47 protein-coding genes are annotated in these 51,882 nt (G+C 63.8%); 25 read left to right on the top strand and 22 right to left on the bottom strand.

What is annotated here, in order from left to right; all coding sequences use genetic code 11:
• Nucleotides 1-225: 225 nt before the first annotated feature.
• From QZX93_RS20315 to QZX93_RS20280, 8 genes are all read right to left on the bottom strand, one after another.
• Nucleotides 226-1,083, bottom strand: a complete 858-nt coding sequence (locus QZX93_RS20315) for a TIGR04222 domain-containing membrane protein (RefSeq protein WP_295384637.1) — start codon at nucleotides 1,081-1,083, stop codon at nucleotides 226-228.
• A 21-nt stretch (nucleotides 1,084-1,104) separates the two neighbouring features.
• The gene (locus QZX93_RS20310) at nucleotides 1,105-1,368 is read right to left on the bottom strand and encodes a hypothetical protein (RefSeq protein WP_295384635.1); all 264 of its coding nucleotides are present in this window, start codon (nucleotides 1,366-1,368) and stop codon (nucleotides 1,105-1,107) included.
• 539 nt (nucleotides 1,369-1,907) lie between these two features.
• On the bottom strand, nucleotides 1,908-2,297 hold the full coding sequence (locus tag QZX93_RS20305; RefSeq protein WP_295384633.1) for a very short patch repair endonuclease: 390 nt from the start codon (nucleotides 2,295-2,297) through the stop codon (nucleotides 1,908-1,910).
• A gap of 16 nt (nucleotides 2,298-2,313) precedes the next feature.
• Nucleotides 2,314-4,152, bottom strand: coding sequence for a response regulator receiver domain (locus tag QZX93_RS20300; RefSeq protein WP_295384631.1), 1,839 nt, complete (start codon nucleotides 4,150-4,152; stop codon nucleotides 2,314-2,316).
• Nucleotides 4,145-7,114, bottom strand: coding sequence for an ATP-binding protein (locus tag QZX93_RS20295; protein WP_295384628.1), 2,970 nt, complete (start codon nucleotides 7,112-7,114; stop codon nucleotides 4,145-4,147). The genes QZX93_RS20300 and QZX93_RS20295 overlap by 8 nt, the downstream gene beginning before the upstream one ends.
• A 41-nt stretch (nucleotides 7,115-7,155) precedes the next feature.
• On the bottom strand, nucleotides 7,156-8,322 hold the full coding sequence (locus QZX93_RS20290) for a DNA cytosine methyltransferase (protein WP_295384626.1): 1,167 nt from the start codon (nucleotides 8,320-8,322) through the stop codon (nucleotides 7,156-7,158).
• Nucleotides 8,323-9,005: 683 nt separating this feature from the next.
• Complete coding sequence (locus tag QZX93_RS20285) at nucleotides 9,006-12,272, bottom strand: efflux RND transporter permease subunit (protein ID WP_295384624.1); 3,267 nt, start codon at nucleotides 12,270-12,272, stop codon at nucleotides 9,006-9,008.
• Nucleotides 12,265-13,389 carry an efflux RND transporter periplasmic adaptor subunit gene (locus QZX93_RS20280; RefSeq protein ID WP_295384622.1) on the bottom strand — a complete coding sequence of 375 codons (1,125 nt, stop codon included), beginning with the start codon at nucleotides 13,387-13,389 and terminating at the stop codon, nucleotides 12,265-12,267. The genes QZX93_RS20285 and QZX93_RS20280 overlap by 8 nt, the downstream gene beginning before the upstream one ends.
• A 559-nt stretch (nucleotides 13,390-13,948) precedes the next feature.
• Here QZX93_RS20280 and QZX93_RS20275 point away from each other — a divergent pair.
• The 5 genes from QZX93_RS20275 (at nucleotide 13,949) to QZX93_RS20255 (ending at nucleotide 17,504) form a co-directional block, all read left to right on the top strand.
• On the top strand, nucleotides 13,949-14,245 hold the full coding sequence (locus tag QZX93_RS20275) for a hypothetical protein (RefSeq protein WP_295384620.1): 297 nt from the start codon (nucleotides 13,949-13,951) through the stop codon (nucleotides 14,243-14,245).
• Nucleotides 14,246-14,367: 122 nt separating this feature from the next.
• Nucleotides 14,368-15,396, top strand: a complete 1,029-nt coding sequence (locus QZX93_RS20270) for a trypsin-like peptidase domain-containing protein (protein WP_295384617.1) — start codon at nucleotides 14,368-14,370, stop codon at nucleotides 15,394-15,396.
• 65 nt (nucleotides 15,397-15,461) lie between these two features.
• A complete protein-coding gene (locus QZX93_RS20265) occupies nucleotides 15,462-15,755 on the top strand; it encodes a hypothetical protein (RefSeq protein ID WP_295384612.1) in 294 nt (97 codons plus the stop codon).
• Between the two features lie 21 nt (nucleotides 15,756-15,776).
• On the top strand, nucleotides 15,777-16,712 hold the full coding sequence (locus tag QZX93_RS20260; protein ID WP_295384610.1) for a glutaminyl-peptide cyclotransferase: 936 nt from the start codon (nucleotides 15,777-15,779) through the stop codon (nucleotides 16,710-16,712).
• A gap of 333 nt (nucleotides 16,713-17,045) precedes the next feature.
• Nucleotides 17,046-17,504, top strand: coding sequence for a hypothetical protein (locus tag QZX93_RS20255; protein WP_295384608.1), 459 nt, complete (start codon nucleotides 17,046-17,048; stop codon nucleotides 17,502-17,504).
• 97 nt (nucleotides 17,505-17,601) lie between these two features.
• Here the strand turns inward: QZX93_RS20255 and QZX93_RS20250 are convergent, their stop codons facing one another.
• Nucleotides 17,602-19,236 (bottom strand): alpha-D-glucose phosphate-specific phosphoglucomutase, encoded by a 1,635-nt coding sequence (locus QZX93_RS20250; RefSeq protein WP_295384606.1) that lies wholly within the window; start codon nucleotides 19,234-19,236, stop codon nucleotides 17,602-17,604.
• A 246-nt stretch (nucleotides 19,237-19,482) separates the two neighbouring features.
• On the opposite strand from QZX93_RS20250, the gene htpG reads away from it, so the two are divergent.
• From htpG to QZX93_RS20235, 3 genes are all read left to right on the top strand, one after another.
• Nucleotides 19,483-21,426: a molecular chaperone HtpG gene (gene htpG, locus QZX93_RS20245; RefSeq protein ID WP_295384604.1), complete on the top strand. Its 1,944-nt coding sequence runs from the start codon at nucleotides 19,483-19,485 to the stop codon at nucleotides 21,424-21,426.
• Nucleotides 21,427-21,663: 237 nt separating this feature from the next.
• Nucleotides 21,664-22,134 (top strand): DUF29 domain-containing protein, encoded by a 471-nt coding sequence (locus QZX93_RS20240; RefSeq protein WP_295384602.1) that lies wholly within the window; start codon nucleotides 21,664-21,666, stop codon nucleotides 22,132-22,134.
• Between the two features lie 21 nt (nucleotides 22,135-22,155).
• Entirely contained in the window at nucleotides 22,156-22,896 is a 741-nt protein-coding gene (locus QZX93_RS20235; protein ID WP_295384600.1) for a restriction endonuclease, read from the top strand.
• 176 nt (nucleotides 22,897-23,072) lie between these two features.
• Here QZX93_RS20235 and QZX93_RS20230 read toward each other — a convergent pair whose 3' ends face one another.
• From QZX93_RS20230 to QZX93_RS20215, 4 genes are all read right to left on the bottom strand, one after another.
• Nucleotides 23,073-23,516 carry a DUF2442 domain-containing protein gene (locus QZX93_RS20230; protein ID WP_295384598.1) on the bottom strand — a complete coding sequence of 148 codons (444 nt, stop codon included), beginning with the start codon at nucleotides 23,514-23,516 and terminating at the stop codon, nucleotides 23,073-23,075.
• Entirely contained in the window at nucleotides 23,513-23,740 is a 228-nt protein-coding gene (locus QZX93_RS20225) for a DUF4160 domain-containing protein (protein WP_295384596.1), read from the bottom strand. Before QZX93_RS20225 ends, QZX93_RS20230 begins: the two co-directional genes overlap by 4 nt.
• A 389-nt stretch (nucleotides 23,741-24,129) precedes the next feature.
• Nucleotides 24,130-24,885, bottom strand: a complete 756-nt coding sequence (locus tag QZX93_RS20220) for a hypothetical protein (RefSeq protein ID WP_295384594.1) — start codon at nucleotides 24,883-24,885, stop codon at nucleotides 24,130-24,132.
• Nucleotides 24,882-25,073: a hypothetical protein gene (locus tag QZX93_RS20215; RefSeq protein ID WP_295384592.1), complete on the bottom strand. Its 192-nt coding sequence runs from the start codon at nucleotides 25,071-25,073 to the stop codon at nucleotides 24,882-24,884. Before QZX93_RS20215 ends, QZX93_RS20220 begins: the two co-directional genes overlap by 4 nt.
• Before the next feature lie 164 nt (nucleotides 25,074-25,237).
• Here QZX93_RS20215 and adk point away from each other — a divergent pair, with 164 nt between their 5' ends.
• The 5 genes from adk (at nucleotide 25,238) to QZX93_RS20190 (ending at nucleotide 29,605) form a co-directional block, all read left to right on the top strand.
• On the top strand, nucleotides 25,238-25,897 hold the full coding sequence (gene adk, locus QZX93_RS20210; protein ID WP_295384590.1) for an adenylate kinase: 660 nt from the start codon (nucleotides 25,238-25,240) through the stop codon (nucleotides 25,895-25,897).
• A 163-nt stretch (nucleotides 25,898-26,060) separates the two neighbouring features.
• Entirely contained in the window at nucleotides 26,061-26,447 is a 387-nt protein-coding gene (trxA, locus tag QZX93_RS20205) for a thioredoxin (RefSeq protein WP_295384588.1), read from the top strand.
• 112 nt (nucleotides 26,448-26,559) lie between these two features.
• Nucleotides 26,560-27,126: a DUF1249 domain-containing protein gene (locus QZX93_RS20200; RefSeq protein ID WP_295384586.1), complete on the top strand. Its 567-nt coding sequence runs from the start codon at nucleotides 26,560-26,562 to the stop codon at nucleotides 27,124-27,126.
• Nucleotides 27,127-27,409: 283 nt separating this feature from the next.
• Complete coding sequence (locus tag QZX93_RS20195) at nucleotides 27,410-29,428, top strand: response regulator (RefSeq protein ID WP_295384584.1); 2,019 nt, start codon at nucleotides 27,410-27,412, stop codon at nucleotides 29,426-29,428.
• A 21-nt stretch (nucleotides 29,429-29,449) separates the two neighbouring features.
• Entirely contained in the window at nucleotides 29,450-29,605 is a 156-nt protein-coding gene (locus tag QZX93_RS20190; RefSeq protein WP_295384582.1) for a hypothetical protein, read from the top strand.
• A 230-nt stretch (nucleotides 29,606-29,835) separates the two neighbouring features.
• Here the strand turns inward: QZX93_RS20190 and QZX93_RS20185 are convergent, their stop codons facing one another.
• Nucleotides 29,836-35,076, bottom strand: a complete 5,241-nt coding sequence (locus tag QZX93_RS20185) for a RecQ family ATP-dependent DNA helicase (protein ID WP_295384581.1) — start codon at nucleotides 35,074-35,076, stop codon at nucleotides 29,836-29,838.
• 197 nt (nucleotides 35,077-35,273) lie between these two features.
• On the opposite strand from QZX93_RS20185, the gene QZX93_RS20180 reads away from it, so the two are divergent.
• From QZX93_RS20180 to QZX93_RS20150, 7 genes are all read left to right on the top strand, one after another.
• The gene (locus QZX93_RS20180) at nucleotides 35,274-36,140 is read left to right on the top strand and encodes a hypothetical protein (protein ID WP_295384580.1); all 867 of its coding nucleotides are present in this window, start codon (nucleotides 35,274-35,276) and stop codon (nucleotides 36,138-36,140) included.
• Nucleotides 36,140-37,000 (top strand): phosphate/phosphite/phosphonate ABC transporter substrate-binding protein, encoded by an 861-nt coding sequence (phnD, locus tag QZX93_RS20175; protein ID WP_295384578.1) that lies wholly within the window; start codon nucleotides 36,140-36,142, stop codon nucleotides 36,998-37,000. The genes QZX93_RS20180 and phnD overlap by 1 nt, the downstream gene beginning before the upstream one ends.
• Nucleotides 37,001-37,002: 2 nt before the next feature.
• On the top strand, nucleotides 37,003-38,838 hold the full coding sequence (locus QZX93_RS20170) for a nitrogen regulation protein NR(II) (RefSeq protein WP_295384576.1): 1,836 nt from the start codon (nucleotides 37,003-37,005) through the stop codon (nucleotides 38,836-38,838).
• Entirely contained in the window at nucleotides 38,835-39,224 is a 390-nt protein-coding gene (locus tag QZX93_RS20165) for a response regulator (protein ID WP_295384574.1), read from the top strand. The genes QZX93_RS20170 and QZX93_RS20165 overlap by 4 nt, the downstream gene beginning before the upstream one ends.
• Nucleotides 39,224-40,264, top strand: coding sequence for an HD domain-containing phosphohydrolase (locus QZX93_RS20160; protein ID WP_295384573.1), 1,041 nt, complete (start codon nucleotides 39,224-39,226; stop codon nucleotides 40,262-40,264). Before QZX93_RS20165 ends, QZX93_RS20160 begins: the two co-directional genes overlap by 1 nt.
• 149 nt (nucleotides 40,265-40,413) lie before the next feature.
• Nucleotides 40,414-41,097, top strand: a complete 684-nt coding sequence (locus QZX93_RS20155) for a sulfotransferase family 2 domain-containing protein (RefSeq protein WP_295384570.1) — start codon at nucleotides 40,414-40,416, stop codon at nucleotides 41,095-41,097.
• Nucleotides 41,098-41,321: 224 nt separating this feature from the next.
• Complete coding sequence (locus QZX93_RS20150) at nucleotides 41,322-42,290, top strand: MBL fold metallo-hydrolase (RefSeq protein ID WP_295384567.1); 969 nt, start codon at nucleotides 41,322-41,324, stop codon at nucleotides 42,288-42,290.
• Between the two features lie 47 nt (nucleotides 42,291-42,337).
• Here QZX93_RS20150 and QZX93_RS20145 read toward each other — a convergent pair whose 3' ends face one another.
• From QZX93_RS20145 to orn, 6 genes are all read right to left on the bottom strand, one after another.
• Nucleotides 42,338-42,961 carry a flavin prenyltransferase UbiX gene (locus QZX93_RS20145; RefSeq protein WP_295384566.1) on the bottom strand — a complete coding sequence of 208 codons (624 nt, stop codon included), beginning with the start codon at nucleotides 42,959-42,961 and terminating at the stop codon, nucleotides 42,338-42,340.
• Nucleotides 42,954-43,565: a DUF4276 family protein gene (locus tag QZX93_RS20140; RefSeq protein ID WP_295384564.1), complete on the bottom strand. Its 612-nt coding sequence runs from the start codon at nucleotides 43,563-43,565 to the stop codon at nucleotides 42,954-42,956. Before QZX93_RS20140 ends, QZX93_RS20145 begins: the two co-directional genes overlap by 8 nt.
• Entirely contained in the window at nucleotides 43,565-44,713 is a 1,149-nt protein-coding gene (locus QZX93_RS20135; protein ID WP_295384562.1) for an AAA family ATPase, read from the bottom strand. Before QZX93_RS20135 ends, QZX93_RS20140 begins: the two co-directional genes overlap by 1 nt.
• Nucleotides 44,714-44,775: 62 nt before the next feature.
• Nucleotides 44,776-46,182, bottom strand: coding sequence for a UDP-N-acetylmuramate:L-alanyl-gamma-D-glutamyl-meso-diaminopimelate ligase (mpl, locus tag QZX93_RS20130; RefSeq protein WP_295384560.1), 1,407 nt, complete (start codon nucleotides 46,180-46,182; stop codon nucleotides 44,776-44,778).
• A gap of 39 nt (nucleotides 46,183-46,221) precedes the next feature.
• Entirely contained in the window at nucleotides 46,222-46,737 is a 516-nt protein-coding gene (locus QZX93_RS20125; protein ID WP_295384558.1) for a hypothetical protein, read from the bottom strand.
• 48 nt (nucleotides 46,738-46,785) lie between these two features.
• Nucleotides 46,786-47,331, bottom strand: coding sequence for an oligoribonuclease (gene orn, locus QZX93_RS20120; RefSeq protein ID WP_295384556.1), 546 nt, complete (start codon nucleotides 47,329-47,331; stop codon nucleotides 46,786-46,788).
• Nucleotides 47,332-47,452: 121 nt separating this feature from the next.
• Here orn and QZX93_RS20115 point away from each other — a divergent pair, with 121 nt between their 5' ends.
• From QZX93_RS20115 to QZX93_RS20105, 3 genes are all read left to right on the top strand, one after another.
• The gene (locus QZX93_RS20115) at nucleotides 47,453-47,749 is read left to right on the top strand and encodes a cytochrome c (protein ID WP_295384554.1); all 297 of its coding nucleotides are present in this window, start codon (nucleotides 47,453-47,455) and stop codon (nucleotides 47,747-47,749) included.
• Nucleotides 47,750-47,754: 5 nt separating this feature from the next.
• Complete coding sequence (rsgA, locus tag QZX93_RS20110) at nucleotides 47,755-48,780, top strand: ribosome small subunit-dependent GTPase A (RefSeq protein WP_295384552.1); 1,026 nt, start codon at nucleotides 47,755-47,757, stop codon at nucleotides 48,778-48,780.
• 376 nt (nucleotides 48,781-49,156) lie between these two features.
• Complete coding sequence (locus tag QZX93_RS20105) at nucleotides 49,157-49,630, top strand: EVE domain-containing protein (protein WP_295384550.1); 474 nt, start codon at nucleotides 49,157-49,159, stop codon at nucleotides 49,628-49,630.
• A 49-nt stretch (nucleotides 49,631-49,679) separates the two neighbouring features.
• On the opposite strand, the gene QZX93_RS20100 is transcribed toward QZX93_RS20105, so the two are convergent.
• Both QZX93_RS20100 and QZX93_RS27485 read right to left on the bottom strand, forming a co-directional pair.
• Nucleotides 49,680-50,357: a hypothetical protein gene (locus QZX93_RS20100; protein ID WP_295384548.1), complete on the bottom strand. Its 678-nt coding sequence runs from the start codon at nucleotides 50,355-50,357 to the stop codon at nucleotides 49,680-49,682.
• The gene (locus QZX93_RS27485; RefSeq protein ID WP_366760834.1) at nucleotides 50,354-50,515 is read right to left on the bottom strand and encodes a hypothetical protein; all 162 of its coding nucleotides are present in this window, start codon (nucleotides 50,513-50,515) and stop codon (nucleotides 50,354-50,356) included. Before QZX93_RS27485 ends, QZX93_RS20100 begins: the two co-directional genes overlap by 4 nt.
• 440 nt (nucleotides 50,516-50,955) lie before the next feature.
• Here QZX93_RS27485 and QZX93_RS20095 point away from each other — a divergent pair, with 440 nt between their 5' ends.
• Nucleotides 50,956-51,222, top strand: coding sequence for a type II toxin-antitoxin system prevent-host-death family antitoxin (locus tag QZX93_RS20095; protein WP_295384546.1), 267 nt, complete (start codon nucleotides 50,956-50,958; stop codon nucleotides 51,220-51,222).
• Complete coding sequence (locus QZX93_RS20090; protein WP_295384544.1) at nucleotides 51,219-51,488, top strand: Txe/YoeB family addiction module toxin; 270 nt, start codon at nucleotides 51,219-51,221, stop codon at nucleotides 51,486-51,488. The genes QZX93_RS20095 and QZX93_RS20090 overlap by 4 nt, the downstream gene beginning before the upstream one ends.
• The last annotated feature ends 394 nt before the right edge of the window (nucleotides 51,489-51,882 follow it).

Here is a 51,882-nt window from a genome sequence, read left to right as displayed (position 1 = left end):
CACCAGTGCCGTACCTGTCTCAACGGCACTGATTCTGTAGACCATGGCGCGGCCCTTGTCACCTCCCGCGCGGGGAACACCCGCCCGCGCGGCACCGTCTGCGACCAGGCGCGTGGGCCGCGTCGGCTTTGCGCCGGGTCCGTCCCCGGCTGCGCTACGCTCCGCCGGGGACGGACCCGGCGCAAAGCCGCAGCCACGCCGCCGCGGGGCCATACACCGCGTCATTCACCAACTATAGGCGGGTTTAGGTAGCCATCGACAGACCAGGAAGCCGACCGGCCGATCGCGACTCAGCCCGACCAGGATTTTGATCGACCCAAAGGCGGCGACCGCCAGGAGCGGCAGGGCGCCGGCGCTGCGGACCGTCCACGACTGTTGCTCCGACAGCGCAAGACCACGCGACACCAGGCTGGCCTTGAGCGGTTCATGCCAGGTGGTGGCATTGCGCAGCAGCATGGCCCCCGGGGTGCCGTACCGGTCGATGGCCGCACCCAGTTCCCGCAGCGGCTCGGGCAGGTGCGACGCCGACACCGTGAGACTCAGGCGCGGGGGGCTCTCCTCCAGCCTGACCAAGCCCTGCGTCAGCAGGTCTGTGACCCCGGTATCGACGGCACGCGCGGGACCGTCGGCCAGATAGGCCGGTTGGTAATGATCCAGCGCGTCCGCTCGCCCCGGACCGGTCTCGCGCAGTCGGTAGCGCAGCCAGGAAGAGAGGATCAGGGCCAACAGGGCGAGGGCCACAAAGAGCTCCAGAAAGGGCTCGGCGGTCCAATCAAAGGGGTCCAGTGGTAGCGCGGCGGCCGTCCCCGCGACCAGGGTCCCGCCGACCAGACCGACACCCGAGAGCCACCCCCGCCAGCCCGGCAGACGCGGGCGCGGCAGGACCAGTTGGCGATGCAGGTCCACATGCCGCCAACGCGCCGGGTCCGCGAAGCGCTCCTGCGTGCCGGGCCAGAAGGCAAGCGGCGGCGGGCCGAACCAGCACTCATAGGCGGCCAGGGTGCGGGCGTACTGTTCACGGAAATGCCGACCCTGCGCCGGACCTCCCCGGGTCGGCTCATGGTGCAGGGGCGTACCGAGCACCTGGGGGCAAAAGCGGTCCCATTAGTCGTGGGTGTCGGTCAGGTGAATGTGCCAGACCTCATCGACCTCCCGGCTTGGGGTCATGGACTCCCCGGCGACACAGCACAGGAAGCAGAAGCGCCGGTACTCCTCGATCATGGCGCGCGCCTGTTCCAGGGTCCAACCCTGCTCGCGGGCCAGGCGGCGGGCGAGGTCGAGACCCTCGTGCGGGCGCTCGAACGGATGGGCAGTCAGGCGCCCCCAGAGGGCGGTTGCCGCCACGGGCCAGTCGGTGAATTTACGCATGGTCGGTCCTCCGTCATCGTGGTTTGCTCAAGCGCCGCGACCCGCAAGGGGGTCGGCACCTGAGTCCATGATCGCACCGCAGGCGTAACATTGAATGGGTAGGACTGCGCAGCGCGGCGGCCGTAAACTACTGAGACGGTATCAGTAGAACTACTGATGGGGTTATCCTGTTGGCCGGAACCATGATCAACGCCCGACCAGGTCTTGCTCATCCTCCGGCCAGTCTTGCTCTACGGTAAGGTTGCGACCCGTAGGGTCCGCTGTGCGGACCAAAGACCTTGCCGTCAGCGATGTGGCCGGGATTACGATCAAAGCCCGTTTGAAAATAGCATCGTTACCAAGATAGAGGCAAGTTAACCTGGTCCGCAAGGCCCTCGGTTCCTCATGTGGTGAATGGTCCAGCAGATGACGCAGAGCCCTTCGCCCCAACAGACTAGGGCAGCTAAGCAGCAACTCCACACCGACCGTTCGAGCGGTTCTATTTGCGACATCACGGTCAGCGCATTGCTGCTCTGTCTTATGCAAATGCTATCAAACGCCTATAGAGATATCGGTCCACTGTGTTTCATGCAGCGGTTGACGGCGAGAACCAAAGCGTCCGTATATCTCGTTTCGCATTCCCAGATTACGCATACTCGCCAACCCATTTCCGCCAATTCCAGCGCACTTCGCCGATCCCGTTCAACGTTACCGGCGAGCTTCTTGGCCCAGAACTCCCCGTTCGACTCGGGGGTTGTCGCCCTCACACAACCGGGGTGAGAATGCCAGAAGCACCCGTGAACGAATATGCAAACTCGGTGCTTCTGTAGGACGATGTCGGGCTTGCCGGGAAGGTCAGGCCGATGCAACCGGAAGCGATAATCCATCGAATGTAACGCCCGACGAACTCTCATCTCCGGAAGAGTGTTTGTTCCCCTAACCTTCGACATAACGTCCGAGCGCTGCCTAGGGGTTAGCTTGTCCATTGTCCGGTGGGCGACGATTCATCGGCACGAAATCCAGTCCAACCCTCGAGAGACTTGCGCCGAGGCGCTGCAAGAGATTGAGTGCGTACTCATAGCGAAGTTGTGCGACAACCGTCGCGGAATAGCTGGTGTGTTCGAGCCCCTTGGTTCCGCCTGCTGCTCGGGCAATCTGAAGTCTGTTTCCGTTGTCGTCGAAGCGACCCTGTTTTTCAGCGAACATCTGCTCCCACTTGGGATTCGGTGTTCGGTCTGTCGAACCGCCAAGACTTCCTAATGGAAGCGGAAGGAAGCTAAAGTGCTTAATATTTTCATCGATCTTGAGAAACAAATAATTCGCGCTGGTAGCATTTGCGAGCGCATCCTCGACTCTTCCAGCCGGGAGTTCGAATAGTTCTACGGCGATGAATGGGATGTGCTCTCCAAGCCTTTTGTGCCAACCCGAATCCTTCTGTCCAGGCTCCAAGTCGCAAGCGGGTGAGAGGCATAGCCAATACGGCCCGCTGATACCGCCATTATCTATGCGGAGGACGTGTCCGGTGGTCAAGTGGCTGCCCTCTACCTCCTTGCTGCACTCGTATCGGTTCAGGTGAACAGTCACCTCAGTCGGCTCCAGGGACGCATACCACCTCCTCGCCTCACCCGCAAGCAATCGACTTCCCAGTCGCTCACCGAACTCCGTGACATTGGCCCTAATTGCATCTCCTAGCCCTTCCCAGTGACGCTTGATGGCATTGTGGAATTTCCATGGGCGTTGATCTGCAGCAGCGTCCAAGAAGTCGTCCAACCAGCCCAACTGAAGGTGCCGGTTGCGCAAGACCTCCGCCTCCGCAAGGACACCATGCTTATCCAGCACTGCGCGCATCTTGGCCATCAACAAGCGATACGGCTCCGGGTCCCACAGTTCCAAAGCCTTTACAAGGTGATCCGGAAGGGATGATGCGTCTTTGGATTTGCTGACAACCGTGACGAAAAGTCGATCTGTTCTAATCCAGTTAGTCCCATCCTCGCCCAGATCCATCCGTACCGTGCCAAAGTCTTTCATCGCGAGCCGCCGTGCCAGTTCCAGTTGCTTCCTGTAAAGTACCCACTTCGTAATAAGCTTAAACTTCGGGCTCGCACTCACGGCTTCCGGTGCAGCACTCACCAGCGTCTTGAGCCCTTGCAATTCCGGCAGGCGGCAAGCAGCTTTCCAATCAATTGCCTTTCCCTGAAGGCCGCGAGTCTTCACGAACGCTCGATCGTCGACTTCAGTTGTTAGTCTCTCGATGATTGCCGGTTCATCATCCTCCCACTGCTGCACCAATTTTGTGACGTCGGCTAAAGCGGTGGGATGCAGATTCACACGCTCATCGGATTTGCAGAGTCCAACAGCAATCTCCCCAACTATTCGAGCGATGTCGCCTGCAACCGAGTCGGATCCCTTGGTGTAGACCACCACAAGGTTAAAGTAGTCGTTATCGGCAAGTTCCCGCAGGATGTTGATTGCCTTGGTTCCATCGTTCGGTTGTTCTTTGTCAAGGTGAAAGTCGAGGATCATTAAGTCGGCTTGAGTGAGGTGCGAGGTTGTCGTCTGCTTCTCCGGCAGGCCGTCATGAAACTCAACCATCCAATTTCTTTCGTCCGCGTGGCAAAAGCGAATGATATCTCGAGCTCGCCTCGTATCATTTTCATTAAAGTCCGGATTCGCCATCGCCCGCTCCTTGTCGAGCAGCCCATCAAGCGTGGGAAACTCATCGTCCACCACGATGACCGATCGAATCGGGCTCATAAAAGCCTCTGCGATCAGTTCTCCGTAAGTCGAAGCCTCCCCGTCACTCATACGTCGCCCCCTTGAAGTCGATGACAAAATTTGCCCCGGAAAGAACCTTGAATCGCTGGTCGGTCGCGTATTCGATGGTATGACCTACCGCCGCCAGATTGGCTCGACACAGGTAGAGTCCTACGCCGCGGCCGCCGCGGACCTTGCGGGTAAAGAACAAAGAAAATAAGTGCTTGAGGTCGTCCTCATCGACACCGGGACCGTCGTCGGCAACCACGACCCTCCCATCTACGGCATCTAAAAGAATGTTGTGTTTGCCGCCGCCCTCTTGGCGTACCCAGTAGAGTGCGTTATTTATCAGATTGATAAAGACTGGAAAAATACGAGCCGGTTGCTCGTAGACGTAGAAGCGGCGGAAGCGGTCGGTGGCTTCCAATGAAACACCGGCATTCTGCAGGGTATCCTGGAAGAAGCGCTGCACGTATCCGAGGATGTCTGAGCCGCCCAGCGTGGTCTTGTACTTCGGTCCGGAGAGCTTTAGGGGAGAGAGGAACCGCAGGCGATCGGCGAGTGCCTCGTGGGCAATCTTAACGGCAGCGAAGGCCGGCGTCCGTTGCGCGATCTCGGGTAGGTCTTGCAGTCCTTGGCTGATCGTCAGTTCAAACCCTTCGATTTCATGTCCAATAATCTCAACGGTGATACCGAGTTGTGCCAGCGAGTGCAACCGATCCACCTCTTCGCGCGTCTCGTCGACCGCATCCATTCCGTAGGCGGCGAGGGTTTCCAGATCGATGTTTTCCTGAAGACTGCGCAAAGCCGCGATGTAGGGCTCGAAGGTCTCGCCGTTCTCGAGGTCGACGTTGTCCCGTGCGCTGGCCAGACGTTCCAGCGCCTTTGCCAAAGGGATTCGCTCGTGCTCGACATCATCGAGAATAGGCAAAGTGTCGGCATGGTATTGCTTGCTCCGTGCCTCGTAGAGCGTAGTGATTCGTCGCTGTTCGGCCTCCAGTAGCTCACGCGCCTCTTTTAGCCACTTTCGCAGGCGCCCCTGAAGGTAGGCGGCATGACTGCTCAGATCCGAGAAAGCGATCTCGCGAGGTGCGCGCGGCTTCACCGCTTCCAGGGCAGCGTTCAATGATTGCTCCACGGTTTTGAGCAAATTGCCGACGCTACGTTGATTGAACCGGAAGACACCGTATTCGTCTTCAAGGCTCCCGAGGGTTCTAGGCGCCTCACCTAAGGAGAAATCGTTGGATCGATCTTTTAGCTCTTGAACTTGCTCCCGCAAACGCAGGATTTCCGACTCGGTGGTCGGCTCGACATCGCGCAGCCGTTCGGCGAGCGTCTCAAGCTCATTACGCAGTGACGCAAGTTCCGGGCCGAATCTTTTCAGGCTGGTGCGAAACCGCTTCCGATTGAAAGCGCGGCGACGATTGCGTTCCGCTTCCGCCTTTTCTCGGGCACGGCTCGCCTGAATATCCGGTAGATACTGGTTTCGTAAGTCTGAGTCGGTGCCGAAGTATTCGAGTCCGGTCTTCCGCAGTAGATTCTCGACCAGATCGCGAAAGACCTTTGCCGCCTTGTTGTCGATGAATCCCTCGCGGCCCGCCTTGTCCTTGAGGTTGGGGTTTCCGTCGCGGGTGATCGCGATGCCCCCGAATGTTCGTCGGTGGGACCAGAAATTACGCCCGGCGTGCAGGGTCCGCCGCTTTTCAATCTCGAAGAAGTCGTTGTCTTCCCGGCCGTAGGGCATGACGCGCAGGCCATTCCGGTAGATCATCACTCCTGCATACAACTTCGCTTGCTCCAGCAGTTGGCGGTGTACGTCCGGCGGGTGGGAAGATGATCCAGAGTCCTGCTGAAAACTGCCAAGGCGGATGTGGAATGTACCGACCTTTGAGTTGGCGCGTTGTGAAACATCCGTCTTTGGGCTGATGCGAACCTCTCCGTCCAGCCAGTTTCCGAATGCTCGTACTCTGCCGACGAAGACGCCGTTTTCATCGACGCAGCCCTCGACCACATGCTCCAATTCCTCCAGATTCCGGTAGTCGAACTCGTGTTGACTGGCGATGACGGAGCGTTGCAACGCCCCCTCCCAAGCGATCACAGAATAATCGAAATCCGCGGCACTATAGTCTTCTTCTGCTTCCCTGGGGTCGGTGAAGGGATCGGTAAAGTTCGATAGCGTCTGAAAAAGCCGATCTTTCGCCTGCTCTGCGGCATTGGAATCCTCGGGATGGAGTCGTCCCGACAATTGGGCCTCAAGGTCAAAGACAATGTCGGCGATGAGCAGGATGGTGCCGTGCTCCTTGTCTCCTCGCCAGATTGGCCATTGGCGGAAGTGACGGCGATCGAAGACCGCGGCCTCCACGATCCGTTCCATGGCGTCGCGGGTGGACGGCTTTGCCTCGCTCGCCTCCAGCGTATCGAAACTCTCCCATGCTTGGGCAATGCGTTGATCCCGCGCTAAATCGCGCCCGGTGCCGCGCAGGTTTCCGCGAAGGGTTTCGAACATGGCCGGGAGTTGTTCGAAGACCTGCTCTTTGGCGTCGAACTCGACGACCGGAACCTCAATGTCCTGAAGATAAAGAAAGGGGTTCTCGAACAGGCGCCAGTCGATCAGGGCGGCAGTAAAGGGCGTGTTGCGGCGCTTGGAGACCACCAGCAACAGGGGGCCTAGAAAGGCGGAGGAGAGTCGCCCGATCCCCTTCTGACCCTGCTTCGGCCGCCGCGGTAGGCCGTTGCGGTCCTCCTCGCGAACCTGGTCACCGCTCGCCTTCGATTCGGTGCCGACCACCAGCCACTTGTCGATGAAGTCCTGGTGGGTCATCCCATGACCGTCATCGACGATCGCCGCGACGGGTATTGCGCCGTCGTAGATGTGCAACGCGACGGCGGTTGCGTAGGCGTCGTAGGCGTTCTTCCAGAGTTCGGAGACCGCGGTGGGGCAGTCGGCGATCTGCTCCCGCCCCAGATGGTCGATGGTACGGGCGCGAGTCCGGAAAGAGACGGCATCAATCATGAGGGTATCCGATTCGGTCAGGCATTCGGATCGACCACAAGTCAGGGGGAAACGCCCTGCCGCAGGATCTCGCCAAGTTGCACGGGCACCGCGTTGCCGATTTGCTCGCCGGCGGCCATCAGCCCTCCTTTGAAAACGAAGGTATCGGGGAAGGTCTGGAAGCGGGCCGCCTGCCGGAGGGTTATCCCGTGCGCCTCGGTCGGGTGGACGAAGCGCCCCTTGGACGGATTGATGCAGGCCGATGTCATGGTCGGTCCAGGTACACTCGGGTCAATGCGTCCGTAGACGTCACTGTGCCCATTGTGCCCATCGCGGCATGCCAGCACGCGCGCAGAGTCCCGCCTGCTGCCGCCGTTGAGCGGCGTGGACTCGAACACCTCCACCAGCTTCGGCGAGTGATTCATATGCCGGTCATTCTCATCGTCTTGCGGTGCGGACTTCTCGAACACCGCCGCTGCGGTGACCCAAGGCAGGAGTGACGGGTCTTGCTCCCGCGCCTTTGCGTCACCATGGGTTCGGGGCGGCGGCCAAACCGACTCGTCGAAGATGACGTCGGCGCGGATGCCCAGTATAAAGATGCGCTTGCGCCGCTGGGGAACTCCATAGTCCCGGGCATCAAGGGCTGTAGGCCCGAGGACCCGATATCCGGCGTCCCGGCTCGCGTGTAGAAAGTCTCTCAAGAAGTCCCGGTGACGCGGCCACAACAATCCGGGTACGTTTTCCAACAGAAAAACTTTGGGCTGTAGGCGCTTAACGAAACTAAAATAACGTAGAATCAGGGCATTACGCGGATCGTTCACGCCTGCGTTCTTAATTCGATGCACGGAAAAGCCCTGGCACGGTGGGCCGCCAAGTACGATGTCGCAGGCCATGCCCTCGGCGAAGTGTGTGTCGTGCAGGGTATCCGGCGTCAATTTCAGGATGTCGGTGGCATACAGGGTCGGGGCTGCATCGGGGTCTTCGCAATTGTCGATCAGGTTCGCCTGGTAGGTCGCGCAGGCGTGTTTGTCCTTCTCGACTGCGGCGACTACACGGATGCCGACCCTTGATGCTGCGGCCGAAAAGCCCCCTGCGCCAGCAAAAAGGTCAACGGCACATAAACCTTGTAGTGCCGTCGACTTGGAATCACCAATTGCGGACGACGAGGTTATTCCTTCAAAAAAAGAGGGACTAACGATATCCCGCATTAGGTACGACGATGTGTCCATTTCACTATTATCTTTAATTTATATTTGTTATTGCAGGACCCATGGCGTGATTCCGGAGAATTAGCGGAAAATACTCAACACGCTATATAAATCAATATTTTAGGCTGCGCTAGACTGTCACGGTCAAGAGTGATGACGATTGACCGTGCTACCCGCAGTCGTAGGTCCGTCAGTCTCGACGGATCATAGTTGGTCTACCACCACCTTTGCAAAGTGCCGGCGCGCCACGTAGGTCAAAACGGCAACGGCTGGCGCACAAGGAACTTGACCGTCCTTTCTCCGTGGTTAATCACATGGTACTTGCCCCCCGGTCGGCAGCGATGTTCCCGATGCTTCCGCGGACTCGAAGGCCCCGCTTTGACGCAACCGTGGTTGCCTAGTGGATCTGTTGCGGGCAGTTCGGGCATTGCCAACCGCTGGTACTCACGGCGCACAGCGCCTGACACAGGCGTGACACCGCCGCAGAGACTAGGCAAGTATTAGTGCCTTGATATATCAGCGATATGTCGCTCAGGCAGGGCTCGTTTTAGAGGCAAAAGGGCCGAAAATCGCCATTTTGCCCGGATTTTGCCTTTAAGCACAGCGAAATCTCTATGATTTACAGTAGCATAATACTTTCACAGTCTCCGCGGCGGTGTCACGCGCACGCCAAGGCTGAAGCCTTGGACTCCAGCGCCGCCAACTCACCCCGTGGCGGTGCGCATCCATTCCTCCCGCTTATACATGACCCCGTAATAGACCACCGGAATGACCACCAGGGTCAGCAGCGTGGAGACGAAGAGTCCGAATAACAGCGAGACGCCCAGCCCCGAAAAGATCGGATCGTCCAGGATGAATCCGGCGCCGGCCATGGCGGCCAGGGCGGTGAGTGCGATGGGCTTGGCGCGGACCACCGCGGAGTTGATCACCGCGTCCGCAAAGGGCATGCCCTCGCGCACCTGCTGATTGATGAAGTCCACCAGCAGGATGGAGTTGCGCACGATGATACCGGCCAGCGCGATCATACCGATCATGGAGGTGGCGGTGAACTTGGCACCCAAGAGCGCGTGACCGGGCAGGATGCCGATGATGGTGAGCGGAATGGGCGCCATGATGATGAGCGGCACCAGATAGCTGCGGAATTGGGCGACCACCAGCAGATAGATGAGGACCAGCCCCACGCCATAGGCGATGCCCATATCGCGGAAGGTCTCATAGGTCACCTGCCATTCGCCGTCCCACTTGAGGCTGAACGCATAGGGGTTGCCCGGCTGCTGGGTGTACCACTGCGGCAGGCCCAGTTGGTCGGTCAGTTTCGCGGCGATGGTGAACAGTCCATAGAGCGGGCTGTCGGTAGTGCCGCCCATATCCCCGGTGACATAGACCACCGGCAACAGGTCCTTGTGATAGATGCTGGGGGCGCGCGTATCCTTGACCACGGTGACGATCTCAGACAGCGGCACCAGTGCGCCGCCCTGGGCGCGGACCTTGAGCGCCAACACCTGTTCCATATCCGCCTTGTCGGCCTCCGCGTATTCCACCCGGATAGGTACAGCGTATTTGACATTGGCCCCGTGCAGGAAGCTCATCGACTCGCCCTTCAATACCGTCGACAGGGCCTGGGCGACGGTGGCCTGATCGACCCCCAGACGCGCCGCCTTGGGGCGGTCCACCTCCACGATAAGCTTGGTCGAGGGGAACTCCACCGAGTCGTCCACGTCGACGATGTCGGGGGTCGACTCGAAGGCGACCCGTACCTTGGCCGCGGTGGCGATCTGGCCGGGGTAGCCGAGCCCATAGACCTCCGCCACCAGTGGCGCCAACACCGGCGGGCCCGGCGGCGGCTCGGCGATCTTGGCGTTGCCCCGATAACGGTTGGCGATCTCCTGCAAAGGGGCGCGCAGCGCCGAGGCGATATCGTGACTCTGGCGGGAGCGCTGGTGCTTATCGACCAGATTGACCTGGAGGTCGCCCAGATTGGCGCCCGAACGCAGATAATACTGACGCACCAAGCCATTGAAGTTGATCGGCGCGGCGGTGCCGGCATAGGCCTGGTAATCGGTTACCTCGGGGACGGTGGAGAGATATTCGCCCATCTCCGCCAGCACCCGGGTGGTCTGCTCCAGGCTGGTCCCCTCGGGCATGTCGAGGACCACCTGGAACTCGGACTTGTTGTCGAATGGGAGCATCTTGAGTACGACGATCTTATTCACCGCCAACAGCACCGAGCCGGTGATCAGCACCAGGATGCCGATGAGCAGGAACCAGCGATTGAGATGGCCCTTGCGCCCGACCAGGAAGGGGGTGATGACCGGGCGGAAGACCCGTCCGAGCATGGGGCTGCCGCCCTCGCCATGACCGTGACCGGGTGCATGCGCGCCGGTCGCGGCGGCCGCGGCCACCGCCTGGTCGTGCCGCCGGCCGAGCATGAAGTTGGTCATCCAGGGGGTAAAGACGAAGGCCACCGCCAGCGAGATCACCATCCCCAGCGAGGCATTGATCGGGATGGGCGACATATAGGGCCCCATCAGCCCGCTCACGAAGGCCATCGGCAGCAGGGCCGCGATGACCGTGAAGGTGGCCAGTATGGTCGGCCCGCCCACCTCATCGACCGCCCCGGGCATCAGGTCGAGCAGCCGGGTGGTGGACAGGACCATGTGCCGGTGGATGTTCTCCACCACCACGATGGCGTCGTCCACCAGGATGCCGATGGAGAAGATGAGCGCGAAGAGCGAGACCCGGTTCAGGGTAAAGCCCCAGGCCCAGGAGGCGAACAGGGTCAGTGCCAGGGTGACGATCACCGCGGCGCCGACGATGATCGACTCGCGCCAGCCGACCGCGAGCCACACCAGCAGGATGACCGAGCCGGTGGCAAAGACTAGCTTGCTGATGAGCTTCTTGGCCTTGGCATCGGCGGTGGCGCCATAATTGCGGGTGATGGTCACCTCGACCCCCTCGGGGATGAAGGTACCCTGCAACTGGGCAACGCGCTCAATCACGCGCTGTGCCACCTCCACCGCGTTCACCCCCTCCTGCTTGGCCACGGCGATGGTCACCGCCGGGCTGGCACCGGCCGGCGCGCTGCCGGTGCCGGGGTCCCGGGCGCCGGGGCCGGGACCCACCCAGACATAGGTATCGGGTTGCTCGGGTCCGCGGTCGATGGTCGCCACGTCGCGCAGATAGACCGGGTGGCCCGCGTGCAGCCCCACCACCAGGTCGCCGATCTCCTCGGGGCTGGAGAGGAAGGTCCCGGCCTGGACCAGTATCTCCTGGTTGTCGACGGTGACTGGCAGGTTGTCCGCGTCCTGATTGCCGGACTGGAGCGCGCGCCGCAGATCGCCCAAGTCGATCCCGTAACCGGCCAGTGCTTGGGGTTGCAGCAGCACCCGCACCGCCTGGCGCGGCACCCCCAGGGTATAGACATCGCGGGTGCCGGGGACGCGCTTGATCTCGGGCTCGATGGCATGGGCGACCTGGCCCAGCTCGAAGGCGCCCACCTGCGGGTCCTTGGACCAGAGGGTGGCGGTGACGATCGGCACATCGTCGATGCCCTTGGGCTTGATGATCGGGGTGCCGACGCCGAGATTGGGCGGCAGCCAGTCCGCATTGCTCAACACCTTGCTGAACAGACGCACCACCGCGTCGGTATTGTCCTCACCCACCCGGAATTGGATAGTGACCACCGCCATGCCGGGGCGCGAGACTGAATAGACATGCTCGATGCCCTTGATCTCGGACAGCACCTGCTCGGCGGGTCCGGACACCAGGTGTTCGACCTCGGCCCCGGAGGCCCCGGGGAAGGGGATGAACACATCGGCAAAGGTGACGTTGATCTGGGGCTCTTCCTCGCGCGGCGTCACCAGGATGGCAAACAACCCGGCCAGTAGACCCACCAGGGCCAGCAGCGGGGTGATGGCGGAGGACTGGAAGCGTGCCGTGATGCGGCCCGACAGGCCCAGTGGCTCAATCATGATGGCTCCCCGCCGCGGTGCGCGCCGCGTCCTGGTTCTTGCGCACCACCCCGGCCGCGATCGGGTTGAGTGCCACCCGCTCGCCGGCGGTGAGCCCGGCCAGCACCACATAGGCGTCGCCCAGGTCGCGGCCCAGTCGCACCTGGCGGAGGTTGACCTCCCCGCCAACCCCGACCACATAGACCCCGGTAACCTCGGAGCGGAACACCACGCACTCCTTGGGCACGGCGAGTTCCGCCTTCTCGCCGACCATGAATCCGGCCTTCACAAACATCCCGGGGAACAATGGGATGGGCCCGGGGGGGGCGGCTGGCAGGTCGACCCGCACCTTGAAGGTATTGGAGCCGGGATCGGCATAGGGAAAGATGGTGATCGCCTTGGTCTCGATCACGGTGCCGTCCGGGCGATAGACCCTGGCCTCGGCCCCGCCGCGCACCGCGGCGATCAGGCTCTGCGGCACGTCCACCGCCACCCGCAGTTCATCCAGCGAGATCCCGCTGATCAGCGCCTGGCCGGGGCTCGCCATCTCGCCCACCGCCACCTTACGGGCGGTCACGATACCGGCATAGGGCGCGCGAATCTCGGTGTATTTCAGTTGCTCCTGGGCTTGGTCGAGGCGCGCGTTGGCGGCATCCAGGGCCGACTGGGCGGCGGCCAGGTCGGCGGTCGACTTGTCCACGGCGGAGGCCGAGACGTTCTGCTTCTCCGCCAGCCCCTTGACTCGGGCATGGTCTTCGCGCGCCTGTTTCAACTGGGCCGCGGCCGACTTCTGGTCGGCCGTCGCCTGGGCCAGCCGGGCGCGCTGCTCGGTGTCCTTCAGGCGCACGAGCACCGCGCCCTGCTCCACGTAGTCGTCCACGTCGAACGCGATCTCCTTCACCTGGCCCTGGGTCTGGGCCGAGACGGTGGAGCTGTTGATGGCCTCCACGATGCCGTCCAGGCGGTACTCCCGGGGGACGATCCGCGCCGCGATCGTGGCCGTGGCGAGCCCGGTCTGGGCCGCGGACTGGGCCGGTGTGGGGTCGGGTTGCGTCTGGGCGCCCGGCGCCGCAGCGGCGGCCAGGGCGGAACAGGCGAGCAGCGCGCTCAGTGCGGCGGTGGGCTTGAGGAGACGCATGATGGCGGCACCGTATAAATATTAGAGAACTCTTATATTACACGAAATGGTCGGTTTTTCAAGCGCGGCGCGCGGGCCGACGCGGGGTGTCCGGGCCGGCCGCCACCGGACGCTATGACATCGGCATGTCCCGCGTGACACCAATCTCTACCGTGCGCCAGGCCGACGACCGAATTATAATCGGCACCATCGGCCGGTCGCGTTACCCGATCCGCAACATCATGGGTCTGGCCTGTCCGGCGTTTCCGTACATGAACGCGAACCAAGAATGACCAGGAGGCAGCTCACCGTGACGACAACCAAACCAATACTTTGCGCCGCCCTGATCCTTTGCGTAACGATGACAGGCTGCAAGCCACTCCCGCAAAAGCCGGAAATCCAAGACGTTGCCTGGCGATACACGCCAGACCATCTTGGTACGGATGGGGATATCCAGAGCACCGTGAGGGCATGCTCGAGCGTGCTGGCGTATTACGGAAAACGGGCGCGAGAGGGAACGGCGTGGGATTTTGGAATCTCAACGAGTGGTGCGTTGGCGGGCGTTGTCGGTGCCGCGCTCATGGCAGCGAGTCCCGCCAATGTGGCATGGGCCGCGGCGTTTAGCGCCTATGCCGGGGCGACGAATGCCACCACCGAGAAGCTGCGCGCCGGCGGCATGGGTGGGTCCGCCGCCGCAGATTATCGCGAACGGCTGCGGTCCTCGGTGCAGGACGCACTCGATGCGGCGATCGACGCCGACGCCAACACCGAGCAGCGGCGTCAGGCGCTGTTGAAGGCACGCACTCGGTGTGAGCTCGAAATGGGCTCCGAGCAAGCAGAAACGAATACAACGCCGCCCGCGCCCCCATCGACATAGCGTTTCCCCGATAACTTAGCGCCGCATTATTGCATGCTTATCTCAATGCAGTTGCAATTTCGGCTCCCCTGTTATTTGGTCCTGGCCGGCGGCATCGCGGCCTTGTTGGGGGACTCGTTGCGATGACCCATTCCACCCGCGTGACGATTAGCCGCCAACACTCGCGGCCGGCTGCCGTCATCTTGGCCGCGCTGACACTCTGGTTCGGCGGGGTTGGAGGGGCGTGCGGCGAGGTCTACAAGTCCCTGGACGCGGATGGCCGTTGGCAGTTTACCGACCGACCGCCGCCGGGCTCCGTCCCGCTGCCGGCGGCCCAGCCCGCTGCCGCAAGTCACGCGCCTGAGGTCGCCGTCGTGGACCGGGATCTGGCCGCCAGGCTCGACCCGCAGCAAACGGCCACGCCGATTGCGCATTGCCGGCTGGCCGCGGTCAAGATTGAAACCTGGATCGGCAGCGGGTCCGGTTTTTTTGTGACCGGCGACGGTCTGATCTTGACCAATCGACACGTTGTGCGCCCGCCCAAGGATTGGCGCAAGCAGGTTGACCAACGGATGGAAAAGGCTGGGGAGCTCCTCGCCGAAGTCCAACGGCAACTGGTCACTCACTCCAGACGCGGCAACCCGGCGATGTACGACCGCATTGCCAAGTGGGAGCAGGAGGCGTCCGCGCGGTATGGGGAGGCCCGCCACGAGCTTGATCGGCTCAACAGTCGCTTGGCCAGTGCAAACTCTTTTAAGATCGAGTTGAAGGACGGCACCAAGCTAACGGCAGAGCTGGTGGGACTCAGTGAGCGGCAGGATTTAGCCCTGCTGCGACTCAAGGGTTATAACACCCCCTTTATTGCGCCGCTGAACGAGCGCGGTCTGCGCGATGCGGAAAAGGTGTATGTCATCGGCAGCCCCCTCGGCAAGCTCGACCAAATCAGCAGCGGCGACTACACCGGCGATGTCCAGGGCCTATTGGCAACCAACGCCAAGGTCCAGCCCGGCAACAGTGGCGGGCCCATGGTGACGGAAGACGGCAAGGTGGTCGGGATCGTCACGATCAAGCTCAGCGCGAACGCCGACCCGGAGGTCGATTCGGGGCTTGGCTTTGCAATACCCATCAAGACGGCGCTCGAGGAATTTTCCGAACTCCGCAAAGGCCAGTGAGCTGCTTCGGCGGCTGGTACTCGCGTGCGTAGGTTTCATCACAATAATCACCTGAGGACGTAATAGTGGAATACCCTGATCGCCAAGGCATGCGCTTTCTGCCCAACGAAGGCGCCGTGGCCTGGCTCGACCCGAGCGTGTACGAAGATACGCGGCATTTTACGCCCGTCCTCTCCGCCTTGATCGTCAACGAGGCGTTGACCGGCTGCGGGCTGATCGCCCTGCACCAGGACTGGCTCAAAGAGGGGATGGTCTGCATGGTGCGGGTCGATCGCCTGGGACCGCTCACGGCCGAGATCCGCTGGATCAGGGACCTGGGAGAGGGCATCTCAAAGATTGGCGTCGAATATCTCGAATAGCCTGCACTGGGGTGCGTCATCATGAGCCATTCACTCCGGCGTTACCGCCTTTCATTGGTGTCATCCACGGTGTGGCCCACGCACTCGCGATTTCCCAGCGCAGCCCGATCTGACGGCCGCCTGGCGAGCGCTTGGGGCTGGCTGCTGTTGCTGTTGCTGTTGAGCGGCGTGCTCCTGAGTGCCGGCGTCCAGGCCGGGGGCGAGCACGACCATGTCGAATTGACCCCCGAGCGGGTCCTCAACCAGACCGCCATCCCGGTGTATGGCTACCGCGTCGTTCACACCTATCCGCACGATCGAACCTCCTACACCGAGGGCCTGGTCATGTTGAACGGCACCTTCTACGAGGGGACTGGGCTCTATGGTCAGTCGAAGGTGCGGCAGTGGGAGCCGGCCAGCGGGCGCATACTCCATGAGGCCAGTTTGGACTCACGCTATTTCGGCGAAGGCGTCACCGTGCTGGACGGACGCGTCTACCAATTGACCTACCTCGAGAACACCGGCTACCTCTACGATCAAGCCACCTTGGAGCGCCATGGGGGCTTCCGCTACGTCACCCAGGGCTGGGGGCTCACCACCGATGGTCGGCACCTGATCATGAGCGATGGCTCGTCCGCCATCCAATTTCTCGACCCGAAATCCGAACAGCAGGTGCGCCGCATCTTTGTCACCGACGCGGTTGGCCCGGTCGGGTTTCTGAACGAATTGGAATATGCAGACGGCAAGCTCTATGCCAATGTCTGGCAAACCAATTTTATTGCAGTCATCGCCCCCGCGACCGGCAAGATCGCCGCCTGGATCGACCTCACCGGCATCAATCCAGAACCCGCGGTGCTGGTCTATCCGCTGGTGCTCAACGGCATCGCCTACAACCCGGCGACCAAGCGCCTGCTGGTAACCGGAAAGTGCTGGCCCAACATCTATGAAATCGCGCTGACCGAGCGCAAGAATCGATGATTAGCCTGGCTCCCGCGCTCCTGCGTGGGAGCAAGCGCGGGCGCTCCGCGTCCATGAGCCGAACGGACGCGGAGCGCCCGCCCGGCATTCCCACGCTGGAGCGTGGGAACGAGAGAGCGCCCAGGCACAGGCCAAATATATCAAGGAGCGCTATGGCACTTCCTACCCACGACGTGACTGGACCACGCCATTACTCATTGGGTTCGGGCTTTACCTTGGCTACTCCGTTGCCCTCTTCGCATTGGCATTTCTTGTTATATTTGTCGCTCACAACTAACAGACACACCTTCTATGGCTATTAACCTTAACATCAGGAATTGGAGCAGGAATTCAATGAAAACCAATCACCTTCGCAGATGGATGCTAGCATTTTTTAGCATGACATCGACGTATCCTGCCAGCGCCAGCGACATGGGGATGGCGATACCGATTTTCACTGTTCCGATCTTGATGGTTGGCATGGCAGTCGCTATTGCAGCGTGGGTCATGGCCAGAGAGACCAAAGTGCGCACAGGCGTTCTGATGGCCATTTACCTTACGGGCGCCGTTCTATCGTTTATTCCCGGCCTATTCAGCGCAGCGGTTTCCAACCAGTATACATCATCCCAGTACGCGGACATCGCTATTTTCTACCTGATTGCGTTCCTGGTGTATTTGATCGTCATGGTGAGCGCTTTTATCGCCATTGCGAGGCGGGGGGAAGAAAAAGAGCCAGATTCAACGATGAGTCCTGAAAATGGTGAGAAAGGCAGGCGCGCCCGCAATGTCACGCCCAGAAAGAAATGGAGATAATATCTGACAAAACAGGGCGCCAGGCGCGATTACATCTTACTCGCCATCTTCGCCAAACCGGCCATCGAAGCGCGCCATCCCTGGCGTCGCAACTGCATCAGGTAATGACGGTCGGCTCGGTGCGTCCGGTACGCGCCTCGATCTGGGCCAGTTCCCGGGCGATCACGATGAGCGGTGCCAAGGCCTCCTGAGTGTCCTGCTGGTGTTTGCTGGGGTCCGGCTCGTAGGACTCGATGTAGACGCGTAAGGTCGCCCCCTCGGTCCCGGTGCCGGAGAGCCGCAACACGATGCGTGCGCCGCCCTCGAGGCCGATCCGCAGGCCCTGGTGACTGGACACACTGGCGTCGATCGGGTCGGTGTATTCAAAGTCGTCGGCATAGGCCACGGTGTAATCGCCCAGGCGCTTGCCGGGTAGTTCCGGGAAGAGCATGCGCAGGTGGTGCACCAGGCTCGCGGCCCCCTGGGCATCGACTGCCTCATAGTCATGGCGGGTGTAATAGTTGCGGCCGAACTGCCGCCAGTGGTCGCCGACGATCTCGGCCACCGACTGTTTGCGCACCGCAAGCAGGTTGAGCCAGAACAGCACGGCCCAGAGCCCGTCCTTTTCGCGCACATGGTCGGAGCCGGTGCCGAAGCTCTCCTCGCCGCACAGCGTGATGCGGCCGGCGTCCAGCAGGTTGCCGAAGAACTTCCAGCCGGTGGGGGTCTCGAAGCACTCGATGCCCATGGCCTCGGCCACCCGGTCGGCCGCCTGGCTGGTGGGCATGGAGCGGGCGATGCCGCGGATGCCGTCCTTATAGCCGGGCATCAGGTGGGCATTGGCCGCCAGCACCGCCAGGCTGTCGCTGGGGGTGACAAAGAAGTCCTTGCCCAGGATCATGTTGCGGTCGCCGTCACCGTCGGAGGCGGCGCCGAAGTCCAGGCCCGCGGCGCCCTGGCACAGTGCCACCAGTTCCTGGGCATGGGCCAGGTTGGGGTCCGGGTGGTGGCCGCCAAAATCCGGCAAGGGCACGCCGTTCATCACGGTGCCGGGCGGGGCGCCCAGCCGGTTCTCCAGGATCTCCATGGCGTAGGGGCCGGTGACGGCGTGCATGGCGTCGAAGCCCAGCCGAAAGCCCCCGGAGTTAAAGAGCGCCTTGATGGCGGCGAAATCGAACAGCGACTCCATCAGGGCTGCATAGTCCGCCACCGGGTCGATGACCTGGACTTCCATGGCCCCGATCTGGACCGTGCCGAGCTGGTCCAGGTCGGTGTCCGGGCAGTCCAGAGTGAGGTACCGGTCGATGGTCTGGGTACGCTCGTACATCGCCTCAGTGACCGACTCCGAGGCCGGCCCACCCGTGGCCCCGTTGAACTTGATGCCGAAGTCCTCGTCCGGGCCGCCCGGGTTGTGGCTGGCAGACAACACGATCCCGCCTTGCGTGTGGTACTTGCGGATCAGGCAGGAGACCGCCGGGGTGGAGAGGATGCCGCCCTGCCCCACCAGCACCCGGGCCACGCCGTTGGCGGCGGCCATGCGCAGGATGATCTGGATGGCCTCGCGGTTGTAATAGCGGCCGTCACCGCCCACCACCAGGGTTCCGCCGGCGAGTTCCGGCTGGGTGTCGAAGATCGACTGGACGAAATTTTCCAGGTAGTGCGGCTGCGCGAAGACGCGGACCTTCTTGCGCAGCCCGGAGGTGCCTGGACGCTGCCCCGCGAAGGGCGTGGTTTTGATGACTGTCGGATCCATGTTCAACCCCTTGATTATCGTTGCGATGACCTACATTGATACGGCTCGGACCGGGGGCTCGGCGCGCGAGCGGCCGCGGCCCCCGCCGCCATGGGCCGGGAAGTCCGGATTGTAGCCCGGGCCAGGCGTGCGACAATAACCGGTTGCGGCCCCCGTCTAGCCGCCGCCGCGTCCCAGGCGGGCTCGGCAGCGGCCGGCCCGCCGGCAAACAAACACCAAATCGTTCTCAAAGAGGTAGGAAAGCGTATGACTGTCGAAGCGCATAAGGAAACACTGGAGTTTAAGGCGGAGGTGAGCCAGGTACTGGACCTGGTGATCCGCTCACTCTATTCAAACAAGGAGATCTTCCTGCGCGAGTTGATCTCCAACGCCTCGGACGCGGCGGAAAAACTGCGGTTCGAGTCCCTGAGCGACGAGGGGCTGTTAGAGGGCGACGGTGAGTTGCGGATCCGCGTCACGGTCGACCCCGAAGCCGGCACCCTGACGGTGTCGGACAACGGCATCGGCTTGAGCCGCCAAGAGGTGGTCGAGACCATCGGCAGCATCGCCAGTTCCGGCACCCGCCGCTTCTTCGAGAAGATGACCGGCGACCAGGCCAAGGACAGCCAGCTCATCGGCCAGTTCGGCGTCGGCTTCTACTCGACCTTCATCGTCGCCGACAAGGTCACCCTGACCTCGCGTCGCGCCGGTCTGGGCGACGAGCATGCGGTGCGCTGGGAGTCCGACGGTCGCGGCGCCTACACCCTGGAGACGGTGGAGCGGGCCGGCCGCGGCACCGACGTCACCCTGCACCTGAAGGAGGACGAGAAGGAGTTTCTGGACGCCTGGCGCCTGCGCTCCATCATCGGCAAGTTCTCCGACCACATCACCCTGCCGGTGGAAATGCTGAAGGAGCACCACGACAGTCCTGAAGACGAGGAGGAAGGCGAGGAGAAGGCGACGCCGGAAACCAAGGCTCCCGAGTGGGAAAAGGTCAACCGCGGCACCGCGCTGTGGATGCGCAACAAGGCCGATGTGACCGAGGAGGAGTACCAGGACTTCTACAAGCACATCTCACACGATTACGAGCCGCCGCTCGCCTATGCCCACAACCGGGTGGAGGGGACCAACGAGTACACCACGCTGCTCTTCGTCCCCAAGAAGGCCCCCTGGGACCTGTGGGACCGCGATCAGAAGCACGGCATCAAGCTGTATGTGCGCCGCGTCTTCATCATGGACCAGGCGGACAAGCTGCTGCCCCACTACCTGCGCTTCATCAAGGGCGTGGTGGACTCCGACGACCTGCCGCTAAACGTCTCGCGCGAACTGCTCCAGCACAACCGCAAGATCGACACCATCCGCCAGGCCAACACCAAGCGGGTCCTGGGCGTGCTGGAGACCCTGGCCACGGACGAGCCGGAGAAGTATGCCGAGTTCTGGAAGGAGTTCGGTCGGGTGATCAAGGAGGGGCCAGCGGAGGACTTCGCCAACCGTGAGCGCCTCGCCGGGCTGATGCGCTTTGCCACCACCAACAGCGAGGGCGAGGCCCAGACCGAGTCGCTGGACGGCTATCTCGAGCGGATGAAGGAGGGCCAGGACAAGGTCTATTTCATCACCGCCGACAGCCCGGCCGCCGCCCGCCACAGCCCGCACCTGGAGGTCTTCCGCAAGAAGGGTGTCGAGGTGTTGCTGCTGTCCGACCGGGTGGACGAGTGGCTGGTCAATCATCTGAGCGAATACAAGGGCAAGCACCTCCAGTCGGTCACCAAGGGCAATCTGGACCTGGGCACGCTGGCCGATGCCGAGGAAAAGGCCAAGACCGAAGAGGCGGCCAAGGAGCACGGCCCCCTGCTGGAGCGTCTGAAGACCGCCCTGGGCGAGCGGGTGGATCAGGTGCGCCCCAGCGCCCGTCTGGTCGACTCCCCGGCCTGTCTGGTGGTAGGCGAGTATGACATGAGCTCCAACCTGGCCCGGGTGCTCAAGGCCGTGGGGCAGGACGCCCCCAAGCAGCGCCCGACGCTCGAGGTCAACCTGGACCACCCGCTGGTCAAGCGCCTGGAGGCGGAGACCGACGAGACCCGCTTCACCGACCTGGGGCTGATCCTGCTAGACCAAGCGCAGCTCGCCGAGGGCGGCCAGTTGGACGACCCGGCGGCCTTCGTCGGGCGACTCAACAGCTTGATGATGAACGTGCTGCTGGCCGGGGGCTGAGGCCCACGGCGCCGCACCCAGGTGCGGCGCCGTCATGGCGGCAGGATGCCGTCATCCAGTGCCAGGGAGGGCGGTCTTTCAGGGCGCTGGTCCGCACAGCGGGCCCTACAGCCCGTAGGGTCCGCTGTGCGGACCAGCGCCCTTCACCGGACGTAGGGTGGATAAGCGTAGCGCTTCCACCACAGCGCGGAGAACGCTCCGCTTGACCAGCGAACACACAGTGATCGTATTCTGCTTATGAGCAATTTACAGAAACGCGTTCGCCCCGCCGCCCCGAACTACCGGGACTACGAGGTGGACCTGGTGGCCTGGGCGCTCGATAACGCCGCCCTGTTGCGGGCAGGTCGCTTGTCCGAAGTCGATGCACAACACCTGGCCGAGGAGCTTGAAGACTTGGGTAAGAGTGAGCGGCGATCCTTGGGTAGTCACCTGCGGGTCCTGGTGACCCACCTGCTCAAGTGGCAGTACCAGCCTGGCCTGCGTGGCGCCAGTTGGCGTCTCTCGGTCCTCAACGCCCGGGCCGCGATCCGCGGCATCCTGGCGGACAGCCCCAGCCTGGTCCCCGAGACACCGCGTCACTTGGATGCCGTCTACCACCTGGCCCGCGCCAACGCGATCGGCGAGACCGGCCTGCCGGAGGCGAGCTTTCCGCCGGACTGCCCATACACTATCGAGCAAGTTTTGTCCGAGACATTTTGGCCGCAATAGGCCACGTGTATTCGAGGGATAATGATCAGCCCGGCAGATTACGAATGCGCAGTACTTGAGAAACTTCGCCTCGATTTTCACCGGGTGGCGGTATCGGTGCACGGCACCGAAGGCAGCCATGAGCATAGGTTTCTAGGGAGATTCAGCCTTGTGAAGCGGCAACTGGACGCAGCGGCATACCGGTTTGGGGATTCCCGCCCTTTTCTTATTGCTGATGCAAAACGGCATAAGACGAAGGTGGATGTCAAGGATACCGAGGCTTTCATTGGCATGGTCGACGACATCGGCGCCGACATCGGGCTCCTCGTTGCGCCCGTCGGCTTTACTGCCGCTGCCGTTCGACGCGCTGCTGCCGCTGCGACCGAAGTCCGAATCATGACTGTGAAGCAAGCGTTGACATACAAGTGGTTGCCACTTGCACGGCAGATATACCCGCACGACTGGGTTTTTCGAAAAGAACTTGCCCTTGCGGTTCGCCTGCTGCATAAAAAGGCGCCTCCCGAGGACATCATTGGCGCGCTTGAACCTGTTGCGTTCGATGAGTGGGACGCATTCGTTGCATACGCCCTTCGCCACCACCAAACGGAGGCTTTCTCTTTTCTTCGTTCAATTGTTTCCCACCACGACGACGATGGATGGCGTTTCAACGCGCTTAACCATCTTATCCAATCAGGTGGTCTTGACGCATGCACCACAGCAGAGATCCTCGCGCATGAACTGGACCCGGAAATTCGCGAGTTTATAGAGAAAGAGAGCACATAGCGCGGACAAGCGCGGCTCATCCACGCTAGGTCCGAGTTGGGTGGATGCGACGCGGTGTCGTGCCCATCTCACGCATCGTGGCATGCACCTTAACCTCCCTGTAATGCTTGCGCTGGCCGGCGCCGGACGGGTTTCAGATCGACGGGGCAAACTGCCAGTATCTAGCATCGTTGCCGCTACGCCGTCCGTAGCCGCAGATACTCCCACCCCAGGCATGCCAACCACACGGTCTTGGGGATGGGTCGCTGCGCGGTGCGGTAGTAGCTGACCATGCGACGCGAAAGGCCAAGCGCCTCGGCGGCGGTCGTCAGGCTCAGGCCGTTGCGACGCATCCAGGCATCGAACTGCTCATGGGAGGGCAGGCCGGCCTGCTCCTTGGACCAGGCGTACAGATTGTCCGCACCAAACTCGGTATCGAACCATTCCACGCTGCCCCCCCATTCGGCAAGATGGGCGGTGGCAAAGACCTCCGGCGCCAGGATGGGTGCCAGGGCCGGAATGCTCCGAAGCTTGTCGCCGACTTCCACCTCCAGTGTCTCCCCCGTGCTCCAGCGGGTGCGCAACCGATAGGGCTCGAGGGCGTGCACCTCCTCAAGCTGAGGGAAAAAGTACCTGCTCATGGGTGATATTTTCTCCATTCGGCGATCAGGTCCGGCCGGTGCTCGATGGCCCAGGCGAGGACTTGGGCAATCTCGCGGGCGCGGATCGGGCCGAGCATGGCCAGGGTGTCGATCTCGACCAGATTGTCGCGTCCATCCGACATCACAACGTGAAAGTGGGGCGGCGGATGGTCCAACGCCCGAACCTCGACACGGCAGTTTGGAAATCGGGCGATGGTCGGCATGACGCTAGACTAGGGCAACCAGTGCCCCGAATCAATTGCAGAAGGGGCATTGGAAATCGCAGATGGATGTCTGCCTTGAGCCCGTCGGTCGGCGCGGCGGCCCCGACGGCGAGTGCCGCGCCGACCGACGCCGGCAGTCGACCCTGCGTTTTCTCCTGACACCCCTCTGTGGTGTCACGCACCTGTGAGGCGCTTTGCGCCGAAGGCGGTGGTGCTCACGCCCCAGTGAGGAAGCCTTGCGCAAGTTTCGGCAGCGCGGCGAGACCTTGACCATCGTTTCGATCACAGGGCTTTCCTGCAACCCGTCGCGGCCGGCAGCCGGTCCTACGAGGGTAGGAACGGCCACCCGACCGCAACGAATATGACTCGCGGGGTAACCGGAATACCGATCAAGGCCCAACCACCGTTGGCCCATCGCCAACCGGCCCCCCATAACGCGCCAAGAAACGCGCAAACTGTTCACGCTGCGACCGCAACCGCTGCACCTGGCGGGGGTAGTTTTCGTGCTCAAAGGCGTCCACACCGAAGGCCGCGGGCGGCGGCAGGGCGTCCAGCAAATCGATCGCTTGATTGAAGAACGTACGCTTACCCGCATCGGTCAGCGCGAGATCGAAGACCCGGTTGGCCATCTTGATCGCCTCGCTCGCCTTGCCCGCGGCGATCAGACTTAACAGATAGCTGTGACAAACCCGGATCGCGGCCCGTAGTTGGTTGTAGCCGCGGGGCGTGCGCTTGCCCGGGATAAGTGAAATATTGGAAAGCCGACTGGCAAGACAGTCGAAGGGATGCAGGACGTAGAATGAATGCCCGTTGGCGGTCGTCAGCGGCACCCGGCGGCGCAGGATATCCGTCTCATTAACGCCCGCCACATAGGCCAGAAAGTCGGCGACCACCACGCCGGCACCGTCAATGAGGATGGCCGTGTTCGGCGTCGGGTCCTGGGCCTGGGGTATACGGCAGCGATAATTCAGCGCATCCGCCAGCCCGAGTGCCTGCGAGGCATCGCCAAGAAAATCGATATCGACCGTCTCGGTGATGACCGGCAGCCCAAGCATGTGCTCCCACAGGGCCACCGCCTGTCCGCCGACCAGCGTCAGGTCCTCGCCGACGCAGTCGAGCCACTGCAGCACCCGCTCGATCTTCACAGATCCTCCAGAAACGCGGCATAGTCATCCGGGGATCGCTCCGCGACCCGCACCACCAGCCCCGCGAACACACACCCGATCTCTCTTGACTTGTCGATGCGCTGGGGAGAGACCGCCAGCGCGGCAGGGTTGACGGCCGCGCCGACGTCCGGCGGGGCCTCGTCTAGTGGCTGTTTCTGAATGCTCATCGCCGTAGAGTACCGCCTAACGCCGTGCCAGGCACTCTGATATTTGACAACTTGGAAAATCGCCTGGAAGGCGATTTTCCAAGTCCTTTGTGGCAAACTTCCGCGCTACCTCGCGGGCCGTCCGGCCGCAACCCCAAAGTCCACATGACGAAGAGGCGATATCCATGCGCGTGATCCTGCTCGGCGGCCCCGGGGCCGGCAAAGGTACCCAGGCCAGCTTCATCAAGGAGCACTTCGACATCCCCCAGATATCCACCGGCGACATGCTGCGCGCCCATGTCAAACAGGGCACTGACCTGGGCATGGCGGCCAAGAAGATCATGGACGAGGGCGGTCTGGTGTCCGATGACATTATTCTTGGAATGGTAAAGGCGCGCATCGCCGATGCCGACTGCAAGGGCGGCTACCTCTTCGACGGCTTTCCCCGCACCCTGCCCCAGGCCGATGCCTTGAAGGCCGCCGGCGTGTTCGTCGACGCGGTGGTGGAGATCGACGTCCCGGACGCGGAGATCGTCAGCCGCATGTCCGGCCGCTGGAGCCATCCGGCCTCGGGCCGCACCTATCACGTGATCTTCAACCCGCCCAAGACCGCGGGTCTGGACGACGAGACCGGCGAGCCCTTGGTCCAGCGCGACGACGACAAGGAAGAAACCGTCAAGGCGCGGCTTAAGGTCTATCACGACCAGACCGAGCCACTGATCCATTACTACGCGTCCTGGGCCAAGCAGGGTGGGGAAGGGGCGCCGAAGTACATCAAGGTCCATGGCATCGGTGCGGTAGACGCGATTCGCGCCCAGATCGTCAGCCAACTCGAAGCGCTCTGAGCCAGCAGGCGCCAGCGCTGTGCAGACCGGGCGCAAGCCCGGTTTTTTATTCACCTGGTTTTTCATAAGACTTTGAATCCCTGCCTGATTGTCCTGGGGCGCGGCGGTCCCGGGGGGATTCTGTTACTATTCGCTAATAAACCGTTTTAACTAGGTGACTCCAATGGCAGTGGTCGAACTCAATCAGAGCGGCTTTGAGGCCGCGATCGAAGAGAATAATTTCGTGATTGTGGACTTTTGGGCCCCCTGGTGCGGTCCGTGCCGTTCCTTTGCCCCGGTCTACGAGAAGGTCTCCGCCGATTTCGACGATATCCTCTTCGCCAAGGTCAACACCGAGGACGAACAAGAGATCGCCGCCCATTTTCGCATCCGCTCCATCCCCACCCTGATGATTTTTCGCGACCAAACAATTATTTACGCCCAGCCGGGGGCGATGCCCGAGGGGGCATTCCGCGAGCTGCTCACCAAGGCCAGGGAACTCGACATGGCCGAGGTCAAGCGCCAAGAGGCCGAACGGCGCGACGCCTCGCAAGCCTCCGGCAACGCCTGAGCACACGGCGACCGTTTAGCCTTGTGCCTGCCGCTATGAACCCGGCCCACCCCGCCCGACGGCGTATCGCGCAGTCGCCCCGCCGACCCGTGCGGCCCGTCGCGGGTTAGACATGCAGCCCCCCCGCGGCCCCCACGACCTCCTGGGTCTCGCCTTCGCGCGTCCCACGGTGGGCGACCTGATGCGTCTGTGCGAGGAGAATTTTGTCCTGCTGGGCCGTCTCGCGCCGCACCTCAAGGAGCAGCGGGAAAGCCTGGTCTCGCGCCGCCAGGGCCGGGTCGACCTCTTCCTCCTGATCGAGGAGCAATCGCGCTACACCAGCCTGATCAGACTCACCCACTTTTTCCCCGGGCTGGAACGCGCGCCCGGACGGGGACCGGCCCCGCTGGCAGCGGCTGGCGACGACCTCACCGGACAGCGGGCCGATCCCGATGCGCGCCTGCGAATCTATCACGATGCCCGCCAGGTGGAGGTCCTCGACCTGCGCCAGACCGCCCTGCCGCTGCGCTCGGACTATCAGCGACCGGCCCTGGAGGCCAAGTGGCGGGTCAACCTGTTCCTCGGCAAATGGCTAGCCTATTGTCTCCATCAAGGACATCGCTTCGGCCCCGTTGGCAGCCCTGGCGGCGATCCGGTGCCGCTGCCGGAAGGCGACGCGTTGAGCGACCTCCTGACCTGAGCGCGGGGCCCAGCGCCGGAGTGCATCCGCCCGCCAGTGCCGTCGGGCGGTTGCTAGAATACGGGTTGTATGGCCCCACCAGGGCCTTACGGCTCCCCGTGGCGCGGGCTGCCGAATCGCTACAACCGTCAACTACCCCGCCCTAAAGGGTTGCGCTTGTTGAAAGGCAAGCTGGGTTGACCAGCCTGAGCCCGCCTGACACGGACGACCAAGAACCGTCGGCGATGCCGACGACCGCTATCCCTCTCCGCCCTGAAGGACGGGGTTTCTCGCGGAGGAACCGATGAACGCACACAACCCCCCGGGGTCCAGGCGTGGAACGGTCCTTGTCCTCGGTACTGACGCCGCCCTGAGCGTCGCACTCGCCCCCGCGCTCGCCAGTTACGGACTCGACCTGGAGCGCGTGCAATCCGCCGTTGAGCTGCACCGCCAGGTCCAGCCCCCCGACGCCGTACTCGCGCTGATCGATCTGCGCGCCTTGCCGAATACCGAAGCCCTGGCTGGACTCGGCGCGACCGGCAGCGCCCACCCGGGGCCGCACCTGCCCCTGGTCGGTCTCGGACTGCCCGGCGATCTCCCGCAACGGGTCGCGGCGCTGCGCGCGGGGGCGGCGGCCTGGCTCGCGGCGGACTTGGACCCGTCGGTCATGGCCGCCCGCCTGGCGGCCCTGGTCGGGCCGGCGGACGGGACCCCGGAGCGCATCCTGGTGGTGGACGACCAGCCGGTGTCCGCCCTGTTTGCCGCGCGGGTCCTGGAGCGCGCCGGGATGGTCACGCAGCGGGCGGCCGATCCGCTCCTGGTCCTGTCCATCATGGACGACTTCGCCCCCGACCTGGTGCTCATGGACCTGCACATGCCCGGGATCAGCGGGACCGAGCTGACCCAGGTGATCCGGGAACAGGAGCGCTTCGCCGACCTGCCCATCGTCTTCCTGTCAGTGGAATTGGACCCGGAGCGGCAGTTGGATGCACTGCGCATCGGCGGCGACGACTTCCTGGCCAAGCCGGTGCCACCGGAACGACTGGTGGCCTGTGTGCGCGGGCGTCTGGCGCGGGTGCGCCAGCGCGCCAGCATGCACCGGGCGGCCGCCCCGGGGGTCGCGCCGGAGGTGCGCGAGCGCGAGCGCCTGCTCGGGCGGCTCGACCGCCTGATCCGCTCCCCGGCGGGCGCCGACTGGGCACTGCTCTATCTGGAGCAGCCGGGACCCGCCGCCGCCCTGCACCGGCTGGCCACGGCGGTGCGTACACACGCGGGGGCGGACGGGTTAACGGCACTGCTGGGCGAGCACGGCGTCTGCATGCTCGTGCGAGGCGACGCCGCGCGCCCCTTCGGGGTCCTTGCCGAAGCCCTGTCACAGCGCCTTCGCGCCGACCTGCAGGCGGGCGCCGGCGGTGCCGAGGTGCCACCCTTCGGGACCGGTTGGTGTACCCTCACGGCCGGGGGCGGGGAGTCGGTCACCCTGGTGTCGCGGGCGCGCAAGGCCGCCTGCGTCAGCCTCCAGGTCCATCAGGGGCGCGCGGCCGGCTATGTACCGGTGCCCGCGTGGCCGGACGCCGCGGCCGCGGTGCCGGCCCCGGTGCTGGAGGCCATCGCGGCCGACCGGTTCGAGCTCCTGTTCCAACCCATGATGCCGCTGCACGCGGCGGCCGCGGAGCGCTACGAGGCCACCCCGCGCCTGGTGGGACCCCATGGCGAACTGCTCGGCCCGAGCGTCTTCGCGCCGGTGGCCCTGCATACCGGACGGACCCCGCACATCGACCGCGAGTTGCTCACCGCCGGTCTCGACGCGCTGCGGGAGCGCCATGCGGCGGGCCGGCCGATCAACCTGTTCCTACCTCAAGCCATGGCCAGCGCGGCGGATGACGCCTGGATCGGCTGGCTGCGCGACGACATCAGCGCCCGCGACCTGATCCAATGCCGGCCAACCATCCAATGGGAACTCACCGACGTCGAGTGCCACCTCGACCTGGCCGCCCGCCGCGCCGAGCAACTGGAGCACTTGCGCATCCCATTGTGTCTCAATGGATGCGTGGCGGGCGAACGCACCGAGCGGGCACTTGAGCGGCTGCCGGTCGCCTATATCCGAGTGGCACGGGAACCGATCCGCGAGCTGTCGGCCGAGGGGCTCCAGGAGTTGGTCGGGCGCGTACACGGGCACCAGGCCCTGGTGATCGCCACCGGGGTCGAAGGACCCGAGGCCATCACCCCCCTGTATGGCGCCGGGATCGACCTGATCCAGGGACCCTATGTCCAGCCGCCGACCCAGACCATGGACTTCGACTTCGCGGATGCGGTCGGGTAGTAGGCCGCAAGTCATTGACGTGTGCATCGGCACCAGACCCTGGCGATCGCCAACGGGGTCGCGGGAGCCACGGCCATCGCCCCCCTGTATCGCGCCGGGATCGACCTGATCCAGGGACCCTACGTCCAGGCGCCGGCCGAGACCATGGCTTTCGACTTCGCGCAGGCGCTGGGGTAGCGCGGTGGCGGCACTCCCCCATCAACGCCACTCAGGCCGCTGAACCTAGAAAGAGCAGTTGTCACGCCAAGGCGCCAAGCTCGCCAAGGTTTTTCAGTGCGTTGTCGGCGGTGTGCCAGTCACCCGGAAGGTGGTCTGGATAGTGGCTCTACCCGATTGTATTTCTTGGCGAGCTTGGCGCCTTGGCGTGAGCAATTCCCGGGTTGAGGCTGAATCGACCGGGCAACCCCCTACTCATCCGACCCCGTGGATGCCACCCCCGGGAGACGCCACACCAGCTCAACCAAGGGGTACTCCCAGGTCTCGGATCGGCAGCGGTCGCGATAGTCGCCCTCCCCATCCTCGCGGCGGCGCCGCAGCCAAGCGACCACCCGCAGGGTCTCGACCGCAGCCAGCCGGGGGCGCCAGGCGTCGGCGGCACGCCGCGAGAGCCGACCGACCGCACCGCCCTGGGCGTCGCAGAGCAAGAGCGTGTCACCGTGCGGGCGCAGGTACAGCGTGTCCCCGGTGCGCAGCGCGTTCTGCCGCGCGTGAATGGGGTCCTTGGGGGGCTGCCGGCCGGCATAGCCCAGGTCGATGTCGGTGGGCCCGAGCAGCGTATAGCGACGCTGGACGATGGCGGCGGGCGGGGCCTCGATCGCGCTGCGGGTGCGCAGGAGCCAGTCCCCGTCGAACCAGGCCGGTGAGGGATTGTTGCCGCCCGGCAACCGGCCCAGCGCCAGGGTCTCGCGTGCCCTGGTCATACCGACATAGTAGAGCCGCCGCGCCCCCTGCTGCGCGGCACTGTCCGCCCCACCGCCCGGTCCATCGGCAATCAGCACATGGGGGAACTCCAGACCCTTGGCCCCGTGCAGGGTGGAGAGCAACACGCCCTCGCTCAAGTGGCGGTCACGCCGCTGTTCGCCCAGGGTCTCGTAGCAGAACTCCAGCACCCGCGAGGCCGGGACCTCGACCTCCCCCGCCTCCCCCTGCCAGTCCTCGATCAGCTCGGTGAGCGCCCGACGCCAGGGCGAGACGGCGGCGGGCAGGAATGCCGTCAGGGCCGCGACCGTGCAGGGTCCATGACCCAGAGCGGCGATGGCGTCCAAGAAGACGGCAATCTCGCGCACCCGATGCAACGGGGGCAGCTCGTCGCGCCAAGCGACCGGGATGCCCGCGGACTCGCACAATGCACGGATCGGATGCAGGGTCTCGTGGCGGTAGGCCAGCACGGCGAAGTCCGACCAGTCCCCACCGCCCAGGGCGCGCCGACGCTGCATCCAGTCTACCAGCGCGGCGGCCTGGCGGCCGGGATCGGGCACCGCCAGCACCTCCACCCGACCGCGTCCGTGACCGTCCAGGGCCTCCCACCGCCCGCCGGGTGGTTCGCGCCGCCGGCGCCGATCGATGCGGATGGGTTGGCCGGTCTTCATGCGCTCGCGGTTGTGGCCGATCAGTGCATTGGCGGCGGCGATGATGTGGCCGCTCGAGCGGTAGTTCTCGACCAGGTAATGGACTTCGGCCTGATAGTCCTCCTTGAAGCGGCGGATGAACTCGACGCTGGCGCCGCGGAAGGCGTAGATGTTCTGGTCGTCATCGCCGACCGCGAGCAAGGTCAAACGCCCCTCGTCCTCGGCCAAGGCGCGCCCGGCCACCGCGGCGACCAGGCGATATTGCTCCGGGTCGATGTCCTGATACTCGTCCACCAGGATGTGCCGATAGCCCGCCAGCAGCCGGTCGCGCAAGGCGTCCGGCGTAAGGCCGGGCAGTTCGACCCGCCCCTCCAACAGGTCCAGGGCGGCCTGGATGAGCCCGTCGAAATCGGCCGCTCCGCCCCGCTGTGTACACTCGGCAAATGAACTGCCGGTCAGCCGCATCGCGAACCCGTGGTAAGTCTGGATGGTGACCCCGCGGGCGTCGTCCCCCACCAGCGCCACCAGGCGGCGGCGCAGCTCCAGTGCGGCGCTGCGGTTGTAGCAAAGGATCAGGATGGCGCGCGGGTCCACCCGCAGCACCCGCAACAGATAGGCGCAACGGTGGACGATGACCCGCGTCTTGCCCGAGCCGGGGCCGGCGAGCACCAGGCGGTTGGTCTCCGGCTCCGCCGCCACGATGGCGATCTGCTCCGGATTGTCCAGGGCATCGACGATGCGCCGGAACGACTCCGTCGTGGTCGCCCGCGCCACGACCTCCTGTCGATCAGCGAAATAGCGACGGACGAAGGCGCTACGCCCCAGGGTGAAATAGGCCCCGACCAGGCCGACCGCCTGGGCGATCCGCTCCAACCCCAGGCGCGCATAGGCTTCCATCACATGGATTTGGAAGACCCGCTCCCCATAGTGCTCGGCGAGCGGGGCATAATGACCCTTGGTGTAGCGCTTGCCCTTCGCCTGCGGCAGGACGCGGATGGTCATGGCCTGCCGGAATACCCCCACCCCGCCTTGCAGGACGATGGCGCGGTGCTCATGCAGGAACAGCAGCCCCCGCTCCACCGCGGCCAGTGGGTCGGGCAGGTTGCCGGCCAGGGTGAGATCGGCCCGCAGGGCCGCCGTCAGCTCGTCGAGCCCGAAACCGACCAGGGTGTCGGCGCTCGCCGGGGCCTGCGGCGGAATTTTGGCGATCAGGGCAGCGAGCACCACGGCGGCAATGTCCTCGCGGCGGCGGGCGGTCTTTTCCAAGGCCGACCAGTCGCGCTGCAGCCGCACCAGGTAGTGGTCGCGTTCGCGCTGGCGGAACGCCAGGCTCCCCTGGTTCCCGGCGAGTCCCTGCCCATCCCGCGCCAGGCTGCCCAGCAGGTCACGCAAGACCTCCGGGTTGCTGTCCACCCCCCGGTCGAGCAGACGCTGGTTGAGCCGCCGGATCGACAGCGGGTGCCAGGCCCGGTCGTCCGCGTCCGGGGCCTCCTCCCGCAGGGCGGCGAGCATCGCGCGCTCCACCGCACAGACCTGGGCCAGCAGCGCGGTGGACGGATTGACCACCTTGTGCCGGATGAAGGCGCTCTGCTGCGGCCCCTCCGCCAGCAGACCCGCCTGGGCCATGTCGTGGAGGGTGCGTAAGACCCGCTGCCCGGCGGTCTCGCCCCGGTCCCAAGCGGGGGTCGCGCCCGCAGCGGGGGACGGGCGCAACGCCGGCAGTTGGGCCAGTTGATCGGCGGTCAGACCCTCGTTCGGGTCGCAGTTGAACAGTTCCGCCAAGACCGCGAGCCAGCGGCTTGCCTGCTGCTCTGAAAGGCCCAGACCCGCGATGCGCCGCGCCGCCTCATCCAGGTTGGCGACCAATGGGCGCCCCTGGAAGACGCGGGTCCGGTTCTCGTTACGCTCCACGAACCCGGCCCGTTCCAGCCAGGCGATGGCGGTGCGCACCCGGGTGTCGGCGTCCCGGCCATCCGTGTCGAAGCCCAGGCGCAACGCATCGTCGCGCAGCAACTCCCCGGCGGTGAGGACCACGCAATCGTCCTGGTCGCGCCGCGCCCGCCGCAGGCCGCGCAGGATCTCCGCGATGTCCGCGCGGGAGAGTTGCGAGCCGGCCGCCAGGTGGAACTGGTCCTCCACGTCCTGTTCGTCATAGAGCAGGCAGCAGCGGGCGGGCGCCCGATCGCGCCCGGCGCGCCCGGCCTCCTGGACATAATTCTCCAGCGACCCGGGGATGTCGACATGCACCACCAGGCGCACGTCCTCCTTGTCCACCCCCATGCCGAAGGCGTTGGTGGCACAGACCACCTGGAGTTCGCCGGCGATGAAGGCGTCCTGTATGCGCCGCTTCTCGGGTGCCGGGAGCCCAGCGTGGAAGGGGGCCGCCGCCCAGCCCTGGCGGAGCAGAAAGGCGGCCACCTCCTCCACCCGCTTGCGGGTCGATCCATAGACCACCGCCGCGCCCTGCCCCGTCCGGTCGGGGGCGGCGCTCGGCTCACCCAATTCCTCGGCCAACACGGCATGCAGTCGCGACTCCTTTTCCTGTCGACGGGTCAGTTGGACCTCGAAACGCAGATTGTCCCGCCCGACCCCACCCTGAAAGAGTCGCAGTTCCAGCCCCAACCCGGCGCGGAAGTGGGCCAGGACCTCGGCGATCACGTCGGTCTTGGCGGTGGCGGTGAAGCAGGCGATGGGCGGCACCGGTACCCCCTGCCGCCCGGCCAACTCCTGGATGAAGCGGGCGGCATAGAGATAATCGGGCCGGAAATCGTGGCCCCACTTGGACAGACAATGCGCCTCGTCGAAGACCCAGCAACCCAGCTCGCGGGACTCCAACACCCGCCGGAACGAGACATTGCGCAACTGCTCCGGTGAGCAATACAGGATGGCGATCTCGCCCAGCCGCACCCGCTCCAGCACCGCCCCGCGCTCCGGGCCGGTCAGCAGACCATAGAGCGCCGCCGCATGGATGCTACCGGTCTTGCGCACCAGGTTGTCCACCTGGTCCTTCATCAACGCCTGGAGCGGCGAGATGACGATGGTGAGGCTACCGCGGCGCAGATAGCGCACCAGGGCCGGCAACTGAAAGCACAACGACTTGCCGCCGCCGGTGGGCATGATGGCGAGCGCACTGCCCTGCGCCATGCCATGGGCGACGATGGCCCCCTGGAGGCTGCCGCCGTCGGCGTCCTTGGGTTCGGGACGAAACGCAGTGAGGCCAAACCAGCGCTTGAGCTGGCCCTGTGGGTCATGGGTGGTGCGACACCACAGACAATCCGGCGCGGCGCAGGGCAGATCGCGCAGGGCATGCAGCAGGACCGCCGTCTCGGGGAAGCGGTGCCTGACCCAGGGGGGCAGCACCGAGCGGGCACCCGCCACCTGGAGCCAGGCAGTCGCATAGGCGAGGGCCGGGCGCAGACGCGGGTCGGTGAGGTGGCGCAGGGCCTGCGGCTGGGCCGCGGTGTGGCAGACGCGTCCATCCCAACAGCGGCGCAACAGGTCCAGGACCCCGGGCACATCGGGCAGGTCGATCCCGAGCGTGGCGAAGACCAGCGCGACCCCGGAGCCACCGGTGGCCGCGGATTCCAGCCCGGTCGCCCCGCGGAAACAGAAACGGTAGATCGCGAGCCACCCCGCCTCGCCGGCCAGGGCGCGGCGGGCGAACTCGGCCCACTGCTCGCGGAACACCTGCTCGGCCAGGCGGCAGTCCGCCAGTGGATCGGCGACTCCGTCACGCACCAGCTTGTAGTCCTTCACCAGGCGGTGATACGGATTCTCCGGGAAGGCCAATGGCGACAGGAACAGGGTATCGACCACCCGGCGCTTGAGCAGGGCCAGGGCCGGTTGGCGGGCACGCAGGCAATGCAGGTCGTGACCGAGCAGATTGTGGCCGAGGAGGAACTGCGCATCGGCGGCAAACCGGTCCAACTCCGCGAGCGCCGTCGGGCCATCGAACCGACCTTGGCGTCGAAAGCTGGCCTCGCCGCGCACCGCCGCGATCTTGTGGATTTCCCCATTGGGGCCAGTCTCCAGGTCGAGCAGGAGGGCGCGAGACAGAAAATCGTTGAGCCGTGGGTCCACGAGGTGATTATGAGTGAAATGATGGCCGCCGCGAAAGCCCGCACGGTCTGTACCTGCAATCCCAGGCCACCGCCGTGGCCGCCCATCCCAGGCGCCCCCGCCGGCCTTGCCCGCCGCTCGCGGCGGGGCTATGCTGCTCGCCCGCCCTGTTTGGGCGTTTCAATGTCTTATCCGCCAACGTACCCGAAGCCTGAACCATGAGCCCCACCGTCTATCGGCAGGAGAGCAAAGAATTCCAGATGAAGGTCGTGTGGCCGCCCGCCGGCCAGACCGCCGACCTGCAACCGGGCGACACGGACCAGCAGATATTCCAGCATGTCACCAATACCCTCAGCGCGGTCGTTACGCGCCTGGCCGGACCGAAACAACCGGAACTGGTCTTTAACAACAATCTGTGGCGCCGCGAGGGCATCCGCTATGACACGGCCGGCCGCGACCTCAAGCGCCATAACCTGACATTGGCCATCGAGGCCACCGACCAAAAGACCAAGTTAAAATGCAAACAACACCAGTTCATACCCGAGCTGCTGTTCGACAAGCCCAAGCATTCGCCCTGTCTGCCGGATGAGAAAACAGCAAGCCGCTACCAGCAACACGCGGCCAAGTTCAAGCTGGAAGAGGACCTGCATTTCAGCAACATCAAGTACTGCGCCTCGGGTTCATTGTTCGTCAAGGGGCGCGCCAACCACGTCACCAGCCTTGATGACTTCAGTCGCTATTTTCCCGGCCTCGCCACCCTGCTGACGCCAGCGACGCCGTTAATCCAACTGTCTCATTGGGATGAGGCGATATTCGATTCCATGGTCACCGGGTGGGGCAAGTGCCGCTTTGCCGACTGGATGCTGGTCAATCGCTGGGACTGGGAAACCAATACCCTCCTGGAATCCGAGCTCTCATTCAAGGTCGGCAAGGCGCTGGCGGATGACTGGGATTACCGGATACTGCACCAGGCCGCAACCCTTTATCTTGAATTGCAGCACAGCGGAATCTTTATGGCCGCACCGCCCATCTTCTTTTACGACAATCCGGTGTCTTCAACCGACATCACCGTCGCTGGAACATAATGCCCACATTCCGCAATATCGGTGGCTTTCGCCCCCTGTGGTGCCTGGTCTTGCTCGCCCTGGTCGTGGGTCGCGCACTGGCAGACGAGCCGAAGGTACTGATCTTTTCCTCTTACGCGACCGAACGCCCGTCGGAAGAGATCCGCAAGATGGAGCCGTTCCGCCAGGCCATCGAGCGCAGGCTGCGCGCACGTGGACGCAACGTGCGGGTCGAGGTCCGGATCTTCGCCACTTACGAGGAGGGGGTGCATGCCATCGTCAGTGGTGAAGTCGATTTTTCCCGGCTTGGACCCGCCAGCTACGTGATCGCCAAAGAGCGTAATCCCGATTTGAGCCTACTGGCGGTCGAGGCGCATAACGGCAAGAAAGATTTCTCCGGTTTGATCGTCGTCGCCAAGGATTCGAGTATTCAGAGTCTGGCCGATCTGCGCGGCAAGACCTTCGCATTTGGCGACCCCGCATCGACCACCGGACGCTATCTGCCCCAGGCCGAACTGACCAAGGCCGGCATTACTGCCAAGGACCTGGCCAGCTACGAATACCTCGGGCGCCACGACAAGGTCGTCTTTGCCGTGGCCAGCGGCACCTATGATGCCGGTGCCAGCAATGAGGGTACCGTTCAGAAATATGCCGCGGAGCGTGGTCTGCGCGAACTGGCGCGCTTCCCCAGCCCCACGCAAGCCTGGGTGGCACGCAGCGGGCTGGATGCCAAGGTCACGGCGGCGCTGCGCCGCACGCTGCTGTCGCTGACCGGCCCCGCCTTGGACTATGTGGACCGCAATGGCTTCCTCCCGGCCACGGACAGCGATTACGACGAACTGCGCCGGCGCATCGCCGTCGCCCGCGGGTTCGGCGGCTAGCCATGTCCCTGGCCGCAAAGATCTTCTGGAACACCCTAATGGTTTTGGCCATTGTACTGGGACTCACCGGCTGGTGGTCGGTCGCGAGCGAGCGCGCGGCACTGGAGGAGACCATCACCAAACACGGCAAGGCCATCGCGCAATCCCTGGCCGCCTTCAGCATCGAGGCGCTGGTGTCACAGGACTACCCGAGCCTCGACAAGGCACTGCGCACCATTGGCGACCACGCCGACAACATTGTTTATCTGCAGATCAGCCGCGGCGGGCATGTCGTTGCCACCTTCGGGCAACGCGGTGTCGGACAGACATTCACCGCGCCGGTCATCCTCGGCGAGGAGGGTCCAGAACAACAGCAGATTGGTGAGGTCAGTGCCATCCTCTCCAAACGGGATGGCAATCGCCTGATGACGGCGCGCATCGGTCATCTATTGCTCAATTCACTGATCCTGTTCATCGTACTGGCCCTGGCGCTGCACTTCCTGATCCACCGTCTGGTGCTCAAGCGCGTGGCGCAACTGACCAAGGCGACCGATGGCGTGATTGCCGAACATACCCCAGAGCGGGCCGGCACAGCAGCGGCACCAGCGGGCGACGAACTCGACCTGCTGCATGCACGTTATGCCAACCTGCTGTGGGGACTTGACTTACGGGAACGCGAACGCACCTTGACCATAGCCAAGCTACAGGCCGCCCAGGCCCTGCTGGACGATGTGGCCAACGCCCTGCCCGCGGCCCTGATCGTACTCACCCGGGCATTGCAGATCCAATATTGCAATCGCGCCGCGCATGAACTGGCCGGCCGCCGGCTTCCATCCGGCCAGCCGCAAGCACTGCTCGCCACCCTGCTGCCGCCGCTGGCACCGCACCTAGCGCGCATTGCCGAGGTCGCTGACAATCGCCAGGCCATCGAGTTGCAGCGCCAGTTCTGGCCGTTCGCCAACGGTCAGCGTATCGTCAATATTGCCGTCTATCCGCTGTCGAGCGCGGCGGTGGGCGGTCTGGTCATCCGGATCGATGATGTCACCGAGCGCACGCGGCTGGAGGAAATGATGATCCAGTCTGAAAAGCTCTCCTCCATCGGCGGATTGGCGGCCGGCGTGGCGCATGAAATCAACAATCCGCTGGGCGTCATGATCCAGGCGGCACAGAATATGGAACGCCGGATGTCGGTGGACATCGAGGCCAATCAGCGTGCCGCGCGCGAATTGGGAACCGATCTGGCCACGGTGCGCGCGTATCTGGAGAAGCGCAGTATCCTGGTGTTTCTGGACGACATCAAGAACGATGGCGCACGCGCCGCCACCATCGTGCGCAACCTGCTTGAGTTCAGCCGCAAGACCGAGCCGGTACGTGAAGACACTGACTTGGCTGAATTGGTCGAGCGCGCGGTGGAGATGGCGCGCAAGGATTACGACCTTAAAAAGCGCTATGACTTTCGGCGCATCAAGCTGCAGGTGGAGGTACCAGCCGGCTTGCCGGCGGTGCCGATGATTCGCAGCGAGGTCGAACAGGTCATCCTGAACCTGCTGAAAAATGCGGCCCAGGCGATGTCCGAGCCAGTGGCCGAGCACCGTCAGGAGGAACCGGCGATCGTCATTCGCGCCGGCCTGGCCGACGGCTATGCCGAACTGCGGGTGCAGGACAACGGACCGGGCTTTAGCGACGAGACGAAACGCCGCGCCTTCGAGCCCTTTTTTACCACCAAGGCGCCCGGTATCGGCACCGGACTTGGGCTCTGGGTCTCCTACATGATCATGACCGACAAGCACCACGGCCAGTTGTTGCTCGAATCCCAACCCGGACAGGGTGCCACTTTCGTCCTGCGGTTTCCGCTATGAAGTCCACTACGCCCTGTCGGGTCCTGGTGCTGGAGGACCACCCGAGCCTGCGCCGCAATCTGGTCGCACTGCTGGAAGACGAAGACTTTATAGTGGCCGCGGCCGGGAGTGGCGAGGAGGCACTGGCGCTCATCGCCGAACAGGACTTTCAGGTGGCCATCGTGGACGTGCGCCTACCGGGCATCAGCGGCATTGAATGGATTGAACAGGTCGCCCACGACCACCCACACCTGGGCTTTCTCATCCACACCGGCTCGGTCGACTATGTCGTGACGCCGGAAATCGCCGCGTTGGGCATTGGCGAGAGCGACGTCTTTTTCAAGCCGATTTCCGACCTCAATGCGTTTTTTTCCCGTATTCGCTACCGCTGCGGGGGAGACGGCTGATGACCAAGTTGCCACTGCGACTGCTGACCATCGATGACGACGACCGGCTGCGCCGCAGCCTGCGCGCCTATTTTGAAGACTCGGGCGTCACGGTCTTTGAGGCAGCCAATGGCGTCGAGGGTCTGGCGGTCTTTGCCGCCGCGCAGCCGGATGTGGTGCTGGTCGACCTCACGATGCCCGGCATGAATGGACTGGCGGTGATCGAGGAGCTCGCCAAGCGCAGCCCCCAGACCCCGGCCATTGTGGTATCGGGAACCTCCGACGTGAATGAAGCGGTGGAGGCCGTACACCGTGGCGTCTGGGATTATGTCACCAAGCCGATCATCAGCATGGCCGCGCTCGAACATACAGTGAACAAGTGCGTCGATCGCGCCCGGCTGATCAAGGAAAACGAGCGCTATCGCCTGCACCTGGAGGAACTGGTGGTGCAGCGCACGCAGGAGGTGGAACGCACCCGCTTACAGATTATTCAGCGACTGGGCCGTGCGGCCGAATATCGGGACAATGAAACCGGTATGCATGTCATCCGCATGAGTCACGTCTCGCGCTTATTGGCGCTCAAGGCCGGTATGAGTGACAGCGATGCGGATACCCTGCTGTTGGCGGCCCCGATGCATGATATCGGCAAGATCGGCATTCCCGACGGGATTTTGCTCAAACAGGGAAAACTGACACCACAGGAGTGGGAGATCATGAAAACCCATCCCCGGATCGGCGCCGACATCATCGGCGAAGACCCCTCTGAGATCATGCGTCTGGCGGCCCTCATCGCACTGACGCACCACGAAAAATGGGATGGCAGTGGCTACCCGCAAGGATTGAGCGGTGAGGCCATCCCGCTGCAAACCCGAATGGTGTCCATTGCCGACGTCTTCGATGCACTCACGAGCCGTCGCCCCTACAAGAAGGCCTGGCCGTTCCAGGAGGCGCAGGATCACATCCAGGCGGGTAGCGGCAGTCATTTCGACCCCGGCCTGGTGCCGCTGTTTATGGACATCATGCCTGAGGTCTTGGCCATCCGGGGACGGTATCAGGACTGAAACTCGGCTAACGGCCATGGCGCCCGCACTACCCCGGAAGATGAAATTGGCGGGCGCCTTGGCCGTTCCCCCACCCCGCCCTCCCCCGCGAGAGGGGAGGGAGCATTGGAGCGCGCTCCCGGCGCGACTTTCACGGTAAGATCCCGCGCATGCTGCTCTCCATCAAACATCGCTTCCTCTATGTCCATATCGCCAAGACCGGCGGCACCAGCGTGCGCGCCGCCCTGGAGCGGCTACGCTGGACCGATCCCTGGTACTGGTCCATGTATCTATGTAGCCGCCTCAGTCATCTGAGCGGTCACCGTACCGGCACCAAATTTCCCCGCCACTCCAAGATAGTCGCAGCCAAGGAACTGCTGCCAAAAGAATTTTTCGATCAGCTATTCAAGTTCGGCTTCGTGCGTAACCCCTGGGACCTGCAGGTGAGTTCATTCCACCACATCCGCCGCGAGCGGCCACAGTTCCTGGGCGGTCACACCGATTTTGAGGGCTTTTTGCGCTGGAAGCTCGACCCGCAGCGCCCCTACCAATACCACGTCGACACCTCCATCGAGTTGCAGACCGATTATCTGATCGACCTGCACGGCAACCTGGTGGTGGATTTCATCGGTCGTTACGAACGGCTGCACGCCGACTTCGCGACCGCCTGCACCCGCATTGGCATCCCCACACCGGTACTGCCCCATACCCGCCAGGCGACCGACCGCTCCAAGGACTACCGCGGCTACTACAACAGCGAGACCGCGGACCTGGTCGCCCGCCATTTCCAACGGGACATCGAGATGCTGGGCTATGCCTTCGATCCGCCGGCCGGAGAGGGTCCGCCAACCTGAGGCGACGCAGCGGCCAGCCACAACCCAGCCTTAGGCAGAATCTCTCACGCCAAGGGTTTGAGTGTAAACGCAACATCAGGGATGTTAGCAATTTCGTCAGTACGTCAATCCGGGTGCATGTTATCGATTAGTCGACTGTTTTCTTGGCGATCTTGGCGCCTTGGCGTGAGAAATCGGGGTTAAAATGGCGGGACTTGCACCACCACCAACCCCCAGGAGCAGCCATGACTTCGCCCACCACCCTGGAGGTCGCCGATGGCGTCTTCCGCATCGAGACCGGACTCTATCGGCACGGGCTCGCCGCCTGCTATCTGGTGCGCGCGCACGACCGGCTGGCGTTCGTCGACACCGGCACCGCCTACACAGCACCGCACCTACTCCGGTTCATCGATGAACTCGGGCTCACGCCCAACCACGTCGATTATGTGATTCCGACCCATGTCCACCTGGACCACGCCGGCGGTGCCGGGGACCTCATGGCGGCCTGTCCCGGGGCGCAGCTGGTCGTTCACCCCAAAGGGGCACCCCACCTGATCGACCCGGCGCGCCTGATCGCGGGGGCCAGCGCGGTCTACGGAGCGCAGGCCTTCGTTGCGGACTACAAACACCTGATCCCGGTACCCGCCGAGCGCGTCATCGCCGCCGCCGACGGCCAGGAATTTGATCTGGGCGGGCGCACCCTCACCTTCATCGATACCCCCGGCCACGCCAATCACCACGGCTGCATCTACGACTCCCAGACCCGCGGCTGCTTCACCGGCGATACCTTCGGCATCTCCTACCGCGAGTTCGACCAGGCCGCCGCCCCCTGGCTCTTTGCCCCCACCACCCCGGTCGCCTTCGACCCGGACACCTGGCTCACCAGCCTCGACAAGCTGATGGCGCTGGAACCCCAGGCCATGTATCTGACCCACTACGGCCGGGTGGATGCGCCGCAGCGATTGGTGGAAGGCGTGCGCGAGAGTATCCGCGCCATGGCCGCGATTGCACTGACAGAGCGGGGCCACGGCGATGCCGGGCGCGCCGCGCGGCTCAAGGAGGCGGTGTCCCAACACCTGGTGGCCAGCGCCCGCGGCCACGGCGTCGACATGGACCACGGGCGTATCACCGAACTGCTCGCACTCGACACCGAGCTCAACGCCCAGGGATTGGAGGTCTGGCTGAAGAGACTGGAGAAATCATCCGCTGGGTGATTTCCAGTAGGATGCCGAGCGCAGCGAAACCCATCGTCAACGCTGACTCAGTCTGGGGGCTCGCCCCAGCGCTGCACGAGTTCGTGTTCAACCTGGAGGTGGTCCAGCACGCGGGCGACCATGAAGTCGATGATCTCGTCGATACCGGTGGGATTGAAATAGAAGCCTGGGTTGGCGGGCATGATGACGGCACCGGCGCGGGCGAGCGTGAGCATATTCTCCAGATGGATGACCGAGAAGGGGGTCTCACGCACCACCAGGATCAGCTTGCGGCCCTCTTTGATGGTGACATCCGCCGCCCGGTCGATCAGGTCGGTGGAGAGTCCGACGGCGATCTTGGCCAGGGTCCCGGTGGTACAGGGACAGACCACCATGGCGTCCGGCGGATTGCTGCCGCTGGCCACCGGGGCGGTCCACTCCTGGCGGCCGAAGACCCGCAGTTGCCCCGGTTGGGCGCCGAAGCGCTCGGTGAAAAAGGCCTCCGCCTCGCGCGGCCGGGTGGGCACACTCAGCCCGGCCTCCATCTGTAAGACCATCTGGCCGGCCTGGGAGACCAGCAGATAGACCCGGCAGCCCGCGCGTACCAGGCACTCGACCAGACGCAGGCCGTATTGGGACCCCGAGGCGCCGGTGAGGGCGACGGTGATGGTCTTGGGCCAGTGTTCAGGCAATGGTTTCTCCTCCGCACAGTTGTAGGATGGTATTGACCAGCGCCTTGAGTTCCGGGCAGGCTTGAATAGCGGTCATCAGGTCTTGGTCATGGAGGATGCGGGGTGCGTCGCGGGTCTTGCTGTATTCTCGCTTGGACCCCAGGTAAAATATTTCTCTTAGACGATGTGCCGGTGGATTCCCGTGATTGACCTGCTCGGGCGCCCCTTTGATGGGTGGACGGTGGGTGCCGGACATGGAGCGAATCCTGTCCCAATAAGGTAGTAGCCAGGCTTCAAAATCGTATTGGGCGGCATGGGGATAAAAGCGACGCTCCGGTTCGACCCATTGCCTCATCTTGGCTTTGGCATCGTCCGCATTTGAGAATTCCCCCTTGCCGGTATAGACGTCGGTGAGTGCGATGACGGCGTCGAAGGGCGGCTTGGATGCGTTCAGATGGCGGTCGACTATCCGCTTGGGCTTATCGCCCGTGGCTATCCGCCCATCCGCTGGTTTCGGAACAATCTTGGGCATTCCGGCGGTCTGCAGGCGTGTTTCCAAGAACCGCCGGAGGTGGGGTAGAAAGACCTTCTCGGTGTCGCCTTCAACGATGAATGCGATGCGCATCAACGCCCCCCCATCTGTCCCATCCGCCAGAGTTGATCCAAAGTGTACTCGTCCAGCCAGGCATCAAGGTCAAGGCTGTCGGCCCAGGTGGCGGACGCGGCTCCATCCTCTGCCATGTCGATGATGAGAACCTCTTCGGGTTTGAGGAAGCGAACGAGCCGATCCGAATGGGTGGCAACCACCACCAGGGCGCGCTGCGACGCCTCACGCAGCAGGTCGGCCAGCAGACTGAGCATCTCCGGGTGCAGGCTGACCTCCGGCTCGTCGATCATGCAGATCGCTGGCAGACCAGGGCTTTGCAACAAGGTGGCTAGCCACAGAAAGCGCAAAGTCCCTTCAGAGAGTTGGTGAGTATAGATGGGACGGCTGAAGGCACGATCACGCCAGGTCATGGCCAGCGTTCCAGCAGCGACCGGCGGGAAGTTCAATCCGTCGAAGCTGGGAAACGCAGCGCGTAATGCATCTTCCACCGCCTCGAAGCGAGCCTTGTCGGTCTCGCGCAGGGTGTAAAGACAGGATACCAGTGTCTCTCCGTTCGCCCCGGGCAGGTCGGCCGGCTGCATGGTCTGAGGTAGGCGGACGGGGGCTCGCACGTCGACGTTCAACGCATGGTAGAGGGTTGCGGAGGCGAGATGTCGGCGAAGTTCCTCGGGTGCCGGAAACTTCTTAGGGGCCTGGGACAGCGAGGACTCCAAGTCGTCATGGAACGGATCAGGTTGAAGGAGGCCCGCCCGGCCCGAGCCGTCAAAATAGCGCGTGTCGTTTCCGCGCGACTCAATGTACTCGACGGTGCGCAACTGAAACTCGTCCTCTTGGCAAAGCCGCTCTTCTTCGATGGTGTAAGCCACTCCGGTTGGCAGGAGTGTGAGCGAATAGTCCAATGTGGTGCCGTCCTCCACCCTCATGCGGGTCCCGAGTACAAGGTGCTTGGCCCGATCGATGCTCATCACGTTGGTGAGCCCGCCCATTTCGGCCAGTCGTTCCCTCAGCCGGCCGGGAGCGGACGCCGAGAGGAGTGAGATGGCATCCAGTACGGAAGACTTTCCCACACCGTTGATGCCGAGCAGGACCGTCAATGGACGCAGTTCCACGTCAAGGTCAACCAGGCGCCGGAAGCCTCTGATCGTTAAATGAGTGAACCTAGACATGATGTGGCCTACCCTTGACGAGCGCGGTGATTGCTCTTGGCGGTGCGATTCGTCGTCAGCGGTCAAGCGCGGTCGACGGGCGCTACCCGTATGGCATCCAGCAACTTCTGATGGATGCCCCCGAACCCGCCATTGCTCATAACCAGCACCTGATCCCCAGGCACAGCCTGCGCGGCGACCCGCGCAACAATCGCATCCACCGAATCGACGACCGCCGCCCGCTCGCCCAGCCCGGCGAACACGGCACCCGCATCCCAACCCAAATCCGCCGGTGCGTGGACATAGACCAGATCCGCGTCCGCCAGCGAGGCGACCAGTTCGGCATTGTGGATGCCCAGACGCATGGTGTTTGAACGCGGTTCCAGAACGGCCAGGATGCGCGCCGCACCCACCTGGCGCCGCAGCCCATGAAGGGTGGTGGCGATCGCGGTGGGGTGATGGGCAAAGTCGTCGTAGACCCGCACCCCGTGCGCCTCGCCGCGCAGCTCCATACGGCGCTTGACCCCTTTGAAACGGCACAGTGCCTCGATGCCGATGGCGACCGGCACACCGGCATGGCGGGCAGCGGCGAGCACCGCGAGCGCATTGTTGACGTTGTGCAGCCCCGTCTGGCCCCACTGCACCTCGCCCTGAGGGATGCCATCAAGCAACACCTCGAAGCGGGAGCCGTCGGGTTGCGTGAGCCGCGCGTCCCAGCCGGCGGCGTCGCGGCCGCAGGCCCCTCCCGCAGGGGCAGGCGCAACGCCGAAAACCTCCCGCGGCGTCCAGCACCCCATCGCCAGGACCTGATCCAGGGCGGCATCGGCCGCCGGATGGATGATGAGCCCGCTGCCGGGTACCGTACGCACCAGGTGGTGGAACTGGCGTTGGATCTGGGCCAGGTCGTCAAAGATGTCCGCGTGGTCGAACTCCAGGTTGTTCAGGATCAGGGTGCGGGGGCCGTAGTGGACGAACTTGGAGCGCTTGTCGAAAAAGGCGGTGTCGTACTCGTCCGCCTCCACGACAAAGAAGGGGGCTGCGCCCAGACGCGCCGAGACCCCGAAATCCAGCGGCACACCGCCGATCAGAAAGCCGGGGTCGAGCCCGGCGTCCGCCAGCACCCAGGCGAGCATACTCGCGGTGGTGGTCTTGCCATGTGTGCCGGCCACCGCCAGCACCCAGCGCCCGGGCAGCAGATTGGCCTTGAGCCACTCGGGTCCGGAGCAATAGGGCAGCCCCCGGTCCAGCATATACTCCACCGCGGGGATGCCGCGGCGCATGGCGTTGCCGACCACCACCACGTCCGGGGCCGGGTCCAGGTGCGCCGCGTCATAACCCTCCATGAGGGTGATGCCCGCGGCCTCGAGCTGGGTGCTCATGGGCGGATAGACCTGGGCATCGGAGCCGGTGACGCGATGGCCCAAGGCACGCGCGAGTTGCGCGATCCCACCCATGAAGGTGCCGCAAATTCCGAGGATGTGCAGATGCATGTGGACCTGATAATCAGTCGTTGAGTCGGGATGGACGATTTAGCTGGCGCCGAACAGGACCGCGATCAGCACGATGGCCGAGACTTCGTAGGCCAGGCCCACGACCACCCCCTGGGCCAGGCTGAGGCCGAAGGTGTGACGCACGATGTGCCCGATGACCACCAGGTTCCAAACCACCAGCCCGAGCAGCAGGAAGGCGCCCAACGCGGCGGCATCGGACTCCTCGCTGCCGGTGGGACTTAAGCCCAGCGGTCCCAGGGCGAGCAGACCGAACAGGGCGCCGCTGCCAAGCAGGGCCGTGGCGCTCTGGGTGAAGCGCCCCAAGTGCCCGGTGAGGCGCAACGCGGCATAGAGCAAGCCCAGTTGAAAGGCCAGCTCGGCAATCCCCTGGGCCACACTGGACCCTAAGCCCAGGCCGGACGCCAGGCCCACCAGGACCCCGGCAACCAGGTCGACGCTCAGCGCGAGCCGCAGCAGGGTGTCGGAGGCGGGCAGGTCCTGGGGCGCCCGGCGCAGCAGGCAGAGTTCGACAAAGAAGCGGATCAGTGCCTGCACTGGGATTTCCTGCGGCGAATCGGGCTGGCCATGATATACCGCCGCGCGCTAGACCCGCAGCAGGTGTTCCCGGTAATGGCACAGTTCGCCGATCGACTCGCGGATGTCGTCGAGGGCCTGGTGCTTGCCGGCCTTCTTGAAACTGTCGGCCACCGTGGGCGCCCAACGCAGGGCCAGGATCTTGAGCGTGCTCACATCCAGGTTGCGATAGTGGCAGTAGGCGTCCAGCCCGGGCATAAAGCGGGCGAGGAAGCGCCGGTCCTGGCAGATACTGTTGCCGCATAGTGGCGAGGCCCCGGCCGGGACCCAGTCCGCCAGGAAGGCCAGGGTCGCGGCCTGCGCGCCCGCCGCGTCAGTGTCCGAGGCCCGCACACGCTCGATGAGCCCAGATGCGCCGTGGTGGGTGCGATTCCACTCGTCCATCCCCGCCAGGACCGCCTCGTCCTGGTGGACGGCGATCACCGGCCCCTCCGCCAGGATGTTCAGCTCCTGGTCGGTCACCACGGTGGCAATCTCCAGGATGTGGTCGGTGAAGGGGTCGAGGCCGGTCATCTCCAGGTCCAGCCAGATCAGATTTTGTTCGCTCTTAGGCATTGCCGGTTTCCTTAGGGTGGGCATCAAATCGTCGGAATGGCCGCAGTCTACCAGTCCGTGGCCGTGCAGCGCGCCCGGTCAGTCCCTACAATAACCGAACCCTCCCGACCGGAAACGCACCATGATCGCACGCCTCCGCCACCTTGCACTGCTCCTCCCTGTCAGCCTCGCGCTCGGCGGCCCGCTGGCCGTCGCGGCACCGCCCACGCCGGACGCCAAGGCGCTCTACGAACGCGACTGTGTGAAGTGTCACCAAAGTGAAATCTTCACCCGCCCGGACCGCATCATTCACTCGCTGCCGGCCCTAGCCGCCCGGGTGCGTTGGTGCGAGACCAATACCGGGCAGCAGTGGACCGATCAGGAGATCGCGGCGGTAACGACCTACCTCAACGACAACTTCTACCACTTCCGGCCCTGACCGCGATGACCAGACGCCGCCTGTCCGAACGTCAGATCGAGCGGATCCAGACCATCCAGGAGCGCCGCCGTCAACGCCTGGCGGAGCGGGCCGAGAACGCACTGGCGACGCTCGATGAGGAGGAACCGGACGCCTTAGGACCCCAGGCTGGCCAGGTCGTGGTGCGCCACGGGGCCAACCTGGCGGTAGAGGACCCGCAGGGCCAGGTCCATCACTGCCTGGCGCGCCGCCATATCGGACACCCGGTGTGCGGCGACCAGGTGGTGTGGCAGGCCACCGCGGACGGCCAGGGGGTGGTCACCGCCATCCAGCCCCGCACCATGGTCTTGAGCCGCCCGGACTTCAACGGGCGGGACAAGCCGCTGGCCGCGAACCTCACCCGACTGGTCGTCCTGATCGCCCCGGAGCCAGACCCCAGCGGCTATCTGGTCGACCAATACCTGGCGGCGGCGGAGTTGATCGGCGTCCAGGCACTGATCGTCGCCAACAAGATGGACCTGCTCGACGCCCCGGCGGAGGCGGCCTTCCGGGCGCGCTTCGCCCACTACCCGGCGATCGGTTACCCCACCCTCTGGACCAGCCTGCTCCGCCCCGAGACCCTGGTCCCACTGATCGCCGAACTGGCCAACCAAACCAGCATCCTGGTCGGCCAGTCGGGGGTCGGTAAGTCGTCACTGGTCAACACCCTGCTGCCGGACCAGGAGGTACAGATCGGGCGTCTGTCGCGCGCCACTGGGCTCGGCCGCCACACCACCTCCACCGCCACGTGCTACCGCCTGATCGGCGGCGGCTCGCTGATCGACTCCCCCGGGGTGCGCAGCTTTCGCCTGGGCGCCATCGACCGGGAGACCCTGCAACGCGGCTTCCGCGAATTCGGCCCCCATCTGGGTCACTGCCGCTTTACCGACTGCCACCACGACCGCGAACCCGACTGCGCCATTCGACTGGCGGTCGAGGCGGGGCAGATCGCGCCCGAGCGACTAGCCAATTTTCTGCACCTGGCGGCGGGGCTGGGGCCGACGTGGGGCTGAGGTCTTTGCGGCACAACCGAAGAATGTTGTCCGCCAATGAACGCGAATGAACGCAAATGGGAATCGTCGCGGCCGGGGGCCGCCAATGCGACCGTCTCGATTGATCCTAAATCCGGCAATTGCTCACGCCAAGGCGCCAAGCTCGCCAAGAAGTACAATCGGGTAGATCCACTATCCAGATCACCCTATGGATGACTGGCGCAACGCTGATAACGCACTGAAGGGCCTTGGCGAGCTTGGCGCCTTGGCGTGACATCTGCTCTTTCTAGGTTGATGGTGAAAACCTCATACTGCATGTTTTTCCTGTGATATCCTCTTAACCCTGCCAATTTACCCTCAGAACCACCGCTACCGCTCACTCAACCCCGGAGCACCCATGGCCTACTGGCTCTTTAAATCCGAACCGGAGACCTTCAGCATCGATGATCTCAAGGCCCGCGGGGCCGCTGGCGAACCCTGGGACGGGGTGCGCAACTACCAGGCGCGCAATCTGCTGCGCGATCAGATGCGGATCGGCGACGGGGTGCTGTTCTATCACTCCAATTGCGCGGTGCCGGGGGTGGTGGGTTTAGCCGAAATCGCGAGCGGCGCCTACCCGGACGCCACCGCCTTCGACCCGCAGGCGAAGTATTTCGACGCCAAGAGCGACCCCGCCAACCCGCGCTGGTATCTGGTGGAGATTCGCTATGTCCGCCACCTCGCCCGAGCGATCCCGCTGAGTGAGATCAAGGCGCATACCGATGGTCCCCTGGCCGACCTGCCGCTGGTGCGCCGGGGCAACCGGCTGTCACTGATGCCGGTGACGCCGGCACAATGGGACTGTATCCTGGCATTGGAAACCACCCAGTGAAAGTTGCGCTGTTCCCGGTGGGAGCGGCTTCAGCCGCGACCAGACTTGATTACGCCGCCCACTTGCGGTGGTTGATGGCGAGATCGAGCGTCAGCTCAAAGACCTGGTCGCGCTTTTGCGCGAAGAGGTCCTTGTCGTATCCCTCGTCCGGAAGATGCCGATCAAGGACCTTGCCCACCTCGTCGCGGACGGCCAGCCGGGTTTGGCTGTCTTTGAACCAGTCTTGCACGAGCACCCTGGGGGCCTCTTCGGTCAAGCGCTGGAGTAGCGCCTTGGCCGCGAGTCGCACCCGTTTCTCTTCTTCCTTGGTCATCGCCTCCTTGCGCATGGTCTCGACCATCCGCTTGAGGCGCGCCGCCAGCAGTTCGTCCGGTGTCTGCTTGATCTGGCCGCGCAGGGCCTTGATCTCCTCCTTCCACAATCGCTGGACCTTGTCGTACATCTTCACCGCGGTAAACTTATCCACGGCGATGACCATGCCCTTGCCGAGATAGCCCCGGCGGGGAAAGTGATAGACGATGTCCTTGGCGATGGTCTCGAGCCGGTCATCGCGTTTGATCACCTCCAGCTCGCTGGCAAACCGCTGTTCAAGCTTGGCCTGCTGGTCTGGATCGAGGTTTTCCTCTTCCAAGATCTCGTAGAATTCAGCGCTCAATTCATCATTCTGGTTCTGCACCTCCGGCACGCGCTTACTGTAGAAGAGCGGTACGGTCGCGCCGTCGTTCATCGACTGACTGAAGTTGTATTCCGAGACATAGTCGCCAAACCACCATAGAAGATCATTGAGAAGCTCTTGCCCGAGCCCTGGGTATGCCAGAAGACACCGAGCCGACCGCCGCGCCCGTCGCGGCGCAGAAAGGCGTCATAGGCATGGTTGACGCCGATGAACTGGTGGTTCTAGCAGGCTGTCGGACTTAGTGATGCAACCGATTGAATGCAAAGAGTTTCATCTTTTGCGCCAAAAAGTCGTTTTCCTGTTTAATCAATCGGTTACGCCATCAAGTCCGACAGGCTGCTAGGCGATGATCTTCTGGGTGTCCTTGTGGTACCGGACAAAGTTCTCGATGTAGTCCAGCAACCGGTGCTTGGGCAGAGACCGGAGAGGAAGCCCTCGGCACTGGTCCCGGCGGCGGCGATCTGCTCGCGCCTGATCCTCTCCTTTTCGTCTTCCGGGCGCAGCCAAAGGTCCATTTCGACAAACTCACCACGGACGGTCTGCCCTAATGGCGGTGACGCGGGAACGTTGGAACGAGAAAGGCCCCACGGCCACATGGGCATGCACTAACATGTTAGACTTGATCAACTTGCTGACCAGGTTCGATGCCATGAAAGTCGTCACTTACACCCATGCGCGCAATGCATTGAAATCCATACTGGATACTGTCGTACGGGACGCCGATGTGGCCATCATCAGCCGGCGGGATGCCGAGGGCGATGCGGTGGTGATGTCGCTGGATCACTACAACAGCCTGATGGAGACCCTGCACCTGCTGTCGACCCCCGCCAATGCCGAGGCCCTGGCGCGCGCAATCCGGCAGGATCAGGCGGGTGAGGCCCAGCCGCGGACCCTGATCGACGCGGATGGCGCTTGACCGTGCGCGGGATTCGTTTCGTCCCGGACGCCTGGGATGCCTATTTCTATTGGCAGCAGCAGGACCGCAAGACGCTTAAACGCATCAATGTACTGATCAACGAGGCCGCGCGCGAGCCATTCGCCGGCATCGGCAAGCCCGAGCCCCTACGCGGCAATCTGACCGGCTACTGGTCGCGGCGCATCGACGACACCCATCGCCTGGTCTATCGCGTGACCGACACCGAATTGGTCATCGTCGCCTGTCGCTTCCATTACGACGGTTGAGCGTGCCGCGCAAACGGCGCTTGGGCCTTGATCATAACTCCGGCCAGTGGCGATTGGTCCGCACAGCGGACCCTACTGTAAGGCCGCGCTCCGTAAGGTCCGCTGTGCGGACCAGCGGCCTCGCAGCTTGCACGGTGGCCGGGATTATGATCAAGGCCAGCGCTGACGACACCGCGCGGCCTTGATCGTCTTTCCGGCAAGCGGCTATCCGTCTGCAACCGGAGGTCGAGGCTTTACCGTGAAAGATTGGGGGGCCGCGGACCAAGCTCCGCCCTGGCCCTTGGACGGCCCTGAAAAAAACTGCGGCCCTCGCCGGTTGTTCAGGCGGGGAGGAAGCCGTGCTTCGTGAGCATCTTGATCCAGCGTGGCGCGTTACGGGCCACGCTCATGGCTT

Source organism: uncultured Thiodictyon sp. (genome assembly GCF_903946935.1).
Classification (GTDB): domain Bacteria; phylum Pseudomonadota; class Gammaproteobacteria; order Chromatiales; family Chromatiaceae; genus Thiodictyon.
The sequence above is the reverse complement of the archived record's forward strand: the minus strand, read 5'-3'. Positions and strand labels throughout refer to the sequence as shown.

Bases quoted from the DNA above. Each gene is read 5' to 3' on its own strand.
- rsgA (WP_295384552.1), top strand. From the start codon at position 47,755: ATGACCAGACGCCGCCTGTCCGAACGTCAGATCGAGCGGATCCAGACC.
- QZX93_RS20280 (WP_295384622.1), bottom strand. From the start codon at position 13,389: ATGCGTCTCCTCAAGCCCACCGCCGCACTGAGCGCGCTGCTCGCCTGT.
- QZX93_RS20230 (WP_295384598.1), bottom strand. From the start codon at position 23,516: ATGAGCAGGTACTTTTTCCCTCAGCTTGAGGAGGTGCACGCCCTCGAG.
- QZX93_RS20165 (WP_295384574.1), top strand. From the start codon at position 38,835: ATGAAGTCCACTACGCCCTGTCGGGTCCTGGTGCTGGAGGACCACCCG.
- QZX93_RS20115 (WP_295384554.1), top strand. From the start codon at position 47,453: ATGATCGCACGCCTCCGCCACCTTGCACTGCTCCTCCCTGTCAGCCTC.
- QZX93_RS20100 (WP_295384548.1), bottom strand. From the start codon at position 50,357: ATGAACGACGGCGCGACCGTACCGCTCTTCTACAGTAAGCGCGTGCCG.
- QZX93_RS20295 (WP_295384628.1), bottom strand. From the start codon at position 7,114: ATGATTGATGCCGTCTCTTTCCGGACTCGCGCCCGTACCATCGACCAT.
- QZX93_RS20275 (WP_295384620.1), top strand. From the start codon at position 13,949: ATGGCAGCGAGTCCCGCCAATGTGGCATGGGCCGCGGCGTTTAGCGCC.
- QZX93_RS20140 (WP_295384564.1), bottom strand. From the start codon at position 43,565: ATGCGCATCGCATTCATCGTTGAAGGCGACACCGAGAAGGTCTTTCTA.
- QZX93_RS20305 (WP_295384633.1), bottom strand. From the start codon at position 2,297: ATGTCGAAGGTTAGGGGAACAAACACTCTTCCGGAGATGAGAGTTCGT.
- trxA (WP_295384588.1), top strand. From the start codon at position 26,061: ATGGCAGTGGTCGAACTCAATCAGAGCGGCTTTGAGGCCGCGATCGAA.
- QZX93_RS20250 (WP_295384606.1), bottom strand. From the start codon at position 19,236: ATGGATCCGACAGTCATCAAAACCACGCCCTTCGCGGGGCAGCGTCCA.
- mpl (WP_295384560.1), bottom strand. From the start codon at position 46,182: ATGCATCTGCACATCCTCGGAATTTGCGGCACCTTCATGGGTGGGATC.
- QZX93_RS20225 (WP_295384596.1), bottom strand. From the start codon at position 23,740: ATGCCGACCATCGCCCGATTTCCAAACTGCCGTGTCGAGGTTCGGGCG.
- QZX93_RS20300 (WP_295384631.1), bottom strand. From the start codon at position 4,152: ATGAGTGACGGGGAGGCTTCGACTTACGGAGAACTGATCGCAGAGGCT.
- QZX93_RS20160 (WP_295384573.1), top strand. From the start codon at position 39,224: ATGACCAAGTTGCCACTGCGACTGCTGACCATCGATGACGACGACCGG.
- QZX93_RS20200 (WP_295384586.1), top strand. From the start codon at position 26,560: ATGCAGCCCCCCCGCGGCCCCCACGACCTCCTGGGTCTCGCCTTCGCG.
- phnD (WP_295384578.1), top strand. From the start codon at position 36,140: ATGCCCACATTCCGCAATATCGGTGGCTTTCGCCCCCTGTGGTGCCTG.
- QZX93_RS20195 (WP_295384584.1), top strand. From the start codon at position 27,410: ATGAACGCACACAACCCCCCGGGGTCCAGGCGTGGAACGGTCCTTGTC.
- QZX93_RS20155 (WP_295384570.1), top strand. From the start codon at position 40,414: ATGCTGCTCTCCATCAAACATCGCTTCCTCTATGTCCATATCGCCAAG.
- QZX93_RS20255 (WP_295384608.1), top strand. From the start codon at position 17,046: ATGAAAACCAATCACCTTCGCAGATGGATGCTAGCATTTTTTAGCATG.
- QZX93_RS20180 (WP_295384580.1), top strand. From the start codon at position 35,274: ATGAGCCCCACCGTCTATCGGCAGGAGAGCAAAGAATTCCAGATGAAG.
- QZX93_RS20240 (WP_295384602.1), top strand. From the start codon at position 21,664: ATGAGCAATTTACAGAAACGCGTTCGCCCCGCCGCCCCGAACTACCGG.
- orn (WP_295384556.1), bottom strand. From the start codon at position 47,331: ATGCCTAAGAGCGAACAAAATCTGATCTGGCTGGACCTGGAGATGACC.
- QZX93_RS20105 (WP_295384550.1), top strand. From the start codon at position 49,157: ATGGCCTACTGGCTCTTTAAATCCGAACCGGAGACCTTCAGCATCGAT.
- adk (WP_295384590.1), top strand. From the start codon at position 25,238: ATGCGCGTGATCCTGCTCGGCGGCCCCGGGGCCGGCAAAGGTACCCAG.
- htpG (WP_295384604.1), top strand. From the start codon at position 19,483: ATGACTGTCGAAGCGCATAAGGAAACACTGGAGTTTAAGGCGGAGGTG.
- QZX93_RS20235 (WP_295384600.1), top strand. From the start codon at position 22,156: ATGATCAGCCCGGCAGATTACGAATGCGCAGTACTTGAGAAACTTCGC.
- QZX93_RS20260 (WP_295384610.1), top strand. From the start codon at position 15,777: ATGAGCCATTCACTCCGGCGTTACCGCCTTTCATTGGTGTCATCCACG.
- QZX93_RS20095 (WP_295384546.1), top strand. From the start codon at position 50,956: ATGAAAGTCGTCACTTACACCCATGCGCGCAATGCATTGAAATCCATA.
- QZX93_RS20290 (WP_295384626.1), bottom strand. From the start codon at position 8,322: ATGGACACATCGTCGTACCTAATGCGGGATATCGTTAGTCCCTCTTTT.
- QZX93_RS20150 (WP_295384567.1), top strand. From the start codon at position 41,322: ATGACTTCGCCCACCACCCTGGAGGTCGCCGATGGCGTCTTCCGCATC.
- QZX93_RS20135 (WP_295384562.1), bottom strand. From the start codon at position 44,713: ATGTCTAGGTTCACTCATTTAACGATCAGAGGCTTCCGGCGCCTGGTT.
- QZX93_RS20270 (WP_295384617.1), top strand. From the start codon at position 14,368: ATGACCCATTCCACCCGCGTGACGATTAGCCGCCAACACTCGCGGCCG.
- QZX93_RS20285 (WP_295384624.1), bottom strand. From the start codon at position 12,272: ATGATTGAGCCACTGGGCCTGTCGGGCCGCATCACGGCACGCTTCCAG.
- QZX93_RS20170 (WP_295384576.1), top strand. From the start codon at position 37,003: ATGTCCCTGGCCGCAAAGATCTTCTGGAACACCCTAATGGTTTTGGCC.
- QZX93_RS20215 (WP_295384592.1), bottom strand. From the start codon at position 25,073: ATGAGCATTCAGAAACAGCCACTAGACGAGGCCCCGCCGGACGTCGGC.
- QZX93_RS20310 (WP_295384635.1), bottom strand. From the start codon at position 1,368: ATGCGTAAATTCACCGACTGGCCCGTGGCGGCAACCGCCCTCTGGGGG.